Source organism: Rothia sp. ZJ1223 (assembly GCF_016900985.1).
Classification (GTDB): domain Bacteria; phylum Actinomycetota; class Actinomycetes; order Actinomycetales; family Micrococcaceae; genus Rothia.
This window is the reverse complement of record NZ_JAFEUT010000006.1, coordinates 115,344-172,205: the sequence shown is the minus strand read 5'-3', so window position 1 is coordinate 172,205 and position 56,862 is coordinate 115,344. Positions and strand designations below refer to the sequence as shown.

Annotated in this window: 55 protein-coding genes, 1 tRNA gene and 2 pseudogenes (2 of these 58 running past the window's edge); 37 read left to right on the top strand and 21 right to left on the bottom strand. The window is 54.9% G+C overall.

The window, feature by feature from the left end; translation table 11 throughout:
* Positions 1–956, top strand: partial view of a DNA polymerase III subunit delta' gene (locus tag JTP09_RS09515; RefSeq protein WP_204878220.1) — the 3' portion only. It extends 193 nt beyond the left edge of the window; only the last 956 of its 1,149 coding nucleotides appear in the window; its start codon lies off the left edge, out of view; the stop codon is at positions 954–956.
* Between the two features lie 90 nt (positions 957–1,046).
* Here JTP09_RS09515 and manA read toward each other — a convergent pair whose 3' ends face one another.
* Positions 1,047–2,222 carry a mannose-6-phosphate isomerase, class I gene (gene manA, locus JTP09_RS09510; protein WP_204878219.1) on the bottom strand — a complete coding sequence of 392 codons (1,176 nt, stop codon included), beginning with the start codon at positions 2,220–2,222 and terminating at the stop codon, positions 1,047–1,049.
* A gap of 123 nt (positions 2,223–2,345) precedes the next feature.
* On the opposite strand from manA, the gene JTP09_RS09505 reads away from it, so the two are divergent.
* Both JTP09_RS09505 and JTP09_RS09500 read left to right on the top strand, forming a co-directional pair.
* Complete coding sequence (locus JTP09_RS09505) at positions 2,346–3,752, top strand: phosphomannomutase/phosphoglucomutase (protein WP_204878218.1); 1,407 nt, start codon at positions 2,346–2,348, stop codon at positions 3,750–3,752.
* A 91-nt stretch (positions 3,753–3,843) separates the two neighbouring features.
* Entirely contained in the window at positions 3,844–4,071 is a 228-nt protein-coding gene (locus JTP09_RS09500) for a hypothetical protein (protein WP_204878247.1), read from the top strand.
* Positions 4,072–4,177: 106 nt separating this feature from the next.
* Here the strand turns inward: JTP09_RS09500 and JTP09_RS09495 are convergent, their stop codons facing one another.
* On the bottom strand, positions 4,178–5,362 hold the full coding sequence (locus JTP09_RS09495) for a globin domain-containing protein (protein ID WP_204878217.1): 1,185 nt from the start codon (positions 5,360–5,362) through the stop codon (positions 4,178–4,180).
* A gap of 135 nt (positions 5,363–5,497) precedes the next feature.
* Positions 5,498–5,980, bottom strand: a complete 483-nt coding sequence (locus tag JTP09_RS09490; RefSeq protein ID WP_204878216.1) for an Rrf2 family transcriptional regulator — start codon at positions 5,978–5,980, stop codon at positions 5,498–5,500.
* 310 nt (positions 5,981–6,290) lie between these two features.
* On the opposite strand from JTP09_RS09490, the gene JTP09_RS09485 reads away from it, so the two are divergent.
* Positions 6,291–6,659, top strand: a complete 369-nt coding sequence (locus tag JTP09_RS09485; RefSeq protein WP_204878215.1) for a hypothetical protein — start codon at positions 6,291–6,293, stop codon at positions 6,657–6,659.
* Positions 6,660–6,930: 271 nt separating this feature from the next.
* Here the strand turns inward: JTP09_RS09485 and JTP09_RS09480 are convergent, their stop codons facing one another.
* Together JTP09_RS09480 and JTP09_RS09475 are read right to left on the bottom strand one after the other, a co-directional pair.
* A complete protein-coding gene (locus JTP09_RS09480) occupies positions 6,931–8,406 on the bottom strand; it encodes a sugar ABC transporter ATP-binding protein (RefSeq protein ID WP_204878214.1) in 1,476 nt (491 codons plus the stop codon).
* A gap of 302 nt (positions 8,407–8,708) precedes the next feature.
* Positions 8,709–10,568 (bottom strand): phosphoenolpyruvate carboxykinase (GTP), encoded by a 1,860-nt coding sequence (locus JTP09_RS09475; RefSeq protein WP_204878213.1) that lies wholly within the window; start codon positions 10,566–10,568, stop codon positions 8,709–8,711.
* Between the two features lie 417 nt (positions 10,569–10,985).
* Between JTP09_RS09475 and JTP09_RS09470 the strand changes: the two genes are divergently transcribed.
* A tRNA-Arg gene (locus JTP09_RS09470) sits at positions 10,986–11,061 on the top strand.
* Here the strand turns inward: JTP09_RS09470 and JTP09_RS10410 are convergent.
* Entirely contained in the window at positions 11,024–11,338 is a 315-nt protein-coding gene (locus tag JTP09_RS10410) for a helix-turn-helix transcriptional regulator (RefSeq protein WP_204878243.1), read from the bottom strand. The genes JTP09_RS09470 and JTP09_RS10410 overlap by 38 nt on opposite strands.
* 94 nt (positions 11,339–11,432) lie before the next feature.
* On the opposite strand from JTP09_RS10410, the gene JTP09_RS09460 reads away from it, so the two are divergent.
* Complete coding sequence (locus JTP09_RS09460; RefSeq protein ID WP_204878212.1) at positions 11,433–11,663, top strand: MerR family transcriptional regulator; 231 nt, start codon at positions 11,433–11,435, stop codon at positions 11,661–11,663.
* Between the two features lie 4 nt (positions 11,664–11,667).
* Here JTP09_RS09460 and JTP09_RS09455 read toward each other — a convergent pair whose 3' ends face one another.
* On the bottom strand, positions 11,668–12,108 hold the full coding sequence (locus JTP09_RS09455) for a hypothetical protein (protein WP_204878211.1): 441 nt from the start codon (positions 12,106–12,108) through the stop codon (positions 11,668–11,670).
* A gap of 1,103 nt (positions 12,109–13,211) precedes the next feature.
* On the opposite strand from JTP09_RS09455, the gene JTP09_RS09450 reads away from it, so the two are divergent.
* From JTP09_RS09450 to JTP09_RS09365, 18 genes are all read left to right on the top strand, one after another.
* Positions 13,212–13,472 (top strand): hypothetical protein, encoded by a 261-nt coding sequence (locus JTP09_RS09450; RefSeq protein ID WP_204878210.1) that lies wholly within the window; start codon positions 13,212–13,214, stop codon positions 13,470–13,472.
* 249 nt (positions 13,473–13,721) lie between these two features.
* Positions 13,722–14,000 (top strand): HNH endonuclease signature motif containing protein, encoded by a 279-nt coding sequence (locus JTP09_RS10405; protein WP_204878209.1) that lies wholly within the window; start codon positions 13,722–13,724, stop codon positions 13,998–14,000.
* An 87-nt stretch (positions 14,001–14,087) separates the two neighbouring features.
* A complete protein-coding gene (locus JTP09_RS09440; protein WP_204878208.1) occupies positions 14,088–14,411 on the top strand; it encodes a hypothetical protein in 324 nt (107 codons plus the stop codon).
* Positions 14,408–15,877, top strand: a complete 1,470-nt coding sequence (locus tag JTP09_RS09435) for a terminase large subunit domain-containing protein (RefSeq protein ID WP_204878207.1) — start codon at positions 14,408–14,410, stop codon at positions 15,875–15,877. The genes JTP09_RS09440 and JTP09_RS09435 overlap by 4 nt, the downstream gene beginning before the upstream one ends.
* Before the next feature lie 243 nt (positions 15,878–16,120).
* Complete coding sequence (locus JTP09_RS09430; RefSeq protein WP_204878206.1) at positions 16,121–17,332, top strand: phage portal protein; 1,212 nt, start codon at positions 16,121–16,123, stop codon at positions 17,330–17,332.
* Positions 17,265–18,791: an HK97 family phage prohead protease gene (locus tag JTP09_RS09425; RefSeq protein WP_204878205.1), complete on the top strand. Its 1,527-nt coding sequence runs from the start codon at positions 17,265–17,267 to the stop codon at positions 18,789–18,791. The genes JTP09_RS09430 and JTP09_RS09425 overlap by 68 nt, the downstream gene beginning before the upstream one ends.
* Positions 18,791–19,102, top strand: a complete 312-nt coding sequence (locus JTP09_RS09420) for a hypothetical protein (RefSeq protein WP_204878204.1) — start codon at positions 18,791–18,793, stop codon at positions 19,100–19,102. Before JTP09_RS09425 ends, JTP09_RS09420 begins: the two co-directional genes overlap by 1 nt.
* Positions 19,102–19,476 carry a hypothetical protein gene (locus JTP09_RS09415; protein WP_204878203.1) on the top strand — a complete coding sequence of 125 codons (375 nt, stop codon included), beginning with the start codon at positions 19,102–19,104 and terminating at the stop codon, positions 19,474–19,476. The genes JTP09_RS09420 and JTP09_RS09415 overlap by 1 nt, the downstream gene beginning before the upstream one ends.
* Entirely contained in the window at positions 19,469–19,900 is a 432-nt protein-coding gene (locus JTP09_RS09410; protein WP_204878202.1) for a hypothetical protein, read from the top strand. Before JTP09_RS09415 ends, JTP09_RS09410 begins: the two co-directional genes overlap by 8 nt.
* A complete protein-coding gene (locus JTP09_RS09405) occupies positions 19,893–20,288 on the top strand; it encodes a hypothetical protein (protein ID WP_204878201.1) in 396 nt (131 codons plus the stop codon). Before JTP09_RS09410 ends, JTP09_RS09405 begins: the two co-directional genes overlap by 8 nt.
* Before the next feature lie 2 nt (positions 20,289–20,290).
* Complete coding sequence (locus JTP09_RS09400; RefSeq protein ID WP_204878200.1) at positions 20,291–20,599, top strand: hypothetical protein; 309 nt, start codon at positions 20,291–20,293, stop codon at positions 20,597–20,599.
* 120 nt (positions 20,600–20,719) lie between these two features.
* Positions 20,720–22,399: a hypothetical protein gene (locus JTP09_RS09395; RefSeq protein ID WP_204878199.1), complete on the top strand. Its 1,680-nt coding sequence runs from the start codon at positions 20,720–20,722 to the stop codon at positions 22,397–22,399.
* Positions 22,399–23,625 (top strand): hypothetical protein, encoded by a 1,227-nt coding sequence (locus JTP09_RS09390; RefSeq protein WP_204878198.1) that lies wholly within the window; start codon positions 22,399–22,401, stop codon positions 23,623–23,625. The genes JTP09_RS09395 and JTP09_RS09390 overlap by 1 nt, the downstream gene beginning before the upstream one ends.
* Positions 23,626–24,816: a LamG-like jellyroll fold domain-containing protein gene (locus JTP09_RS09385; protein ID WP_204878197.1), complete on the top strand. Its 1,191-nt coding sequence runs from the start codon at positions 23,626–23,628 to the stop codon at positions 24,814–24,816.
* Positions 24,817–24,914: 98 nt separating this feature from the next.
* On the top strand, positions 24,915–25,790 hold the full coding sequence (locus tag JTP09_RS09380) for a hypothetical protein (protein WP_204878196.1): 876 nt from the start codon (positions 24,915–24,917) through the stop codon (positions 25,788–25,790).
* A 16-nt stretch (positions 25,791–25,806) separates the two neighbouring features.
* Complete coding sequence (locus JTP09_RS09375) at positions 25,807–26,406, top strand: peptidoglycan recognition family protein (protein ID WP_204878195.1); 600 nt, start codon at positions 25,807–25,809, stop codon at positions 26,404–26,406.
* Positions 26,403–26,645, top strand: a complete 243-nt coding sequence (locus tag JTP09_RS09370) for a hypothetical protein (protein WP_204878194.1) — start codon at positions 26,403–26,405, stop codon at positions 26,643–26,645. The genes JTP09_RS09375 and JTP09_RS09370 overlap by 4 nt, the downstream gene beginning before the upstream one ends.
* 2 nt (positions 26,646–26,647) lie before the next feature.
* The gene (locus JTP09_RS09365; RefSeq protein WP_204878193.1) at positions 26,648–26,869 is read left to right on the top strand and encodes a hypothetical protein; all 222 of its coding nucleotides are present in this window, start codon (positions 26,648–26,650) and stop codon (positions 26,867–26,869) included.
* A gap of 298 nt (positions 26,870–27,167) precedes the next feature.
* Here JTP09_RS09365 and JTP09_RS09360 read toward each other — a convergent pair whose 3' ends face one another.
* Positions 27,168–28,106, bottom strand: coding sequence for a tyrosine-type recombinase/integrase (locus tag JTP09_RS09360; RefSeq protein WP_204878192.1), 939 nt, complete (start codon positions 28,104–28,106; stop codon positions 27,168–27,170).
* 252 nt (positions 28,107–28,358) lie between these two features.
* Here JTP09_RS09360 and JTP09_RS09355 point away from each other — a divergent pair, with 252 nt between their 5' ends.
* The 3 genes from JTP09_RS09355 (at position 28,359) to JTP09_RS09340 (ending at position 35,279) form a co-directional block, all read left to right on the top strand.
* Positions 28,359–28,682 carry a 2Fe-2S iron-sulfur cluster-binding protein gene (locus JTP09_RS09355; RefSeq protein ID WP_204878191.1) on the top strand — a complete coding sequence of 108 codons (324 nt, stop codon included), beginning with the start codon at positions 28,359–28,361 and terminating at the stop codon, positions 28,680–28,682.
* A 3-nt stretch (positions 28,683–28,685) separates the two neighbouring features.
* Positions 28,686–29,522, top strand: coding sequence for a DUF4232 domain-containing protein (locus tag JTP09_RS09350; protein WP_204878190.1), 837 nt, complete (start codon positions 28,686–28,688; stop codon positions 29,520–29,522).
* 141 nt (positions 29,523–29,663) lie between these two features.
* On the top strand, positions 29,664–35,279 hold the full coding sequence (locus JTP09_RS09340; RefSeq protein ID WP_239479157.1) for a DEAD/DEAH box helicase: 5,616 nt from the start codon (positions 29,664–29,666) through the stop codon (positions 35,277–35,279).
* 127 nt (positions 35,280–35,406) lie between these two features.
* Here JTP09_RS09340 and JTP09_RS09335 read toward each other — a convergent pair whose 3' ends face one another.
* A complete protein-coding gene (locus JTP09_RS09335) occupies positions 35,407–35,550 on the bottom strand; it encodes a hypothetical protein (protein WP_204878189.1) in 144 nt (47 codons plus the stop codon).
* A 194-nt stretch (positions 35,551–35,744) separates the two neighbouring features.
* Between JTP09_RS09335 and JTP09_RS09330 the strand changes: the two genes are divergently transcribed.
* Positions 35,745–36,638 carry a DNA-formamidopyrimidine glycosylase family protein gene (locus tag JTP09_RS09330; RefSeq protein WP_204878188.1) on the top strand — a complete coding sequence of 298 codons (894 nt, stop codon included), beginning with the start codon at positions 35,745–35,747 and terminating at the stop codon, positions 36,636–36,638.
* Positions 36,639–36,809: 171 nt separating this feature from the next.
* Here JTP09_RS09330 and JTP09_RS09325 read toward each other — a convergent pair whose 3' ends face one another.
* On the bottom strand, positions 36,810–37,931 hold the full coding sequence (locus JTP09_RS09325) for an ATP-binding protein (protein WP_204878187.1): 1,122 nt from the start codon (positions 37,929–37,931) through the stop codon (positions 36,810–36,812).
* A 297-nt stretch (positions 37,932–38,228) separates the two neighbouring features.
* On the opposite strand from JTP09_RS09325, the gene JTP09_RS09320 reads away from it, so the two are divergent.
* The 4 genes from JTP09_RS09320 to JTP09_RS09305 all read left to right on the top strand — a co-directional run bounded on the left by JTP09_RS09320 (position 38,229) and on the right by JTP09_RS09305 (position 43,020).
* On the top strand, positions 38,229–39,329 hold the full coding sequence (locus JTP09_RS09320) for a pseudouridine synthase (RefSeq protein WP_204878186.1): 1,101 nt from the start codon (positions 38,229–38,231) through the stop codon (positions 39,327–39,329).
* A 37-nt stretch (positions 39,330–39,366) separates the two neighbouring features.
* Entirely contained in the window at positions 39,367–40,587 is a 1,221-nt protein-coding gene (locus JTP09_RS09315) for a glycoside hydrolase family 76 protein (RefSeq protein WP_204878185.1), read from the top strand.
* 43 nt (positions 40,588–40,630) lie between these two features.
* On the top strand, positions 40,631–42,124 hold the full coding sequence (locus JTP09_RS09310; protein WP_204878184.1) for a SulP family inorganic anion transporter: 1,494 nt from the start codon (positions 40,631–40,633) through the stop codon (positions 42,122–42,124).
* A 377-nt stretch (positions 42,125–42,501) separates the two neighbouring features.
* Entirely contained in the window at positions 42,502–43,020 is a 519-nt protein-coding gene (locus JTP09_RS09305; protein ID WP_204878183.1) for a hypothetical protein, read from the top strand.
* A gap of 313 nt (positions 43,021–43,333) precedes the next feature.
* Here JTP09_RS09305 and JTP09_RS09300 read toward each other — a convergent pair whose 3' ends face one another.
* Both JTP09_RS09300 and JTP09_RS10400 read right to left on the bottom strand, forming a co-directional pair.
* Positions 43,334–44,245 (bottom strand): hypothetical protein, encoded by a 912-nt coding sequence (locus tag JTP09_RS09300; RefSeq protein WP_204878182.1) that lies wholly within the window; start codon positions 44,243–44,245, stop codon positions 43,334–43,336.
* A gap of 179 nt (positions 44,246–44,424) precedes the next feature.
* Positions 44,425–45,444: a Rho termination factor N-terminal domain-containing protein gene (locus JTP09_RS10400; protein ID WP_204878181.1), complete on the bottom strand. Its 1,020-nt coding sequence runs from the start codon at positions 45,442–45,444 to the stop codon at positions 44,425–44,427.
* Between the two features lie 79 nt (positions 45,445–45,523).
* Between JTP09_RS10400 and JTP09_RS09290 the strand changes: the two genes are divergently transcribed.
* Positions 45,524–46,012: an N-acetyltransferase gene (locus JTP09_RS09290; RefSeq protein ID WP_204878180.1), complete on the top strand. Its 489-nt coding sequence runs from the start codon at positions 45,524–45,526 to the stop codon at positions 46,010–46,012.
* Positions 46,013–46,083: 71 nt separating this feature from the next.
* Here the strand turns inward: JTP09_RS09290 and JTP09_RS10130 are convergent.
* The 3 genes and pseudogenes from JTP09_RS10130 to JTP09_RS10390 form a co-directional block, all read right to left on the bottom strand.
* A pseudogene (locus JTP09_RS10130) lies at positions 46,084–46,251 on the bottom strand (organic hydroperoxide resistance protein); the annotation flags it as partial.
* A 386-nt stretch (positions 46,252–46,637) separates the two neighbouring features.
* A pseudogene (locus JTP09_RS10395) lies at positions 46,638–46,838 on the bottom strand (transposase family protein); the annotation flags it as partial.
* A gap of 21 nt (positions 46,839–46,859) precedes the next feature.
* A complete protein-coding gene (locus JTP09_RS10390) occupies positions 46,860–47,252 on the bottom strand; it encodes a transposase family protein (protein ID WP_204878178.1) in 393 nt (130 codons plus the stop codon).
* Positions 47,253–47,428: 176 nt separating this feature from the next.
* Here JTP09_RS10390 and tgt point away from each other — a divergent pair, with 176 nt between their 5' ends.
* Positions 47,429–48,919, top strand: coding sequence for a tRNA guanosine(34) transglycosylase Tgt (gene tgt, locus JTP09_RS09270; protein ID WP_370592554.1), 1,491 nt, complete (start codon positions 47,429–47,431; stop codon positions 48,917–48,919).
* A gap of 29 nt (positions 48,920–48,948) precedes the next feature.
* Entirely contained in the window at positions 48,949–49,449 is a 501-nt protein-coding gene (locus tag JTP09_RS09265; protein ID WP_204878177.1) for an SRPBCC domain-containing protein, read from the top strand.
* 12 nt (positions 49,450–49,461) lie between these two features.
* Here the strand turns inward: JTP09_RS09265 and JTP09_RS09260 are convergent, their stop codons facing one another.
* The 3 genes from JTP09_RS09260 to JTP09_RS09250 all read right to left on the bottom strand — a co-directional run bounded on the left by JTP09_RS09260 (position 49,462) and on the right by JTP09_RS09250 (position 51,186).
* The gene (locus JTP09_RS09260) at positions 49,462–49,920 is read right to left on the bottom strand and encodes a thioesterase family protein (RefSeq protein ID WP_204878176.1); all 459 of its coding nucleotides are present in this window, start codon (positions 49,918–49,920) and stop codon (positions 49,462–49,464) included.
* A 95-nt stretch (positions 49,921–50,015) separates the two neighbouring features.
* Positions 50,016–50,138 (bottom strand): type B 50S ribosomal protein L36, encoded by a 123-nt coding sequence (ykgO, locus tag JTP09_RS09255; protein WP_204878175.1) that lies wholly within the window; start codon positions 50,136–50,138, stop codon positions 50,016–50,018.
* Positions 50,128–51,186 carry a GTP-binding protein gene (locus JTP09_RS09250; RefSeq protein WP_204878174.1) on the bottom strand — a complete coding sequence of 353 codons (1,059 nt, stop codon included), beginning with the start codon at positions 51,184–51,186 and terminating at the stop codon, positions 50,128–50,130. The genes ykgO and JTP09_RS09250 overlap by 11 nt, the downstream gene beginning before the upstream one ends.
* A 112-nt stretch (positions 51,187–51,298) precedes the next feature.
* On the opposite strand from JTP09_RS09250, the gene JTP09_RS09245 reads away from it, so the two are divergent.
* Complete coding sequence (locus JTP09_RS09245; protein ID WP_239479154.1) at positions 51,299–52,255, top strand: aldo/keto reductase family oxidoreductase; 957 nt, start codon at positions 51,299–51,301, stop codon at positions 52,253–52,255.
* A 272-nt stretch (positions 52,256–52,527) separates the two neighbouring features.
* On the opposite strand, the gene JTP09_RS09240 is transcribed toward JTP09_RS09245, so the two are convergent.
* From JTP09_RS09240 to JTP09_RS09230, 3 genes are all read right to left on the bottom strand, one after another.
* On the bottom strand, positions 52,528–53,958 hold the full coding sequence (locus JTP09_RS09240; RefSeq protein ID WP_239479152.1) for an amino acid permease: 1,431 nt from the start codon (positions 53,956–53,958) through the stop codon (positions 52,528–52,530).
* Between the two features lie 70 nt (positions 53,959–54,028).
* Positions 54,029–55,450, bottom strand: a complete 1,422-nt coding sequence (locus JTP09_RS09235) for an amino acid permease (protein WP_204878173.1) — start codon at positions 55,448–55,450, stop codon at positions 54,029–54,031.
* Positions 55,451–55,566: 116 nt separating this feature from the next.
* On the bottom strand, positions 55,567–56,250 hold the full coding sequence (locus JTP09_RS09230; RefSeq protein WP_204878172.1) for a queuosine precursor transporter: 684 nt from the start codon (positions 56,248–56,250) through the stop codon (positions 55,567–55,569).
* Positions 56,251–56,462: 212 nt separating this feature from the next.
* On the opposite strand from JTP09_RS09230, the gene JTP09_RS09225 reads away from it, so the two are divergent.
* Positions 56,463–56,862: the 5' portion of a TetR/AcrR family transcriptional regulator gene (locus tag JTP09_RS09225; RefSeq protein WP_204878171.1), read on the top strand. 263 nt of this gene lie beyond the right edge of the window; 400 of the gene's 663 nt are visible here — the first part of the coding sequence; the start codon lies at positions 56,463–56,465; the stop codon falls past the right edge of the window.

Here is a 56,862-nt window from a genome sequence, read left to right as displayed (position 1 = left end):
AATCCTGCCTGACGGTACTCAGCGGATCGCACGCCGATCTCACTCACTTTCGCACGCAAAATCTCACCATCAAGATTGAAGAAGCCCGCGAACTCATTACCAAGGCGCAGGACCGCCCATCGGTGGGGCGCTGGCGCGTCATGATTGTTGAAGATGCCAACCGTATGCCCGAACGTACCTCTAACGTTCTGCTCAAAGCTATCGAGGAGCCGCCTCCGCACACTATCTGGCTGCTCACCGCCCCCAGTCCCTCCGATGTTCTGGTTACTATTCGCTCCCGCTGCCGCCCGGTGACCCTGCGTATTCCACCGGTAACAGCTATCGCAGATTTGCTCACGAATTCCTACGGCGTGAACAGCGCTGAAGCCGAGGACGTCGCCCGCATCTCCCAGGGAAACATTGATACCGCCCTGCGCCTCTCTGTTAGTCACGACGCTGCGGACGCACGTGCCCGCCGGGACTTCGTTGTGCAAATTCCTCTGCGCCTACGCACTATCTCAACGGCAATGGACGCCGCCGACAAGCTGATGGAGCACGCTACCAACGAAGCAGAGGCGGACGCATCCGCCCGCAATGACGCCGAACTTTCAGCCCTGCGACAGGCACTGGGTATCGCTGAAGGCGAGCGCGTCACCCCTGCGATGCGCTCGCAGGTGCGGCAGCTGGAAGAGGACCACAAACGTCGTGCCAAGCGTATTCAAACGGATACGCTCGATCGTTTTCTGGTGGATCTGCAGACCTTCTACCGCGATGTGCTGACCCTGCAACTGGCAACCGGTTCGCAACTCGTTAACGCCCGTTTTGTCCCGCAGTTACAGCAATACGCTCAGCAGGTAGCTCCTGAACGGACCATGGCGCACCTTGAACTCGTCAGCAAAACTAGGCGGCGCATCACCACCAATGCTAGTGCCAAGCTTATGCTCGAGGCGCTCATGACAGGTCTCATGAACGTCTAGGAGCGTCTGCACCAACGGCAGAAAACAAAAACCTGTTGTCCCTTAACTCTGATACGAGCAGGGGCAACAGGTTTTGTATGTTCTTAGGGTTTACCGATGGGCGGCAATGTAAAGGTCGCCGGTGCCGGTAATCGTGGCGGTAACGGGGGCGCCCACATGCATGACCGATTCAGTACCGGTAATCTCAAAGCTCTGCCCCGCACCGGTAATAGTCACCTGACCGCCGGTGCTAATGAGGGTTGAGGTCCCCTCAAAAGTAAACTCAATCGGCGCGTCCTCACGCACCTGCACACGAGTCACGCTCAACCGCTGATCCCACATAGCGTAGGTAGCAACCCCCGGCGTAATGCGCTCAGGAGTCTGAATCTCGGGGGAACCCTGCTCCACCGCGAGAATCTTAATAAGTTCATCGGTATCAATATGTTTGGGGGTCAGACCCGCGCGCATCACATTGTCTGAAGGGTTCATCAGTTCAATCGCGGTGCCATCAAGGTAGGCGTGTACCTGACCGTCAGGGGTGAACGCTGACTCACCGGGAGCAAGCTCAATATAGTTCATTACCAAAGCCACTAGCAGACCGCGATCACCGGGATACTTACCGGCAACCATCTCCACCAGCTCAGCGGCTTTAACCAGGACGCGCTCGTCACCGGAATAGGCAGCAGCGGCAGCTACCGTTTCATCAACAGCACGTACAGTCGCGTCCTCATCTAATTGAATAATGGTTGTCAGCAAATCCTTAGCAGTAGGTGCCGGTAACAGCGCCTGCAACCACTCCAGGTTAAAACCGCTCGCCAGCGCGTCAAGCTGGTGAGCATCACGCACGCCGGTAAGAATCTTCACCTCAGATACCGCAATAACAGTTTCAGGCTTCGAAAAACGATCCTTATAGTTACGGTGAGGGGCGTCTAAAGCAATACCGCGGGCATTTTCGTCGGCAAAACCTTCTTCTGCCTGCTCGTCAGTAGGATGCACCTGAATTGAAAGCGGCGCATCAATAGCAAGAATCTTGAAAAGATAGGGGAAAGCGTCATTAGAGCGTTCAGCAACCAAAAAACGCTGGGGGTCTTGTTCAACAAGCTGGTCTAGCCCCTGTTCCTGACCGTCGAGTAAAGCAATAGAGGGCGCTGACGGGTGCGCGCCCACCCATACTTCAGCCTCTGGATCCTGCGTAGGAACAGGAACCCCGCGCATCTGCGCCAAGGTCGTATGAGAACCCCACGCATAGTTTTGAATTTGATTCTTTAGTTTAAACAATTCACCCATAGGGATAATCCAACCATGACTACCTTTTTCTGTGATGTTTTCTTAGGCTCCATTTTGCGTGTTTATTGCCATAATTGCGTTTTGTCGGAATGAGCAGAGCGAAGAGAGCATTAGAATTACCCTATGACTACAGTAGATTTAAATGCTTCTTTTAAGGCATACGATGTGCGTGGTATCGTCGGCGATACCATCACCGCTGAAACCGTTCGCGCAACAGGCGCTGCCTTTGTTGATGTTCTCGGTCTTGCAGGCCAGAAGGTGCTGGTGGGTGCTGATATGCGACCCTCAGGTCCGGAATTCATGGACGCGTTCGCAGAAGGTGCAACCGCTCGCGGCGCTAACGTTGTGAAAATCGGTCTCATCTCGACCGACGAACTGTACTTCGCATGCGGCGTTGAGAACGCAGCCGGTGTCACTTTCACCGCTTCTCATAACCCTGCCGAGTACAACGGCATGAAGATGGCTAAGGCTGGCGCTGTGCCGATTTCATCAGAAACCGGTCTCTTTGACGTGCGCGACTTGGCGCAGAAGTACCTCAACGACGGCGAGATTACCGCTGTTGAAACTACCGGCACCGTTTCTGAAAAAGACTTCCTGAAGTCCTACGCAGAATACCTGCGCAAGCTGGTTGATCTCTCTGGCATTCGTCCGCTCAAGGTTGTAGTGGATGCGGGTAACGGCATGGGCGGCATGACCACCCCCGCTGTTTTGGGCGACACTATTCTGCCCGGTCTACCCCTTGAGATTGTGCCCCTCTACTTTGAGCTAGACGGCACCTTTCCCAACCACCCCGCCAACCCGCTTGAGCCTGCCAACCTGGTTGATTTGCAGAAGTCAGTTGTTAAGCACGGTGCTGATATTGGCTTGGCTTTTGACGGCGACGCTGACCGCTGCTTCGTTATTGACGAAAAGGGCGAGCCTGTCACCCCCTCAGCTATTACTGCTTTGGTTGCTGAGCGTGAGCTCAAGCGTGCCCAGGCTGAAGGCAATGATGAGCCCGTTATTATTTACAACCTGATTACCTCAAAGGCTGTACCCGAACTCGTTGAGAAGCTGGGCGGACGCGCTATCAAGACCCGCGTGGGTCACTCCTTCATCAAGGCTGTTATGGCAGAAGAAAGCGGCGTTTTTGGTGGCGAGCACTCAGCGCACTACTACTTCAAGGACTTCTTCAACGCTGATACCGGCATGCTCGCTGCGATGCACGTGCTGGCAGCTCTCGGTGAGGCTGAGACCCCGCTGAGCGAGCTCGGTACTCAGTATTCCCCCTACATTTCATCGGGCGAGATCAACTCAGAAATTGAAGATAAGAAGGGTGCGGTTGACCGCATCCGCGCGCTCTACGCTGATAACACTGATGTGACCGTTGAAGATTCAGACGGCACCACCTTCTCTAACGCTGCTGAGGGCTGGTGGGCGAACCTGCGTCCGTCCAACACCGAGCCTTTCCTGCGTCTGAACCTGGAAGCTCCCGATACCGCGACCATGGAACGTGTACGCGACGAGATTCTAGCTGAGGTACGCAAGTAACACTGCGCTTTCACAGCCCAAGAGCCTGCCACTGTTTGACTGTGGCAGGCTCTTTTCGTATACCGAATGTGCCTGAAGCTAGATCAGCACATTGACCAGCGTAACCAAGCCAACCGCAATAATAACAACGCGCGGTAGGGTGGGCGGTAGGCGGCGTCCGGCCTTGGAGCCGACCAATAATCTGGATACCTCAAGTATTGACTGGTTAGTGCAGGCTATCAGTGCTTACCGGGGTGCCCTCGTTCTGGTGAGCCATGACGAAGATTTTTGCGAACGCATCGGTAGTACACGAACGCTGACGCTGGGAAGCCCCTCGTAAGAGGCAAGACTTAGCTGGCTACCTTCTCTGCGTGCAAAAGGACGCCGCCACTTCTGCATCTAGCGAAAGTAACGGCGTCCTTGGACACCTAACGCGAGGCTGCAAACTAGGCGGTACGAGCCTGGTCGTGCAGCATCCACTGGTCAGGGCCGAAGATTTCGTACTGGATCTGCTGACCCGGTACACCAGCTTCTACCAGTGCTGAGCGGGTTGCCTGCATGAAAGGCAGCGGACCGCACAGATAAACAGAAGCGTTGGAGGGAACATCGAGCTTTGAAACGTCTACGCGACCTTCAAAGTCGCCTGAGCCATCGCCCAAGAAGGAGACCAGCTTGCCGTTTTCTAGCTTCTCAACAGCGGCAGTGTACTCGTCTTTGAGGGGCCATGAGCTAGCGGTGCGATCAGCATGAACCGCCACTACCTCACGTGCAGAACCCTCAGCAGCAAGCTCAGAAACAAAAGCCAGCATGGGGGTGATACCAATACCTGCGCTGAAGAGGTAAAGCGGTGACTCGGGGTTGTCACCGAACGAACCGAGGGTAACATCGCCGTAGGGGTTAGAAATTTCTACAAGGTCACCGTTCTGCAGTTCGTGCAGAATAACGGTCATCTCGCCCTGTTCATCGAGCTTGATTGCAACGCGACGCTGATTCTTCTTAGCGGGCAGCAGGGTGAACTGGCGGGGCTGACGCAGACCGTCACGAGCCTTGGTGATGATTGAAACGTACTGACCGGCAACCGCCTCAGTCATGGGGGTTTCATCGGCAGGCTCGAAAGTCAGCACGAGAGTCTTCTCGCCGGTCTCTTCGCGGGCAACCACCTTGAAAGGGGCGAACATGACGTCGTTTGCCTGAGATGCATAGAGACCCTTTTCGAGCTTGATAAGGGCATCTGCCATCAGCCAGTACACCTCTGTCCATGCCTCAGCGACCTCGGGGGTAGCGGCATCACCCAAGTCAGCGGCAATAGCTTCAAAGAGGTACTTATAAACAGTGGGATATTCCTCTTCTTTGAGGCCCAGGGCTGCGTGCTTGTGAGCTACGCGGGAAAGAACTTCGTCGGGGTATGAGTCGGGGTTAGCGACAATCCAGGACGCGAAGACAGCGATTGACCCTGCCAGCGCCTTAGGCTGGGTACCCTCAAGCTGAGATGAGCGTGAGAACATACCGTCCATGAGATCAGGACGAGCTGCAAACATGCGCTTGTAGAACTCGGGGGTGATGTAGTTGATGCGCTCAGCGATCACGGGCAGGGTTGCCTCGATGACGGGGCGGGACTTTTCTGAAAGCACGGGGGCCTCCTTAGTGACAGTCTGTTGATAAACCACTCCCAATCTAGCATACAGAATGCGAATTTTAGGTAAATGAAAAACCCGCCACGCCCGAAAGCACAGCGGGTTCAAAAAGTTTTCAGTTTACCCAGCGAACTATAGTGGCGAAATCTCAGGCAGACGTTGGGCGAGCGGCCCCAACCCCAGCTCTATAAAGACCGGACCCATCTGACGCTGATTGGGCAGCTCCGCAATAACAATATCGTCTACAGCAGCGAAGAAAGCCTCACGGGCGCGCCCTAACACCGTTCGCAACGCACAGTTATTACGCATGGGACAGGACGTGTGGTTACTGTGCGTTTCGCACTCCACCATTGCCACATCACCCTCAGAAGCCCGCAAAACAGCGCCAATCGTCACCACTCTGCCAGAGGCAGACAGCACCACACCACCGGTGCGACCGCGAGTTGATTCGACCCAGCCCCTACTTGCCAAAAAGGCAACAGACTTAGCTACATGGTTATAGGGCGTGCCCACACCATCTGCGATAGTTTGAGTTGAAAGGCGTTCCCGCCCGTCAATACCGGCAAGAAGCAGAAGTATTCGCAATGACACGTCAGAAAAAGCAGTGAGCTTCATGCCGGATGGACCCTCCTTACAATTAAGCGTGCAGAAGCAAACCAAGCGCCGCTTCCCTACCAGTCTAAAAGACCTACCCCTAATAAGTTACTGGTCAGTCAATAAGATTACTAGCTAGAGTTGATAAAGATTACATCGACTATTAACGTTTTTACCTACGGCGCAAACGCTCAAACTATCGTCACATTCGGTCGAACGATGTAAGATTTTGAGTACACGCGCTGTAAAGATAATTTGCTGTTTCTATAACGCCAATTGTCTACTACAGGTCTTGGCGTTTTAACCCAACTAGAGACAAAGGAACATCTTTATGTCACAGCTCGACGAATCAATCAAGGAACTGCTTCAGATCGAAGGCGCAACCGGTGGCGCACTGGTTGACATCTCATCAGGTATGGCTCTTGCATCAGCAGGCAACCCCGGTTTCGACCTGACCGTTGCAGCTGCAGGTAACTCAAACGTAGTTCGTGCAAAGCTCAAGACCATGAGCGATCTCGGTCTCGATCAGAAGATCGAAGACGTGATGATTACCTTGGGTGCTCAGTACCACCTGATCAACGTTTTGAACACCACCGAGACCTCAGGTCTGTTCGTTTACCTGGTGCTCGACCGTAACACCGCTAACCTGGCGCTTGCACGTCACAAGCTGAACTCCATCGCTTCACGCATCTCACTGTAAGCGAAAAGTTCTAGCTTTTAGCTAATACTTACCTCAACAACGAGGTAGACGGGGCACTGTTCTTGAGTGAACAGTGCCCCGTCTTTTTTGTAAGCATTTTTACGATGTGCAACGCAACATTGGCAGTCTTACTCCTTTCCCGATGAAGGAACTATGCACGCCAGATGCCGGCAAACCTCTCATAGGTTTTATCTGTAAGAGGCTTTACCTGTGCAGAGAGCACAAAACCCCTCGCCCGGCAGAACGAGGGGATTCAACATGCTTTATTTTTTTAGAAGTCGTCGCCGAGGACGTCTTCCATCAAGGTATCTTCGTCAGCTTCTTTATTGCGCTGAATAGAGACCAGTGAGCCGTCGCGCATCACAGCGATGCGGTTGCAAAGCTCAACCAGCTCGCCCATTTCTGAGCCAATGATAATAATCGAGGTGCCCTTACGTGCGAGATCCTTGAGCATCTGGTAGATATCGCTACGTGCGCCCACGTCGATACCGCGGGTGGGGTGATTGAGAATCAGCAGGTCACAGTCAGTGGTCATCCAGCGGGCAAGAGCGACTTTCTGCTGGTCACCGCCGGAGAGGTTACCCACCTCTCCCTGAATGTTGGTGGTCTTAATGCGCAGCTTCTGTACCTGGTTAACAACGTCGCGCAAAGCCGATACTTCGTGCACAAAACCGGCTTCATCAACGTCGCCACCCATAAGGGTCTTAGCGATAGAACGCTCGTTAGCGATACCCAGCTCGTCATCATTGTCAGAGAGGTAACCGATGCCCTGCTTGACCGCATCCTCAGCACTATCGAGCTTAATCGCCTCGCCATCCATCTGCAGCTTGCTGTAGGTAACGTCAGATTTGACGCCCACCAGCGCACCCGCGACCTCGTTCATACCTGAACGGCGAATGCCGGTCAGACCAAAAATCTCACCGCGCCCCACAGAGAAAGAAACATCCTTCAGGGAGCCGTCCTCGCTGCTGAGGTTCTCAACCTCCAAACGGACATCTTCACCCTCATATTCTTCGGGGCGGGTTCCCATCACAATGTTACGTTCCAACATCTTGTAGACGATTTCCTCAGGACCCAAATCGCGAGGATCAAATTCAGTAGCCACCACGCCGTCACGCAAAATTGCAATGCGATCCGCCAGAGAGCGCAACTCATCAATGCGGTGGGTGATGTAGATAACCGAACGTCCCTCTTTAATGAGGCGCCGGGTAATTTCATGCAGCTGGAAAATCTCGTAATCATTGAAGGTCGCAGCAACCTCGTCCATGAGTACCAACTGAGTCTCCTCAGCCTGCATACGCACAACCTCAATCAACGCCTGCTCAGCGCGCACCAAATCGCCCATCTTAGCATCAGGGTCAATTTCAAGATTTACCCTGCCTAGCAGTTCAAGCGCGCGTTCACGCTGCTCGTCAGCGGGCTTGTTAGCGTGGAAGGACGCGCGAAAAATAGCCTGCGCTACGGTCAGCTCAGGATCAACGCTGAACTTCTGGCGAATAGAGCCAATACCAACCGCCATTGCCTCATCGGGGGTGCTCACAACATAGCCCTCACCCGCAATAGACATGGTGCCGCCATCGGGAGTGTCATAGCCACCGAGGATTGAAATAAGTGTTGACTTGCCAGCACCATTTTCACCCAGCAGACCAACGACTTCGCCGCGGGCAATATCGAGGTCTACCCCACGCAGAGCACGAGTGTGACCATGTGACTTCGTCAGCCCTTTGATGCTGAGCAGGTTATCCACTACGAATTCTCCCCTTCAGGCTCTGAAAATAAGCCCTATCGAACTACTGGCAGTCCCCCTCTAGCGCCCCAATCCATGGGGGTGACATAAAGGTTCATAGAAATTATACATTTTCCTTCTTATACTACCGACACAGCCGTACAAAGTAATTCGGGTTGGTAATAAAAGATTGAAATTATTTTCACGCACAATAAAAACGGTGGGTTCAACAGCGCACAAACGCCGTTAAACCCACCGTTTCACACGTACTCTGCGGGGGCAAAAGCAAGTGCTTAGCCTATCCCCCGCTACCTATCAGAGGGCTAGAACGCCTGCTCTAAGGCATCCACCAGAGCATCACGTTGCGCACGCACCTGAGCGGGCAAAGTATCGCCAAATTTCTCTAACCACCCATCAATACCGGGAATTTCCTGCTTCCATTCTTCGACATTTACAGCCAAAGCCGCCTGAATTTCCTCTTCAGTAATATCGAGGTTAGTTAAATCAAGATCAGCTGGGGTGGGTACAATACCAACGGCAGTTTCTTCGCCACCGGCGGTACCATCTAGGCGCTCGCAAATCCATTTAACGACGCGGGAGTTCTCACCGAAGCCGGGCCACGCGAATCCACCATCGGCGGTGCGACGGAACCAGTTGACGTAGTAAACCTTAGGCATATTTTCATGCCCGTGCTTCTCACCTAAATCAAGCCAGTGCTGGAAGTAGTCCCCGGCGTTGTAACCGATGAAGGGCAGCATTGCCATGGGGTCGCGGCGCACCACGCCCACAGCACCCTTGGCAGCTGCGGTGGTTTCTGATGAGAGAGTAACGCCCTGAAAGACACCGTGTTCCCAGTTCTTTGATTCTGAAACTAGCGGAACGGTGGTCTTGCGGCGTCCACCAAAGATAATCGCATCCAGCGGCACGCCCTCGGGTTCGTAGTACTCGGGAGCGAGCATGTCAGCCTGGTCAATGGGGGTGCAGAAACGTGAGTTGGGATGCGCAGCAGGACGCCCTGCATCGGGAGTCCAGTCATTACCACGCCAGTCAATCAGATGCTCGGGAACCTCATCGGTCTTGCCTTCCCACCACACGCTGCCATCATCAGTGAGAGCTACGTTGGTGAAAATAGTGTTGCCCTTGGCGATAGCGCGCATAGCATTGGGGTTAGTGGGCCAGCCGGTACCCGGTGCCACACCGAACAGACCAGCTTCGGGGTTCACTACGCGTGCTTGATCATTTTCATCAAAACGAATCCACGAAATGTCATCGCCCACCATCTCAGCCTTCCACCCGTCGATGGTCGGATCCATCATGGCGAAGTTGGTCTTACCGCACGCTGAGGGGAAAGCAGCAGCCACGTAGCGTACCCGCCCAGAAGGAGAGGTAACCTTGAGAATCAGCATGTGCTCAGCCATCCAGCCCTCATCATGCCCCAGAACGGACGCGATGCGCAGGGCGTAGCACTTCTTACCCAACAGAGCGTTACCGCCGTAGCCCGAACCGAAAGACCAAATCTCGCGGGTCTCCGGGAACTGCACAATGTACTTTTCGGGATTACAGGGCCAAGGAACATCCTGCTGCCCTTCTTCAAGCGGAGCGCCCACCGAGTGCAACGCTTTCACAAAGAAACCGTTAGTGGCAGTGAGCTTCTCAAGAACCTCAGTGCCAATAGTTGCCATAATGCGCATGGAGCACACTACGTATGCCGAGTCAGAAATCTCAACACCAAACTTGGGATCGCTCGCATTCAAGCTACCCATCACGAAGGGAATCACGTACATGGTGCGTCCGCGCATGGAACCCCTGTACAGACCACGCATATCTTCCTTCATCTGAGCAGGGTCACGCCAGTTATTGGTGGGACCTGCCTTCTCCGGAGTTTCAGAGCAGATAAAAGTACGTTCCTCAACACGTGCAACATCGTCAGGGTCAGAGAACGCGGCGTAAGAATTGGGGAACTCATGGTCGCTCAGGCGCACAAACGTGCCAGCTTCAACGAGCTCTCCTGCCAAGCGATCGTATTCTTCTTGGGAACCGTCCACCCAGTAAATGCGCGCAGGCTCAGTGAGCTCTGCAACCTCGCGTACCCACTGCACCAACTCTGCATGGGTGGTAGGTGCATGATCAATTGCTTCCTGTGCAACCGCTGAAAGGCTGGTTACCTGTGAGTTATCAGCCATGTAGACCGTTTCCCCTTACATATATATTTCGGAACTACTCTGTACCGAAGTATCGTGTGCTCACCTCTGCCAAACGTCTGACAGAATAAAAGCAAAAACGCGCCAGCACCCCAAATTTCAGGGCAACAGCGCGTGATCTACTTCTAACAGCAAGCAGCTCACCTCTTTGTGATGTAATCAAGATACCCAGAAACCTGCGCCATTTGCACTCATTTCGAGCATTTCCCCTCAGTTTTTACAGATTCCACCTCTCCAAAGAAAAAGTTTTCACCCAAAATTCCGCGAAATGTAGCGGATTTTTCGTTCCAACACCCCCTATGAGATGACAGTCACACCTTTTCGATTTGCGCGCACCCCAAAACCTGCGTAGAGTATTACTCGTTGCTGAGGCAGCCGAGAGGTTACCACAGAGAACATGCGCCTGTAGCTCAACGGATAGAGCATCTGACTACGGATCAGAAGGTTGGGGGTTCGAATCCCTTCGGGCGCACCACTTCAGAAGCCCTCTCACCATCTGGTGAGGGGGCTTTTTTCGTCTCACCAGTAAGAAGCCAATCAAGGTCTACCCCCGTTGCCATTGCCCACAAAATCAGGGTAGAGCGGCGGGGCTTACTTTTACCCGTCTCTGCCGAACTAATCGAGTTGCGAGATACACCAATTTTTTCTGAGAGCTGACCCTGGTCTAGCTCTGCCTCTTCGCGCGCCTGTAGCAAGCGATAGCGCAAACGACTAGCTGGAACCCTACCTGTTTCATATTGTGTTAATACCATAATCCAAGTTTAGAACACCCTTGAGGGCTTACTCAAAAAACTGTGAGAAAACATAGAACTTGTATTATTCACGCTTTAAGAGCATACTTGGAACATGACAACTCTTGAGATGGTTACAAGTGCTGAGGCAGCGGCGCGTCTGGGAGTCACCCAGCGCTACATCGCAAAGCTAGTAAAGGACGGCTCAATCACGCCTTTACACAAAAACCCCGGCCGAACCGGGGCGTATTTGTTCACCAGTGAAGAAGTTGAGCACGCCTGCGCCATGCGTGAACTGCAAGACGCGGGTAAAACAAAAGCCCACCGCACAAAGGCGGTGGGCTAGGTTGCTACTTCCAATAGGGCGGGGGCATGTATTTATGCTCTCCAAGTCTCAGAACGGCGCTCACGCCGTCCCCATCGTCTCTAATCCAGACAGTTGCGGCGTTGATGCCAGAGTTCAGAGCTTCGATAAGGTCTTGCCGTTTTGCAATGTATCGCGGTTCAAGCTCCCCAACGACTTTCCCATCTACAAGAATCTGGGCTATATCGCTACCGGCGTATTTACCACTGACCTGTTTTCGAGAGCTGAACGTACACCAGAAAACCTTAGACCGCCGCCCGGTCTTCGCAAGCACCTTACCCCGTGGTGAACTATGCACCGCTAGAAGCGGGTAAAGGTCTTGCTCTATCAGCTCCCCCTTGTATAGCAAGGGAGGTTCAACGGTTTTAGCGGCCTTTGGGCCAAACAACTTACTTAGTAATCCCATACCGCAATTAAACCACTTCAAGCCCCGTTACCACCGCTAATGGAGCGGCACACTACGAATACCCACAACTCAGTAGAAGTAAGCACAGGTTCAATTCCTGGGCGGGGCACAAGGCGAATACCGCGCCTATACAAAGCCAGAAGACTGGCAACGGTAAACCCGGCAGTAATTCTTTCTTTACGTTTCCTGAAGCCGACACACCAGCCTTGCAAGCTGGCTATGTGAACTAGGTAAACGCCCTCTAAGGGTAAGCCCACCGGGTCGTGCCGGTGGTAAATCCCTACTGATAGCAAGACCGTCTAAGGGGGGACGGGCATAAAGACGAACTAGAGCGGTTAGCTACCGCGCTAGGGGGTATATGACAGACAGCTCACCTTTTATAACCAAAAGGCAGAGGGTCTATAAGTCGTATCTGGGAGACCAAACCCAGCGCCAAAGGTCGGGAAATTCTGGGGGTGGAGCCAAAGCAAGACACGCGCCCGCCAGGGTGCCACCATTGCCCGCCCCGTGCATATCTATTCAGCTACCGAAAGAACCCAAATGCTAAGACCATACAGAGCCAAACCAGAGCAAGCCTAGAACAGTGGCTAGAAGAAAGAAGGAGAAACAGGAATGGGCGAGGTAATCCCGCTATTCGGGCAAACTGAACTACTAAAGTACAACAGGAGAAAGAGAAATGACACTCCCAAAAATCAGCCTACCCAACAACAAGCCCCCACTGTGGCTAAGAAATCAGCTGCACAGGTTGCCTACGAAATCAGAACAACCCGCCGCTGCTTTGTCTGTGGAATCCGACTGCCAGACAGCGCACACAGCAGCTACTGCACCACTCACCCCGCCGCGCTATTCCGATTCATCGAGTGCTCAGAAATTGGCTGCACTCGAGTCACTGCTCGAAGAATGTTTGGACACAATCGATGGACTTGTGCAGAGCATCAAAACCCGCGACCGCCTAGGCAAGGTCGGAATGTCGATACTGGTAAGCCAGCTCGAGACGCTAGTGGAAATCTATCGAACCGCGAAAGAGTCTTACAGATGATTGAGCAGCACAAGGCACAGGCACAGCGTAGCAGGGGCAGGTCACAGCCACCGCCGCGCCCGCCCTACAACATCGGTGGAACGATATGAGCACAACACAAGACCTTGACCGCGACCGGCGCACTCTCACATGGGCAAGCAACCGCCTAGCCGAAGGACACCGCGCCCTAGACCTGCCAGAACACGAGTTCCAAGACATACTTACCGGCTTCCTGCTAGCTACCCGCGCTTACCACCAAAGCATTAGAAACATCAACGAAAGCAACCGCCGTGACTACCAAAGAATCAATAGCCGAACTAACAAGGCTAACCACCAACCTCACCCGATCACTCAGAGCAATGAATAAGCTGGCCCGCAAACCAGACACCACCACCGCGCAACAGCTACTAGCTGTACGCTCTGAAGCCCGTAACTACGCCCTGATGCTAAAGACCGTGGCAGATAGGATTACCCGCCATATCGAACGCACCACCGCCCACACCGTGCAACACGCCCCCCCACCTGCAAGCACACCCCCACCTACGCAAATACGCACCCCCCACCACGAGAACAGGCACCCCCCGCCGTGGCTAGACGATGGGGTGGGCGTAAAACCATGGAGGCTCTGGCCGCGCTCCGTGTACTCTACGCGGGCAAGCTGGTTTGCCACATCTGCAAGCAACCCATCATCGACCACAGATACACACTTACCTGCTGCAACCAACCAAAGAGATTGCACTGGCTAACAGCAGATCACGTAATACCACGAAGCAAAGGCGGAACAGATGACCTAAGCAACCTCAGACCAGCACACCACCGCTGCAACTCTGCACGCGGTAACAAAGACATCACGCGCCGCCACATCGTAGAAGATTCAACCGGATTTTTTATCTAGGCACCCTCAGGACACCGCGCGCCCTGTTTTCTTTTTCTTCCGGTTCAAAAAAATTTCTGGCAAACCCAATCAAAATAAGGCTAAAAAATGTCAAACACCGCAAACACCCCAAACCCGTTCCTAGACATTCCCGGCTACGGGTCAGTAGGCAAACCAGCACTAGAACGCGCCGCCGAAAAGCTAGTAAAAAAGCTAGCTGAAGACCAAAAACTCAACGAGTCCCACGTTCTCACCGTGCAAATGATTCTTGACCTAGCCCGCGTTTGCGGTCTATCAGCAGACAAGGGCCGCGCGTCAGCCGTAGCCCTAGCATCACGCGAACTACGCGAAGTTTTGGCCTCCCTGCCCGGTGCAGATATGACCCTAGAAGACGAGTTCAACGAAATGATGGAAAAAGCAGGTATCGCATGATGTCCACCCCGGAATCTCTGGCACCTGAAGACCGCGCACTGTACGAGCAACTAGCACCGGCGCTACCGCGCAACACGACCATACCAGCACCGGGGGCAAAGCATGATCTAGCTGCTGTTGAATCCGTATCAAACATGCTGCAAACCCCTCTAATGCCGTGGCAAAAATGGTTTGTGCGTCTAGCTACCGAACGCGCCGTTGATAACCCCAACCGCTACCGCTACAAGTACGTTTTATGCACCGTCCCGCGACAATCTGGCAAAACGACAGCCATGCGCTGCACTCTAACCGAACGCGCGTTGAAGCACCGCAACCGCCAAGCGTTCTACACCGCACAAACCGGCAAAGACGCCTCAGAACGCTGGAAGGATTTAGTAAAAAAAGTTGAAGAATCGCCACTGAAGCGTTTTTCAAAAATCCGACTGGCAGCAGGGTCACAAGCCCTTACCTTCGTCAATGGGTCAAGCATTAGACCTTTCACACCATCTGCTGAGTCCCTGCACGGCTACACCCCGCATGATGTGATGCTAGATGAAATCTTTGTTTGGGACGCGCAAGAAGGCGCTGACCTGCTAGGCGCTATCGTCCCTGCACAGAACACCCTAGAAGATTCACAAATCTGGTTAGTATCAACGATGGGTAACGCGCACAGCGAGTTTCTCAACGAATGGTACGAAAAAGGGATAGTCGCGCTGAATGATCCTGGCAGCAACATAGCCATTATTGATTTCGGGCTACCCGAAGGGCTAGATGCTTTTGATCCTGAAAACTGGCAGTATCACCCGGCGGTTGGTCACACCATCGGCAAACAAGACATTGCCGAAGCCGTAGAAGCCCTAACCGCTGGAGAGTTCGAACGCGCATATATGAACCGCATGGTTTCAGCCGGTGAAACATTTATCCCTATGGAAGTTTGGGACGCCGCCGCAAACCCCGCACAAACACCCGTACCCTGGGGCAACATCTGTGTTGGCTACGACGTCGCCTATGGTGGCGAATCCGCCGCCGTAGTAGGAGCCTGGTACGACCAAAACGACACAATCCAGATACGCACCATACACAGCGAACACGGTTCAACGTGGCTAGCTGAATACCTGCAACACGAAATCAAACCAAAGCGCCCCCGCGCGCTAGGAGCTGACAGCGTAGGAGACACCCGCGTACTTACCGACGCGCTGAAAAATCACGGCTTTGTTGAACGCCCCCAAGAGCTTACCCCGCGTGATTACGCAAGCGCCTGCATTGCCTTCAAAACTCACCTGACCGAAAAGACCATACAACACAACGCATCTGTGAATATGCGTCACGCTGTAGAAAACGCCGTCATTAGACCACTAGGCGAAGGCTGGGCTTTTAGCGGGTCAAAATCAACCGGCCCTATCGCAGAACTAAAAGCCGCTGTAGTTGCAGTGAAGCTACTAGAGCAAACCAAAAAACGCCCCGGCTCACCAATTTTGAGATTCTAAAATGACCGAAAAATACACAGGATTCACACTAGACACGACACAAAACAGTTGCGTAATTATTTGCCTTAACCCGGCGTGCGATTGGCGCGAACTAGCCTTTAGCCGCCTTAGTGCATGGCGGGCAGCGCAAGAACACGAACGCCTTGTGCACCCCGGTCAGTTCATCGCCTCAAAGAGCTTCAGCATCAACAAAAAACGCGCCGCGCATTTTCAGGTGTAGATACCATCGTTTTAACTAAACGCATGGGCATTTTTGGAATCTTCAGCAGAAACTCACGGCTACTAGACGCCGCGATTAACGCGCCGCTACCGGCTGATACTTTCGCGCTGGCTAGCCCGTGGGCTGATAATTCCCACTTGAAAGAAGTGACCTACGCGCACCTTCACGACCTGCCCACCGAAAACGCGCCCATTACGCGCACCGACGCAATGTCTTTAGCTGCTGTGGCGAAAGCCCGCAATATCATCGCTGGCACTATCGGCAGGTTCCCAATGGTGGCAATGTCAGGGCGCGAGCCCTACGCGCAAAACCCGGCGTGGACTCAACAGATTGAGCACAACCGCCCGCGCTCACTCACAATTACATGGACGGTAGACCACCTACTTTTTTACGGGCGCGCATTTTGGGTCATCACCGACCGCTACGCCACCGGCTACCCGCGACAATTCGCATGGGTTCCCGAAGCTGAAGCCGAAGTTTCAGATACCGGCGCGCTCACCGCAGCATGGGGGCAAAAAGTCCCGCCAGATGCTTATATTCGGTTCGATGCACCAAACGAAGGGCTATTGACCTTCGGTCGCCGCGTCCTACGCAAAGCACTAGATACCGAACGCGCCGCAGAAAACGCCGCCGCAAACCCGGTTCCATCAATCGAACTGCACCAAACCAACGGTGATGATCTCTCAGATGAAGAAATCCAGAACCTACTAGATGGGTGGCGCGCGGCGCGAACTTCACGCGGGGGCGGCGTCGGTTACACAAACCCGCTGATTGATGTTCGAACGCACGGGCAAGCCGCTGAACAGCTGCTGATTGATGCACAGAATCAAGCCGCGCTAGGCATAGCCCGCGCTATGGGCTTACCCGCATGGGCTGTTGACGCTTCAGTACAAGGCGCGTCAATGAACTACAGCAACAGCGCATCACGCGGGCGTGAACTTATTGACTTCGGACTTATGCCCTACATGGCAGCAATCGCAGACCGGCTAAGTATGGACGATGTGGCCCCGCGCGGGGTGTGGGTCAAGTTTGAGACAACCGATTACCTAGACCCGCCACTAAAAGAAAAGGTGGACGCACTGAAGGTAGCGATTGACGCCGGTATTTACACCGCTGAAGAAGCACGAAGGATTATGCAGGGCATACCCCTAGAAAGCACGGTAAAAGATGGAAATCAAAACCAAAGCGACCCCGCAACTGACAGCGGGCGCGGAACTGAGCAAACGCAGGATTAGCGGCCGCATTGCAGTCTACGATGTGACCGGCTCACCGACCGGCGGCGCGGCTTCATTCGCGCCCGGGTCAATCATCGTTCCTGACCCGCCAAGCAAAGTGAAGCTGCTGGTAAATCACGATATGAACGCCCCTGTTGGCTACATGGAGTCGTACACCGAAGACGCTGAAGGCATCAAAGCAACATTCGTTGTTGCTGAGACCGAAAGCGGCGATATTGCACTAGCTGAAGCTAAGGCAAGGATTCGTGACGGGCTATCCGTGGGCGCTATGGTTCACCAGCTTGACCCCGCTGCACGCGAACGTGGCGAAAAGCGCGTTACGAACGCCGCCTTGTATGAAGTTTCGCTAGTGAGCGTACCGGCTTTTGAAAACACCTTGATTGAAACTGTTACCGCTGCACGCGGCGCAACTGAGAAAGAAGAGGACACCATGTCTGAAAACACCGCCCCTGTTGAGAAGGTAGAAGCTACCGAAGAAGCTGAAGAGCCGAAGCCCGAACAGCTTACCGAGATCATCAACGCTGGACGAATCCCCGTACCCGCTGAATCCCCCGCGCTGACCATCACCGCCGCCGCTGACCGACTGTTGCAGGCAACCAACAACGGCGAAAACGTAGGCGCGGTAATGGCAGCACTTTCGGACGTTGTACCGGCTAACGATAAGGGCGAAGCCTTCCTGAAGAAGTTCTGGATTGGTGAACTTTGGCACGCGTCAGTTGTGGAACGCCCCTTCATTGATGGCTTTGGTCCCACCGGTAAGCTCTCAGGTCTGAAGGCTTACGGTTGGCGCTGGAAGGAAACGCCGGTAGTCGGTAAGTATGCCTCAAACAAGACTGAAATTCCGTCCAACAAACTTTCAACCGAGATGGTAGAGGGCGACGCGCAGGATTTCGCAGCGGGTTGGGACGTTGCCCGCAAGTACATTGATTTGGGTGATACCGGCGCAATCTCTCAGATTTTTCAGCTTGCTGCTGATGATTACCGCCGCAAAACCGAGGAATGGTTTGCAGGGCGCATCATCGCGCAGGCTACCAATAAGACCGGCATCACTTCAGCCCTTGACGCTATGCGCCAAATTCCCCGCGAGATGAAAAAGATTGGCGCGCGCGTGTCGAAAATCAAGCTGGGCGAAGCCGTTTATGATGCGTTCCTAGATTTGCCAGATAACGCCGTCCCCTGGTGGCTGAAAGCACAGGGCGCGGTGGACTTGACCGACTCAACCGGTGTTGCTGCTGGTGTGTCTGTTGAGTATTCATCTCAGCTGGCATCTAACGAGATTATTGCCTGGGATTCGAAGGCGGCGACTTACTACGAACACGGTTCATCACCGATTCGTTTGCAGGCGCTGGACATTCCCCGTGGTGGTATTGACATCTCAGTACATGGCTACGCGGCGGAAATTGTGCATGACCCCCGCGCGATCATCAAGGCAACCGTCGCCCCCGGCGTTGGTGGCTAATGATTACCGCGCAAGAGGTAGCCGCGTGGCTAGGTTCACCCATCGCAGATGAACATCTGACACACGTTACTGAAGCCGTCAACACTTACGTGGATTCGTTGCCATCAATTGACCGCAACGAATCCAACGAGTGGGCACAAACCACCGTGCTAGGGGCGAAGATGCTAGCCGCCCGCCTGTATAAACGCCGCAACTCCCCCAACGGTGTTGAAGCGTTCAACGAGGTGGGCGCAACGTACGTTTCACGCTATGACTCAGATATAGCCCGCATGTTGCATATCGAAGCCTTCCGTAAGCCGAGGGTGGGCTAATGCCGTTCGATGAAGTCATTAAATACCTGATTGAGCGGCTAGAGGGTGACGGCATTAGGGCGCTCTCACGCGCTGAAGCTGCCCACACTCTGCCCGCTGTGATTGTCTCACCGGCAGATTTCACCTATGACCGCCTGAGTATCGAAGCGTACACAGCGGAAATAGAAATCTACATCATTGCCGCAGATTCTGGCACTGAATACCAGCCCTTGCAAGACCTGTACCCGATAGCGAAAAAGCTAGCTGAAGAGTACGGGGCCCGCGGTTTTGAAGCTCTCACCGTCACTCTGAAAAACATGGGCAACGCCGATGGATTACCCGGTCTGAAGACCACCATCAAACTAGACGTAAAGGAAACAACCGCCAATGAGTAATAAATCTATTGGTACAACCATTCTTGGACCCGGCACCCTAACTCTGGGCGCGAACACTTCGATGCACACCATGAGCAACCAGGTAACGAGCGTAAAGCTGGTGCCCAAAGTAGACCGTGAGAAGGGTCTGACTGTGCTCTCTGGGCTAAAGAAGGGTGGCGCGCGGTCTGAGTCCTGGACGCTAGAAGGAAAGTTCCTGTTTGACCTGGGAACTGCTGAAAGCACCTCTGATTACCTATTCGATAATCGAGGTCAAGATGTTCCGTTCACGTTCACCCCGGCAACCGCACGCGGTACGACCTTCACCGGTACTCTCACCGTTGAATCTGCTGAAATTGGCGGTGATGTAGACATTGACAACCTAGAGGTTGATTTCAGCTTTGAGGTTCAGGGCGACCTAACGAAGAATAAGCCCGGTGGCTAAGGGCGACGCCTTCAAAGTTGAGATTGAGGGCGGGCGCGTCCTGCGTAAAGCTCTCAAACAGGCACAGATAGACCTCAAAGAGCTATCAGCTATCAACCGCCGCGCCGCCCAAATCGTTGCCGCCCGCGCTAAACAGCTAGCGCCGGTAGGTGACAACAAAAACGGTCATATCGCCGCCACCATCCGCGCCGGGGCAACCCAGCGCGCCGGTATCGTGCGCGTGGGCAGAGCTAACCGCGCCTATGCCGGTGTAGTCCACTACGGCGACCGCAAACGCAACATCAGAAAAGTTAGACCCTTTGTAATCATTGCCGCGCAGGAAACAGAACCGCAGTGGCTAGAGCAGTATTACCGCGAGATTACAGAAATTATCGAAAGGATTGGCTAGCAATGGCTAAGTTCTCAACCCCCGTTTTATCCATCATCTTTCTGAATGATGAAGGCGAAGAAACCACCATCGAACGCATTCAGACCGTAGCGGCTGACCAGTTCGCCTTTGACATGATGCGCCGCAACATTAAGGACTTCCCGTCACAGCGAGATGCGCCTATGCTCTGGTGCTACGTGCTGGCATTTAGCGCACTGAAGCGCACCAAGCAGATTGCCCCCGCGCACACCTTCGATAAGTGGGTGGAAACGAGCCTTTTGAGCGCTGACGTTGTCCGAGAAGAGGCACCCGAAGCCCCTTTAGCGGCATAACAAGAACCTGTGTGGCGCTATCTATCGCCACTAATATTCCTTACACCGTTTTCATGGACGCCCCGCCGGAAATCATAAATGAGTACATCACCCAGCTAGAGAAGATGAGAGAAAAAAATAATGGCAGGTAAAAGCGCTGTAATGAGCGTGCGCTTCATCGCAGACGCCACCCGCTTTTCTGGCGAGCTTACTAAGGTTGAGAAGGCTATTGCGGGGGTTGAACGCGGCGTGGAAAAGCTCACCCCAGCGGCAACAGTCGCCGGTGGCGCGCTAGTTGCCTTCGGCGCCTACGCCGGTCAAGCCGCCGCTGAAGCTGAACAGAACTTTGGGGCGGTAGATACCGTTTTCAAGGGCGCAGCTGATACCGTTCATAGTTTCGCTGAAGCCGCTGCGCAATCGGTGGGCATGTCTTCTAGTTCTTATGAGTCGCTAGCGGCGTCTATCGGTGGGTCGCTCTCACGGGCGGGCTACTCACAGGACGAACTAGCTAGTAAGACTAATGACCTCATTAGCGCTGGCGCTGATCTATCTAGCGTTTTCGGTGGGGACGCCGCCGGTGCTGCTGAAGCAATGGGCGCGGCGCTGCGCGGTGAGTACGACTCGCTAGAGCAGTACGGCGTGTTCATGAGCGCCGCTGCTATTGAAGCGCGTATGGCAGCGGAAGGTACTAGCGAGCTGGAAGGTGCAGCGTATGACGCGGCTAAGCAGCAAGCAACCGTAAACGAGATTATGGCACAGGCGGGCGCGTATCAGGGAAACTTTGCCCGTGAAGCTGATACCGCCGCCGGTAGTCAACAGCGCGCCGCAGCTGAATTTCAGAACGCAGCTGCGACTCTGGGCGCTCTGTTGCTGCCCGCGATGACCGCCGGGGCGAACAAGCTAGCTGAGTTTGCCCGGTGGGCACAAGAAAACCAAGATAAGGTAGCTGCTTTAGCTATCGGTATCGGTGTTTTTGTCGGTAGCGTTTTCGCTGCTAAAGGCGCAATCATGGCGGTGCAGGGAGCCGCCACCGCCGCTAAAATCGCTACTACCGCCTGGACTGCTGCCCAGTGGGCATTTAACGCCGCAATGTCGGCTAACCCCATTGGGCTAGTCATCATTGCTATCACTGCCCTTGTAGCTGCTGTTATCTGGGCCTATAACAACGTTGACTGGTTCCGTGAAGGTGTAGACGCTGCACTGAACTGGATTAAGGACGCGTGGAGCGCCGCCGGTGAATGGATTAAAAACGCTTGGAGCGCCGCCGTTGACTGGGTTAAGAATACCTGGAACGCGGGCGTTGATTGGGTAATCCAAAAATTCACACAGATGATAGATAACGCGCTTTTCGTCGCGGAATTTATAGCAGATTCATTTTTTCAAGGTGTAGAAGCAGTTAAGGGCTACTTCGAATCTCTGTACGAACGCGTAAAAGGCATCTTCGATAGCATCGGCAACTTTGCAGGGAATATCAGGGACAAAATCGCTGGGCTGTTCGATGGTTTCAAAATGCCTTCTATGCCTGATTGGGCTAAGAAGATCATGGGCGGGTCAACCTTTGCCTTCGGTTACGAGCTAGGCGATGACGGCGTTTACTATGCACCGGGCCGTGGCGTAGATATGGAGCCACCGTTTATGCTGACCGCCGCAACGGACGGCCTAGCCCCGGTCATGCCTTCTAGGGGGTATCAGGGGCAGACTGTGATAAATAACTATCATAATTATGAATTTACCCTGTCCGACCTTAATCCAGACCCAATTGAAACAGCCCGCAAAATAAAAGACATACTACAAAAATCAAATCATCTGGTAGGGTACTGATGAAATCACATCTGTTAAACATGCTAGGTGTTGATAACTTCGTTAATGTTTCAATTGGTGGAAAAATATATAACGATAACGACATAGAAAGAATTAAAATTAATTACGGCAGTGGCTCATATGGCATAACTGCCAAAATCCCAAGCGCAATAATTAGATTGCCTGGGAAAATTTCAATGTCTTATAATTTGCCGGTAAATATTACATATAATATTTATGGTGATATTGTTCGTTTCGTTGGTCGCGTTGGCGCACAAAAATATTTAGACACGGGCGTTGGTGAAGATGTCTCTGAAATAATCGCTACCACCCACACCATTAGGCTACTTCGTGACGAAAATAAATACATCTCAGAACCGGGACACCACACCCCCGCCCATGCCATCCACTACATGTATAACCTCGCAAACACCCTCAAAGTCCCCGGAGGAAAAGGCATAATATCAGGTTCAATGTGGGACAAGGACACATTCACAGAAAGGAAAGAATACAAAGCAAAAGAAATATTAGGCCTACTTGAAAAACTAGGGGTAGCCGTAACCCACAACTATGACGGCTCTCTCAGCTACCGCCACCCTGCTGACCGCGTAGACCAAATGCGTAAAGCGCTAGAAAATGACATGCCATTACAGCGCTCAAACGCCTTATCGCCCGCAACCCATGAGCAACCAACCTCATTTGTTGATACCCGCCCCCGCCTCGTTTACCGTGTAACCGGCAGTACCCAGCAGCAAATTGCTGATTACTTTTCACGCCTTATGCGCGGTGTAGAAATACCTCTTTATACTACTGATGAAGAAATAACAGATATTCAATTTTCAGCGGATTATGGGAACTACAAATTTCCCGCTAACCGCGCTGTTTATAACGCTATCTCCACCTCATGGCAAACACCTTCAATTACCGTGGATATGCTAAGTCTACTCAACGGAAATAGCTATGCGCAGCAACTAGCAAAACAAATAGTAACAACACCTGAAGGTGGATTCATTATTTTTGGTGGCGACTGGCCTGAAGAATTGCGAGGCCCTAAAACAGTTCAAGGAATTACCGAAACAATAGACGCTACCGGCTGGAAAATTGAACTTTCTTTAGGTGACCCGCGGGCAGTTTTTGGCTGGAACCCCGAAGACCCCTATCACCTTATGCCAGAACCCCGCACCCTGACCTGGGCACAGCAAACCGGCAAGTGGGCAGAAGAAACAAAGAAATGGAGCGAAAAATAAATGGCTAATGAATCGGAGCTGAAATCAGCTGGCTTTATCCTGCCCTCTAATGACGACTGGGTAAAAGATGGTGATGATGCAATCACAGCTAACGCAAAAGCTGCCTTTGATAAAGCCGAAAGCGCCAAAAAAGAAGCAATCAGGCTTACCGAGCTAACCGATAGTGGCGGTGGAATTGCCGCCACTGCCACCGGCGTCCGCGTGCCTATGATGGCCGACTCTGGCCAGCCGCTTGCCCCTTTCGTGCAAGAAATTCTAGCCAAAATAATCGTCAAATCAGACACACCACCGACCTACCGCGAATACAAGGGCGTGCCCGTGCTTTGGCTTGATACCCGCCAGAAAGACGCATGGGCACCCACGCCACCCTACTTCTCAGAGGTCACAGGACGCGGCACTATCCCAGAAGATGAAGGCGTGACTTACCTTGTCAATAATGAGACCAAGCCCGCCGGTGAGTACCGCCTAGTCAAGGGTGAAGCCTGGGCAGTGCGCGCCGTACCTAAGATAGGCTATATCCTCACCGGCGCTACTACCTGGGAGCTTACTTATCACGGGCTGGCTAATCTTGACGCTCTGGCCGCTGAAATTCGTAAGGACTCCCCGGCCCATCACCTGGCACTGACCGGGGCCAGCCCCTACGCAGATTTGGGGGCCACCCCCGTAGAGTGGACCGCAGCGTCCACACCGGCTGTAGACGGGTGGGGTGCAAGCGGAACAGCCTTCACAACTCCAGCGAAAACCAACTTCTTTACCCACAATGCCCCGGCCTGGTCTTTCGAAGCCGTCATCGAGCCGATGGGCAAGCTGGGCACCCATGAATACGCCGGTAACGTCTTCCGCGATGACCGGTACTCTTCGACTAGCGTGACCTACCAAGCTTTTGCCACCGCATCTACCGGTGACTACCCCACCCCCGGGGCGCCCCGCTCCATTACTTCCAGCCCCGTGACGGTGACCAAGGAGCCTACCCACCTAGCCGTGGTCTTTGATGGGGTATCGCTGAAGCTTTACCTCAATGGCGCCCTGGCCGCCACCGGTGAAGGCTTTAGGCGTACTTACGCGACGACCGCTACCGTGCCCATTACCCTGGGTAGCCCTTATGTGAAAATTGGGCAGGCTGCTTTTTATCGCAAGGCTCTGACCGATACTCGCATCTTGGCTCATGCTCAGGCGGTGGCCTCAACATGATACCCCGTATCTGGCTAAAGGGCCGCTGGTCACTTGTGCGCCTCTCCTGGTGGTTAGAGGGGTCTCAGCAGTGGAAGAAAAGCCGTGCTGATAGTGAGATGCCTCTGAAAAAAGCTGTGTGGGGCGAAAAAATACGCGCCTGGGTCAAAGACCCCTCCCACGTAGTGGTCTCTGCTACAGCCCGGCCCGGTGATGATTTGAACGCGGCGCTCATGAGCCTTATGGCTGATTTACGCGCCAAAACAAAAGTGGCTAATCCTTTTGACACCCGCGCCCGCCTATACCTAGAACCAGGTATCTACCAGCTGACCCAGACCCTAGATTTACGCCAGTGGCGTGCCTCCGATAACGCCGCAATCGAAATTGTGGGGCTAGGAGCAACCCGCGAAGAAACCACCATCAAAACCACCGGAAAGACCACCTGTGTGGAACACGGCGGGGTCAGTGCGCTTTTCGCCCATCTAACCCTTGCTTCGGAAGATGCCTGGTGCGTCCACGGGTCAGGCCGTGATGGGCTAGCTGAAGAACTGATTTTCTACGACTGCCACCTATCGGCGCATGATGGCAGGCAGGCTTTTAGCCACGAGCTAGGCGATAAGCACTTGCTTTACTTTGCCGACAGCTTGATCAGCTCCGGGCAGGTCTACATGCACACCATCGCTAGGGCCGAGGCTACCGGCACGACAGCAATTTTTGATGGAACCATCGCCCCCCTTAACACTGTCGTGGATGAATCCGTGTCGCCTAATGACCTTCTGCTTATCCGGGGTGGATTTTCGACGCTCGCGCCGGTCTTTACGGTTGGTTTTCAGCGCACTGGGTCACCTGATAGAGCCATGCTCACGGTGGTGATTGACCCTGATTCGGGTCTTACTGTGTCGCCTTCTGCTCGCGTTGAATTTCGCCAACCCCAAGTTTCCTCGTTCAAAATCTTGGACGAGTCATCCCTAGCTCATTACTGGGCTAATACCTAAAGAAAAGAGAAAAGAAATGACCACCCTCAAGACCGGCACCGTGGTAGACGAGACCACCTGGAACTCACCCAACTTCACCCCTGAGGATTCTGTGCCCGCCGTCTTTGGCCGCCCCCGTAGCACAGGCAGAATCACTATCCACCATTGGGGAGCTGACGGCCAAGGCTTTGACGCAGTATGTAACTATCTCTCGCGCCCCGGGGGTAATAGCTCTGCCCACTTCGTAGTAGAAGCCGGGCGCGTAGCCTGCCTAGTGGAACCCAAAAACGCCGCCTGGCACTCAGGTTCTGCCGAGGGCAACGCGACTTCCATCGGTATTGAGTGCCGCCCCGAGATGAGCGAGGGCGACATTAACGAAGTTGTGGCCCTGATCGAATGGCTGGAAGACGTTTACGGCCCGCAGGAGATCTGGCTGCATCGTGAATGGTCTTCTACTGCCTGCCCTGGCCGGTATGCGAACATGCGTGACGAAATTGTCAGGTGCGTAAACGTTCTCCAGGGTACTAGTGGTGAGTCCTCCGCACCGGCCCCGGCCACTGTAGACCGCATGGCGGTTATCCGCGCAGAGCTGGCCGAGATTCGCGCGTCTGCTGCCACGATTGAGGGTCAGCTGTGACTCCGGCAGAAGCCGCTCCCCCGATAGTTAGCCCGCGCGCGCGTCAAGTGGTCTATGCCCTCTACGCCCTAGGGTCGGTGATACTAGGGGCTGTGCAGGTAGGCTATTCCGCCGGTCAGTACGAACAGCCGGTGTGGCTGACTATCGCCACCGCCGTGTGGGTTTTCCTTGGCGGCTCACAAGGGCTTTTGGCGTTGCTGAACACCGCACCCCCACTACCGGGGGAGGGGGGTGAATGATGGTGAGTGAGTACGACACGCGACAGATGAGCGTGATTCTGGTGCGCATGGAAAAGAAGCTAGATGCTCTGGAAACCCAGTTTGTCCATAAGGTTGAGCTGAGTGCTTTGCGCAAGGATGTTGAAGAGCTGCAAGAGTCTAATCGGTGGCTTCTGCGTACCGCTGTCGGTGCTTTGGCGCTGGCTATTCTTGACCCTGTATTGAGGGTGTTCGGGGGTAGTTGAGGCTGGTAACATAAAAGATGCACCCGGTGTTTGCCGGGTGCATCCATAAAAAAATAGGAGGTTTAGAAGTGGTCACAACACTTCTAAATCTAGTTCTGATTCTAGCCGCTTTGGTGGCCATTGTCGATAGTGCTTTGGGTATTGTCGAGAAGGTGCTGAAGTTGCTGGAAGATAAGGACTAGGTAAGTAAGGGGCGGGGGTAGCTCCCTCGCCCCGCACCTCCTATTTTGCATGGGTAAACACCCTCAACTCTTAATTAAGAGTTGAGGGTGTTTTAGTTTAAGGTTCGATTAAAGGTTTAACCCGCTAGGCGCTGTACCGTAGACCGCAAAGAATTATCCGGGAGCTGGACGTAAAGCCGTGTGGTGGTAGGGCTGGCGTGACCTAGAAGGGCTTGCACGGTCAGTATGTCTTTCTCTAGTGCATAGGCGCGCGTGGCGAATCTATGGCGCAGGGTATGCATTGTCCAGCCGTCAGGCATAAGCCTAGCTATCAGCTTGCCAACATAGCGGGGTGAGAGATGACCGTTGTCATCGCCAGGGAAAATGTAGCCCGGCGGGTAGGCTCTGAGTATTGCAGAAAGCCCATCTGGTAAGGGGATTATGCGGTCTTTTGCACCCTTGCCGTGTACCACTAGGCTTAGACCGTGGGGAGTTTCGGTTATATCGGATGTATGCAATACGGCGACTTCTGCCCGGCGTAGCCCTAGTTCTCCAGCGAGTCTAATCATGAGTCTTTCACGGGGGCGGGCTTTTAGTAGAGCCTCAGCTAGGACGCTATCGGGGGCGGGTTTGGGTTTGGGCTGGGCTGGCTTGATAGAGGGCAGGGCTTCTGCTGGACTGGTGTGGGTCAAGCCCTGCTTGATAGCCCATTGGTAGAACTTTCGGAATGTTGCGCGCCGTCCGCGTCTAGTCTCTGGCTTCCAGGGCTGTTCGGCAAAGTATTCTGTTAGGTCGCTAGCTGTAATCTCAAATGGCCCCGCTGGTAGGCGCTTGGCTGCGTGTTCTAGGTGTTGGCGGCGGGTATAGATGGTTGTTTCTGGGCTTCCACCTGCGCGCAGGTGGGTTAGGTAGCCGTCGATGGAGTCTTGCCAGTTTATGTTATGTGTTTCATAAGAAGTTGATTCTACAGGGTTTGGTAGTGCCCGTAGGTGGCGCATGGTTAAGCGACGAGTCGTAGCGGTGTGGGTGCAGAACAGAAGGTTGGGGGTTCGAATCCCTTCGGGCGCACGATACAAATCCTCGCTTCCGTCCGGAAGCGAGGATTTTTCCTTTAACTCTCAACCGCAGTACAGAAGCCTTCAATTTTGTCTGCGCATAGGTGGTCGCCCCACTAAAAGTTAGTGCATCACTGACCAAAACCTGATGAAACTGACCATACTTTCACCTCCAACTAAGGCAGCTTCAGTCTCTCAGCGGTCGATACCCCCTAAAATGGGTACTCGTAAGCAGTTTTGAGCGCCAGTACACCAGAAAGTTTGAGGCTTAACATGAGCGGCATTGATATCACCGTTGTTGGCGAAGACGGAACCAGTCGCCCCGTAGAGTGGGAAGATCATCAGAACCTTCTTGACGCCCTTCTTGCCAACGGGTTCCCCGTGCTAGCCACCTGCGGCGGCAACGCGTCCTGCGCAACCTGCCACGTCTTTATTGACCCCGAACACATCGACGCCAGCGGCGAGCGCACCGACGCTGAAGCTGACTTACTTTCTATGATTGACGATGTTGCCACCGAGAACTCCCGGTTGGCGTGCCAGACCGAGTTCGTCACCGAGATGGCTGGGGCAACTGTAACCCTCAAAGCAGGAATGTAATTAATGGCAGGTTTTTCATTGGGCACCTTCCGGATGCTTCACACCGCAAGGAAAGTTTCATGTTCCGCTATAGTACTCATGACGCTCTCGGCGTGTACCGGTGGGTCTGATGCGGCGCTTGATCCGCCGCGTCCTACGAATGCTCCTAGCTCTGCGGTGAGTGCATCCGGTGGGCAGCCAGCTGTTAGCTCTGCCTCAACCGCTGCAGCGAGTGAAACTGCGACGGCAAGCCCTGGTCTAGTGGCATCTGCAACGCCACGGGCTACCGCTCCGACTCCCACCGTTATAGAGCAGACGCCGGGTGCTCTACCCCCGTCAGCAACAGAGGATCCTCAGCAGCCTGCGCCTACAGGCACTGTAGTTACTGTTCCGGCACAGACCCCTGCACCGTCTGCTCAGACTGCCCTTAACAACGCCCCTGCCTGCGAATTGGGCAGTGCAGCAGTAATTTCTGCGCAGGTCAGTGGCACCGCTGCTGCCGGCTCGCAGTACATTACCCTGACTTTCACCAACACAGGGGCAACGCCCTGTTCGATTGTGGGTTACCCTGCTGTCAGCTATGTGGACGCCGGTGGTCACACCATTGGTGCTCCCGCTGCGCGAGCAGCGGAGTGGACCAGCACCGGGGTTCTGCTGACTCCCGGCGAAAGTGCCCAGGCGACCCTGCGCGAAACTCGTGCCAGCCTATTTGCTGACTCATGCCAGGCTCTTTCATCGAGCGGCTACCGAGTGCAGTTGCCGCAGACTAGCGGTACGCTCACGGTGCCCTACCCTGCTGAGGCTTGCAGTAACACCGCGGTACAGCAAATGAGCGTGGGTCAGGTAGGGGCAACTCCCTAAGCCGGTCACTGGGAGCCACATATTTTCTGTATCTGTGCGATGTTGGAGGCGTCGTAGCTATTGAGATAGCGCGGCGCATTCTATATCTGACCGCAGACGATGAAGGCCTGGGCGGGCTCCTGCACTGCCATAATAGAGGGTATGGTCAGTGCCCTTGATAATTTTTCGCCCAGTACTCGCACCTGGTTTACGGGTGCTTTTTCTGCTCCCACTGCTGCCCAGGAGGGCGCATGGAATGCTATTTCGGCAGGTAAGCACGCCCTCATTGTGGCACCCACCGGCTCGGGTAAAACGCTGGCTGCTTTTTTGTGGGCACTGGATAGGTTGTACCACGGGGGCGAGGACGCACGCGCTGAGGAGACCGAGGACGCGCGCGCCCCCGTCCATACGGGCACCAAGGTTCTCTACATTTCGCCTCTGAAGGCTCTGGGTGTCGATGTGGAACGCAATCTGCGAGCGCCGTTGATTGGTATCGCGCAGACCGCTAAGCAGTACGGGCAGGTGCCGCCGCAGGTGAGTGTGGGGGTGCGTAGCGGTGATACTCCGGCGAAAGAACGCCGGGCGTTGATTGCGCATCCGCCGGATATTTTGATTACTACCCCCGAGTCTCTTTATTTGATGCTGACCTCTAAGGCGAGGGCGACCCTCACCGGGGTTTATACGGTCATTATTGATGAGGTTCACGCGGTTGCTGGTACTAAGCGCGGGGCGCATTTGGCGGTGACCTTGGAGCGGTTGGATCAGATTCTTGAGACTCCCGCTCAGCGTATTGGGCTCTCTGCAACGGTTGAGCCGGTTGAGACAGTAGCGCGTTTTCTGGGCGGTACGGCGCCGGTTGATGTGGTGCGTCCGCCGAGTGAGAAAGAGTGGGATTTAACGGTGAGTGTGCCGGTGCCGGATATGACGGTGCTGGGCGGACCGAATGCGTACGGTGAGGGTGATAATGCTTTCACCCCAGCTCCAGTGAGTAGTAAGTTGGAGGTTCCGCGTGCGGCGCGCAATGAGGTGGAGCGCGCTATCGCCCGCGATATGGCGTTCGAGGCGTCGCCTTCTTTTACCTTCGATGACGGGGTGGTGGGTGAGGATTCTTTGGCTGATGCGGTCGAGGGTTCTCACGGGGTGGCAACCGCTCCCGGGATCACCTTGGCTGAGTCGCTGGGTATTGTTCCACCGTCAGGACGTGAAGATTCAGCCTCGGTTGCTGGCACTGCTTCGGCTGAGAAAATATCCATGCCCGCCGATGTCGCCGATGCGGTGGGTATTAGTACCCCCGCAGCTCCTTTGGCTGAACATAAGGACGCCTTTACCCCGATCAGTTTCGTTATTGAAAATATGGAGGAGGGCGAGGACGCTGCCGATGACGCCCTCACCGGTGGCACGCTTCTCGAGTCGTCGCCTGCCCTCGGTAGCGCCCCCGATACCGGTGGGTACCAGGCATCCATCTGGCCCCACGTTGAAGAACGCATTGTTGATGTGGTGGAAGCCCATCAATCAACGATTGTGTTCACCAATTCGCGCGGTTTAGCTGAAAAGCTCACCGCCCGCCTGAACGAGATTTACGCGGCGAGGGTACGCGATCGTAGCAGCATGAACGAGGAGGCGCACTCGCGCGGGGGCGAGCCGCAGTCGGTGACAGAGATTCTAGCGCAGGCGCTGGCGAAGGACTCAGTGCGGTTAGAAAACCCCGACCACGACGCTAAACTCACCCAGAAAACCGAGAATCGGGCGCGCGCGTCCGCCCCAGCAGAAAATACCGCTGCCCCGGTGCTGGCGCGTGCCCACCATGGTTCGGTGGCTAAAGACCAGCGCGAAATCATTGAAAACGCCCTGAAATCTGGCGAGCTCAAGTGCGTGGTCGCGACCAGCTCCCTAGAGCTGGGTATTGATATGGGTGCCGTTGAGGTTGTGGTGCAGGTTGAAGCGCCCTTTTCGGTGGCATCGGGTTTGCAGAGGGTGGGACGCGCCGGGCACCAGGTCGGCGAAGTGTCGAGGGGCTTTCTCTACCCCAAGCATCGCGGCGATTTGCTGAACGCTACCGTGACGGTTCGCCGCATGCTTGATGGGGCGATTGAGCCGCTGACCATTCCGGCAAATCCGCTGGATATTCTCGCCCAGCAAACGGTAGCGGCGTGCGCTTTGGGGCCCATTGATGTTGAGGCTTGGTTTGAGGCGCTGCGGAATACTGCACCTTTTGCGACCTTGCCGCGTTCGGCTTTTGAGGCGACCCTCGATTTACTGACCGGCAAGTACCCCTCCGATGAGTTCGCTGAGCTGCGTCCGCGCATCATCTGGGATCGTGATGGCGGAACCATCGAAGGCCGCAAGGGCGCCCAGCGACTGGCGGTTACCTCAGGCGGCACCATTCCAGACCGCGGTCTGTTCCCCGTGTACATTGTCGGTTCTGAAGACTCTAAAGCACCCAAGCGAGTGGGTGAGCTTGATGAAGAAATGGTCTACGAATCGCGTGCCGGTGACGTGATTGCTCTCGGTGCCTCGTCCTGGCGTATTGAAGATATCAGCCACGACCGCGTCAGCGTCACCCCCGCCCCAGGTGTACCCGGCAAGCTGCCGTTTTGGCACGGTGAGGGCGGCGGACGTCCGGTTGATCTGGGGCGAGCACTCGGCAAATTCACCCGCGAGCTCGCCACCGATCTCACTAGCAAGCCCCAGGACGCGCGCGCGAAACTGACCGCAACCGGGCTTGATACTTGGGCTGCCGACAACCTCGAAGCCTACGTACGCGCCCAGATAGAGGCTGTGGGGTCAGTGCCGAGCGATATTCAGTTCACGGTAGAGCGTTTTCGCGATGAAATCGGTGACTGGCGGTTGATTCTCCACTCACCCTTGGGCATGCCTGTACACGCTCCCTGGGCGCTGGCTGTGGGTCAGCGAGTAGAAGCCCAATACGGGGTAAATGCCTCGGCGATGGCAGCTGATGACGGCATCGTGCTACGCATACCGGCAATGGAAGCCGAACCTCCCGGTGCCGATATTTTTCTTTTTGACGCCGATGAGCTTGAGGATATCGTCATGCAAGGGGTGGGCTCTTCTGCCCTCTTTGCCTCCCGATTTAGGGAGTGTGCCGCCCGCGCTCTACTGCTACCGCGTAAAGACCCTGGTCGGCGCACACCCCTGTGGCAGCAACGTCAGCGATCAGCCCAGCTGCTCGATGTAGCACGCAAGTACCCGAGCTTTCCCATTATTTTGGAAACCGTGCGCGAATGTATGCAAGATGTGTACGACTTGCCCGCGCTCATCCAGCTACACAAAGACATTGATGCGCGCACCGTGCGTTTGGTGGAGGTCGAGACAGAATCCCCCTCCCCCTTCGCCCGTACCCTGCTCTTTGGTTACGTTGCCCAGTTCCTCTACGAGGGCGACTCCCCACTAGCAGAACGCCGTGCCGCTGCCCTATCCCTTGACCCGGCGCTGTTGACTGAACTGCTCGGACGCGATGAACTGCGCGAGCTACTCGATGCCAACGTTATTCGCTCCACCGAAGCCCGCTTGCAGCACACCGCCACCGGTTACCGTTACCGCGGGGTGGAAGGCACCGCCGACTTGCTACGCCTGTTAGGGCCGCTCACCGCAACCTCGCTGGCAGCAAGACTCAAAGATGAGGACGCGCCCGCCCTTGAGCTCCCAGAAACGGTAGGGAGCGGTGAAGAGGCAGAAGCAGATCAGCCGCTGGAAACAACAGAAAAAACAGTGTCGGTCGATACCACCCAAGCCTTCCTCGATGAACTGGTCGGTAGCAATCGCGCCCTGCGCTTTAACCTGCACGGGGTTACCCACTACGCAGCCATCGAGGACGCCTCCAGACTGCGCGACGGACTGGGTGTGCCCCTGCCCATGGGCGTACCGCTCGCCTTCCTCGAACCGGTCAAAGAACCCCTGCTTGACCTGGTCGCCCGTTACGCACGTACCCACGCGCCCTTCACCGCAGCCCAAGCCGGCGCGTCCTTAGGGCTGGGCGTTGCCATTGTCGATACCGCCCTGCGTACCCTGGCGGCAGACAGGCGCGTGCTCTCGGGGGATTTTCTACCCGATGAACTCCATGAAGAGCTCACCGCAACCCGCGCCGCCGACTCGCCAGCACCCCCAGCTCCCATCAGTAGCGCCGCCACCCAGTGGGTCGATGCCCAGGTACTACGCACCCTCCGCTCACGCTCGCTTGCTATTCTGCGCCAAGACGTAGAACCCGTCGCCCCGCATATCTACGGACGCTTCTTACCTCCCTGGCAGCACGTTGAAACCTGGAAGCTCACCGAAGCCCAACAGCCCCCCGGCACCTTTGGTACACCCGTCAGTGGCATCAAATCGTCGGTAACACAGGATCAAAGCAGCATGCTCAGCGGCTACGACGGTCTTCTCACCGTGATCGACCAGCTCGCCGGCGTCCGTCTGCCCGCCTCGGCACTCGAACCATTGGTGCTGCGCTCGCGCGTGAAAGATTACAGCCCGGCTCTGCTTGATCAAGCCATGAGTTCGGGGGATGTTCTGTGGATTGGTGATGGCGAGCTTGCCGGTAGTGACGGCTGGGTATCGTTGCATCTGAGCGAAGCATCTTCTCTTACTCTGCCCGATGAACAGGCACGCATCACGGCATTCAACGCCCTCGCCCCGCTAGATAAAGCGGTCTATGAGGTGTTGGGCTCAGGCGGTCTTTTTATTCACCAGATACAAGCCGCCCTGCAGGGCAGGCTGGGTGATAGCGCAACGGTGACACTCAAAGACATTTCAGGCTCGCTCTGGAACCTCATTTGGGCAGGTCTCATTACAAACGACACCTTCGCCCCCGTACGCGCCTTACTGAGCGGCGGCTCGACCGCTCACAAGGTTACTACCCCAGCCCCCCGTGCCCGCTCGGTGAGTATGCGCCGTGGCGCTGCCCGTCTCTCGGGTTCACGCTTTGGGGGTGCCTCCCGCTTCGGTTCTCTGGGTGAGACTCCCGTTGCCGCGCCCATTGATGCAGGACGCTGGTCACGGGTCTACGCCGAAGAACTCGATAGCACCATCGCAGCCCATGCCCGCAGTGAGCTACTCATGGACCGTTACGGTGTTCTCACCCGCGGCGCGGTAGCCCTCGAAGACGTCCCAGGTGGTTTCACCAGCATCTACCGGGTGCTCTCAGCCGCCGAAGAAAAGGGTCTTGCCCGCCGCGGTTACTTTATTGAAGGCTTGGGTGCGGCGCAGTTCTCCACCGCCAACACAGTGGATCGTCTGCGCGATTACGACAAGGATTCTGGCGACGATAGGCACACTCGCACCGTTACCTTCCTCGCCGCCACCGACCCCGCCAACCCCTACGGGGCAGCCCTGCCCTGGCCACAGGCACCGGCGCTGGACGGCGCGTCCACGCCCATTGCCGGGGCAGAAAGCCTAGAGGAAACCAGCACCGCAACCCGTCACAAACCCGGACGCAAAGCTGGCGCTGCCGTGGTGCTCGTAGACGGGGAACTCACTCTTTACGTAGAACGCGGCGGCAAAACCATGCTGATTTTCACCGAAGATACTGACCGCGTCAAAGTCGCAGCCCCGTTGATCGGTGAACTGGTGCGTCGCGGTGCCGCAGAGAAAATCATGATTGAAAAAGTCAACGGGTTCAGTGTTCTCGATACCCCCGACCCCCTGCCCGCACGCGAACAAGGGCAAGAAGCCCCCACCGAGCACCCGGTCACTACCCTGCGTGCCGGGCTTCTCGCCTCGGGATTCTACCCCACCCCCAAAGGTCTACGCATGCGTAAAGACTACTAAAGCAAGGCACTCACTAGATTTTAAAAGAATCAGCGCGACCTTAGATAGGGAAGCAAGGTCGCGCTGATGAGGGGATATATTTAATTATTTACCTACGTGTACCCAGGTACTTGAAGGCTATTGGGGATTAGCCAAGTACCGGCGCATCGGTCTCAGACTCAGTTATTGCTTGACGGAACTCACGCACCGCTCGCAACACTTGCTGAAACGAGGCAATTACAGTCATTACCGCAAAAGCCGCAATGATGTAGTACACAATAGATGTAACCATGATGGTTACCTCCTGGTATCGAATCTGGGGAAAGATTCATACAACAACAAGGGACTCTCAACATACCAGAGTGTCCCCAGGAAAGTCCACAAGACGTTTACGGATAAGACACAAACTTATATAAGTGACTTCACCTGATGCGGTTTATACAGGGCTGGTTAAGTTAAACGCTGTAATTTATGAAGAAGGAACACATGCCCGAAGGAGATACCGTCTGGCGGCAAGCCCGCAGCCTACACAAGGCACTGGCAGGACGCATCGCCCACAGCACCAGTTTTCGCTACCCGAATGTTGCCGAATATGACTTTTCCGGGCAGCGCATTCACGGTGCTTTAGCGGTCGGCAAGCACCTACTCCTGCGCATCGGCGAGCATAGCGTCCATTCCCACCTCAAGATGGACGGCATCTGGCATGTTTATGGCGTCGATGATAACGGTAACCCCGCCCGCTGGAAACGCCCCGCGCATCTGGCACGCGCCGTTGTGAACGCTAACGCCCGGCAGGACGCCAGCGGGCAGCTCGTGCAGGGCAGCACGCCCGTCTCGGCAGTGGGCTTTACCCTGGGACTCTTAGAAATCTTTCCCACTACAGAAGAAAACGACAGGCTGGGGTACTTGGGTCCGGACTTGCTGGGCGCCGACTGGAACCCTGCCCTCGCTCTAGAAAACCTCCTGGCGCAACCGGAGCGCCCCATTGGCCCGGCGCTGCTGGAGCAAAAAAACCTGCAAGGCATCGGCACCATCTTTCGCGCCGAAACCCTCTTTCTAGCAGGGGTTCACCCTATGAGTCCGGTGGGTAGCGTGCCCGATCTGCCGCGCGTCATCGAAATTGCTCACCTGCTGTTAGTAGCCAACCGCATGCGCCCCAAACGTGTCACCCGCACCGACCGTGAGCCCCTGTGGTGCTACGGACGCGGCGGGCGAGCCTGCTACCGCTGCGGTAGGCCCATTATCCGTGAAGAAATCTCAAATCTGGGCACCGGGGCTGAAAGGTTCGGGGTGGACCGCTACGTCCAAACCGAAGACACCACCTCGCGTATCAGCTACCGCTGCCCCCAGTGCCAAGTGATGTACGGGGAGCAGGTTTAGGTGGGGCGTCCGTTTCTTCCCCTGCCCCCCCTTACATTTGCCCTCTTACGGTGTGACCACGCTAGATTCACCAGTGACCGGGTTCTGCTCTAGTCACCACGTTTATTGCGGTCACTAGAGCAGAGCGTGGTCACACGGTGGGCGGACGCACGCAGACGCGGTGCTGACAGGCTAAGAGAGAAAATGTTCACTGGCTGCGTGTTCGCGCAGATACTCACGCAAATAGGGAATCGTAAAATCGAGGTAGCCGTGCCGAGGTGAGTAAATGATTTCAAACTCCATGAGACGGCGGCGGTAGGTATTAGCGTACTGGTTACTGATCTGCAATCTTTCAATGATGTCGCTGACTCTGCTGGATTCGGAGTCAACAGCCATCGCCGCCAAGAAACTCTTATCAACGTTAGAGAGCGTTGCTAGGGCAGGCTCGTGTACCAGGTGCCCCACCCGTCGAGTAGCAGCTTTCACGCCATCTACTGCCTGCTGCTTGCCAATCGATTCAGCCCCACGAGAAGCCCTCCAGCACTCGAACCCCACGCTCTGAATCAGAAACGGATACCCGCGGGTACCTTCCACTGCCGTAGCCAAGGCGTCGGGCGCAAAATCGCGTCCGTTAGCTGAGGCTGGAATAGAAAGCGCCTGCTCTATATCTTCGCTGCTGACAGTTCCTAGCTCAACACGCTCAGCTCTGCGTAGGAAGGTCAGTACCTCATCATTGAGAAGGTCACTCACAGCCTCAGGTAGACCGGCAGCGCAAAAGCCAATATTCTTACCGCGTCTAAAAGCGTGTTGTATTTCTTGGGTGAGCGGCCGCAAATCATCGACCGCGCTTCGGTGGGCTTCATCGACGGTAATGAGAACCCCAGCGCCCTGTTCTGTAAAAATATCGGTTAGTTCAAAGAGACTGGTGCGCAACCCGCTTGCTGCTTGTGGCGAGTCGTTGAGGGTAACTCCCGCCCCTACCCCTAGAACAGTGGCGCTCACCTGTTTGATAGATCGCTGAGCGGACGCGCGGTAGCGGGCAAGAGCCGAAGGGAGAATATCTTGAGTCAGCTCATCCAACAGACCTTTACGGGCGGTCAATGAAATAACCAGCCAACCGTGATGACGCGCCACATCTTCTAGGGCGTTGAGAAGGACCGTCTTACCTGAGCCCCTCGTACCGGTAATGAGCATAGCGCGCGATGGCGAGCCCACCCCATCAGCTAACCCCTCCTCGAAGTCAGCGATGATATTGTCTCTGCCCACCAACAAAGGCGGAGTTACTCCGAAGGAAGGCGTAAAAGGATTAGACATGTAAAGGTTCTTTCTTATTCTTTTTTATTTCTTCTTATTCTTTCTTATTTTTCTTATTTTGGCGAGCGCTGCTGCTCCAGAACCAGCAAGTATCGAGGACGCAACCTGCGCACCTAGTGACCGGTTCTTTTCCCCGCCCCCTGCCCTGCTCTGTCCCCTTACGGTGTGACCACGCTAGATTCACCAGTGACCGGGTTCTGCTCTAGTCACCACGTTTATTGCGGTCACTAGAGCAGAGCGTGGTCACACGGTGGGCGGACGCGCGCAGTCTCAGCGCTTGCGGCTAAACTGGTGAGCGTGTCAGCTCGACGAATAACCCGCCACGATAAAAACCCGCCCCTACCCCAGCGCGCCGGGATAGACCCGGTGGCTTTGTTGCTGCCTCATGCCGGTGAGAGCCCAGAGCAGGCAGCTGCCGCTCAACCGCCAAGGCCCACCGACACCTTTGGGGCGTCCTGCGTCTTTGACTATCTGGTTAACCGTTTTTACCCGCACGATGCCGCTATTATTCGTGCCCGTTTTAATGCCCGCGAAGTCAGGGATTCCACCGGGGCTGACATTGCGCCCGAGGCTCCGCTGGTGGGGCAGAAAATCTGGTACTACCGGGAGCTACCCACCGAGCGGGCGGTTCCTTTTGATATGCCGGTACTGTATGAAGATGAGTGGGTGCTTGCTGTTGATAAACCGCATTTTCTACCGACCACACCTAACGGTTCTTTCGTAGCGCATACGGCTCTCACCCAGTTGAGGGTGCGTGAAGAAAACCCGCTGCTCATACCCATTCACCGGCTAGATAGACCCACCGCCGGGGTGGTGCTTTTCGCGAAGACGGTGGAGGCTCGTGCGCCGTTTCAGCTGATGTTTCAAAACCGGCTGGTTAGTAAAACCTACGAGGCAGTTGCCGCGGGTCAGCCACTAGCGCCCGGAGAAAGCATCGAGCTACGCACCCGTATTGAAAAAGAGCACGGCAAGTTGCAGGTGAGTCAGACCAGCGCCCAAGAGACTGCCGCCGCGGGTCAGGTGGCTAACGCTCACTCCCGTATCGCGTGCTTGGCTACCTACGAGCTGCCCACAGGCGTCCTGCCTGCAACCTCTGCGGCGAACCCAGCGCTCCCTCTGCCCACTGGCGTCCTTAGCCACTACCTCTTGGAACCGATCACCGGCAAGACCCACCAGTTGCGAGCGCATCTGTGGGCGCTGGGCACCCCCATTGCTGGGGATGTGCTCTACCCGCAGGTGCTGCCCGTTGCCGATGATGAACCTGAGCTGCCCCTTCAGTTGCTAGCGCGCACGGTCAGTTTTACCCACCCCATCACTGGTGAGGATACACTCATTACCAACAAGAGGCAGCTTTTGCTTGCTCCTGAGAATCTTGCGACCCGTACAATACATTCTTGAGATTTTTTACCCCCCCCTTTACGTTTGAAAGAAACCCATGACCACTGATTTTTCTCAGTACTCTGATCTTGCTGCCCGCTCTGTGATGCACCATTTTGGCACCCGTGTCTTGGGTGTTCCTGGTACCTTGCTGGGTAAGGTGGTAGCCCCTGATCGTCGCTCGCGGGGTGATAAGTTTAAGCACTGGCATTACTGGTGGCAGGCGCATTTTTTGGATAACGCGGTGGACGCCGGTTTCAGGTGTTTGCGTGCTCATCAGCGTGAGGACGCGCATCAGTGGCTTCAGCGGGCGCAGGCGTTGCAGCGGGGTATTACTGCCCGCAATTTCGGCACCGTGATCAATGATTATTATGACGATATGGCGTGGCTGACCCTAGCTCTAGAGCGTATGAATCGTCTGCATCTTGCCCTGCACGGCACCGGTGATGTGAGGGCGCAGGACGCGGCGGTAACCCTGTATACTCAGCTGACGGAGGCTTGCAATGATGAGTTGGGCGGTGGCGCTTTTTGGTCTAAGGCGAGGGATTTTAAAAACACTCCGGCGACTGCGCCTATTGCCCTAGCTTTTGCCCGCGCTCACCGTTTAGAAGACGCTGCCGAACTCTTGGGGTGGTTGCGTACCCGTCTTTGGGACGCTGATGAGGGCATTTACCGTGATGGTTTGCGCATGATCGGCGGTTCGGTGGAGTCTACCCGTTTAGAGTCAGCTGCCTATTCCTATAACTCCGGGCCTGTATTGGCTGCTACTCTTGCCCTTGCCGCTCAGGTGAGTGAGCGCGTCCGCCCGGTAGAAGCCGGTGATATTGGTTCGTTGCAGGACGCGCGTGAGCACGCCCGCGCAATTGTTGAGGGTGTGGCGCGGCAATTCACACAGCCCTTTGATACCGGGGCTGAGACTGTGCAGGTACTCAAAACCTTCGGCGACGGTGACGGTGGGCTCTTTACCGGTATTCTCACCCGCTACCTGGCAGAGGCTGCTCGCTCACCCCTGGTCGATGAGCAAACCCGCACTCTGGCACGTACCCTGGTCTGTGATACCGCCCGGGTGCTGTGGATGGGCAGACGCGAATTCGACCCCAACCTCCAGGTCAATCTGGCGGGGGTGGATGTTACCGAAATCCAAGGGGAATCAGTGGCGCTCTTCTCACCCAACCCCGTTGAACACGCCTCAGACGCCCTCGTGCCCGGCGCGCGCGTTGAACTCTCACCCCAGCTACAAGCCTGGATGATTTTCGAAGCAGCAGCGACCCTGAGCTAACCTACCAACCTTCACCACGCAGTACACACTACCGAAAGTTTTTATGACGTCCTCTGCCCTCGCGCCCCTTGAACGCCAGTCCGTACCCCGTACCCTGCGCAACCCACGCCTACTCTTTATCGAGATACTGGCGGGTCTAGTCACCTCGCTAGCGCTCATTCCAGAAGCGTTAGCGTTCGCCGTCGTTGCCGGGGTTGACCCACAAGTAGGGCTCTTCACCTCCGTTATTCTGGCAATCGTCATTGCGGTGACCGGTGGTCGCCCCGCCATGATCTCAGGCGCCGCCGGATCAACCGCCCTCGTCATCGCACCCCTCGTTGCCAGCCACGGCACCGACTACCTGGTAGCAACCGTGCTGCTCGCCGGCGTCCTGCAAATCATCTTCGCAGCTGTGGGCGTCGCCAAACTTATGCGCTTTATCCCCCGGCAGGTCATGGTCGGTTTTGTGAACGCACTCGCCATTCTCATTTTCTCCTCCCAGCTGCCGCAGCTTATCGATGTTCCCTGGCTGGTCTACCCCATGGTGGCAGTGGGCGTCCTGCTTGTTTTCGGTCTGCCCAAGCTCTCCCAGGCAATCCCCGCTCCGCTCATTGTCATTGTGGTGCTCACCGTCTTCGCTGTACTCGCTGGTGCTCGGGTGCCCACCGTCGGTGACTACGGTCAGCTGCCCGAATCGCTGCCCGCCCTCTTCTTCCCCAATGTTCCCCTCGACGGTGAGACCCTGCACGTTATCGCACCCTACGCCCTGGGCATCACCTTCGTCGGTCTCGTAGAATCGCTCATGACCGCCAAACTCGTGGACGACATCACCGACACCCACTCCAACAAAACCCGTGAATCATGGGGGCTGGGCGTTGCCAACCTCGCCACCGGCTTCTTCGGCGGCATGGGTGGCTGCGCCATGATCGGCCAAACCATGATTAACGTCAACGGTGCCCGCGCCCGCACCCGCATCTCAACCTTCTTCTCGGGCTTCTTCATTCTGGTTCTCTCGCTCACCTTAGGCGATATTGTGGCAATGATCCCCATGGCAGCGCTGGTAGCAATCATGATTTTCGTATCGCTGACTACCTTCGACTGGCACTCCGTTCGCCCGGCAACGCTCAAGGTCATGCCGCGCAGTGAAACCCTGATTATGGTAATCACCGTGGTACTCACCCTGCTCACCCACAACCTCGCGCTCGGCGTGGGCGCGGGCATCCTCACTGCCATGGCTTTCTTTGCCCGCAGAGTAGCCCACTTTGTCTCCCTCGACAGGGTTCTTGCCACCAACCAGAAGAGCGTCACCTACCACGTCAACGGTGAGCTCTTCTTTGCCTCGTCCAACGACCTCTACACCCTCTTTGAATACTCAGCCGACCCTGATCGGGTCATCATTGATATGGGCGGCTCACACGTATGGGATGCCTCCACCGTCTCAACCTTGGACGCCGTTACCGCCAAATACGCCAAACTCGGCAAACAGGTAGACGTCAAGGGTCTGAATGCCCGCTCAGAAGAACTCCACGGACGCCTGACCGGCAAGGTAGGGCTGTAAGGCAAGAAAGCCGGGGACGGACGCGCCTTAGAAGAGGCGTGCGCCCTGCCCCTGGTGTACCTTATCGATAGACACAATACGCTTGATGACGCACTCAGTTGGGTTGCCCTGCAGTAATGTAGAAAGACCTAATTTTCAATAAAAACTTTGAGTTCCTTAAAAAATTATTAGGATGTGGTCACAGAAGTAATCCTTCTTCAAGTCAAGTTGGGTTCAACCCATGCTCTAGAACATTTCTAGATCCCAAATAGGAGGTTATCTACCATGAGGTTTTTCTCAAACCTTTATTATCACTTTTGTTCTCCCTTTGCCTAGCAATTCCATTACTGAGCAGCCCTGCCCACGCCCAGCTCATTGGCAGTTCTTCAGCTGTCTTGGTGCCAGTAACAGATAAAACGCTAGAGCAAGATTTAACCCAAAAAACGCTACAATCTTTAAGTAACGGAGATATTAAAACAAAAACCCAAGAGGAAAGTATTAAAACTAACGAGACCACAGTTCTTCAAGTCGGTACAGAGAAGAAATTTTACAGCGTGACCGTCCCCATCACAGGTGAGTCATCGAGTAAGCTGAGTGGTCTTACCGTTATATATGATTCAGATTTCAAGGTTCAAGACTCAATAGAGACCCTTGTTTACGAAAATACAGATTCAACCATAGCTGTTTCCTCATATAGAGATAGAATTTTACATTCAAGCGCTGCAACAGATGTAAAATTTACCGACCTTGAAAATGATTTGGAAAAGTTCATCTTAACTTGCCAGGAAAACCCCAAATCATCCCTCGAGGTTGGGGAGAGAGTTGGTTGTGTAGCGGCAACTCTCGGCGTGAGCGCAGCTGTTGCAAAGGTCATTGTAGCTATTGCTCACCACTTCACCCTGGAGAACCATGTTTAACAATACAGAAGCATCTCGGTGGGCACTAGCAGCTTTGTCGTCCTTTCTGCTTTTTATTATTTCTTTTGTGGCAGCAGTTGCAGTAATTATTTTTTCAGATTTCCAAGGAATGGCTCTGTTAGCAAATTTAATAGTTCCTGCAATATCCACCTACTTACTGGTGGATGCAGTAAGAAGCTATAGAAAATTCCTTAGCGCAAACACTTAAAAAATAAGCTATCTAACCCGTGATTAGATAGCTTATTTTTTATTAATCAATGATGCAGCAGGGGCATTTTTCACAAGCTCCCTTTCCTCGTGTTTCTAAGGCAGACTAGAAAAGGGGCTCTCCCTTGCTCGGGTACACCTTATCAATGGAGACAATGCGTTTAACCACGCGCTCGGTTGGATTGCCGTGCTTATCGGGCTTAGGCTCAAACTCAACGGTGATGTCTACGGTGTTTTGCACATCCAACGAGATGCGGGCAGCTTCGGCAAAGATAACGTCTGTAGCCGCCACGGTAGACCAGCTTTGCGCAGCATTTTTAGGTCGAAAATAGATGGTGTTATTGGAGTTCTTGTGCCCGTCGATGGTGCCGCGTAGCTGTGCCCGGTATTTACCGATCAGGTCAGCTTTCAGAGCCTCTTCTAGGCGCGCCAGACCGCGAGCGTTCAGCTTCACATCTTCGCGGACGCGGTTCTTCTGCTCGATACTGCCGCGCACCTGCCAGCCCTGGTGATGCAGTACTGCAACGGCGCGTCGTACTGCTTCGCGCACGGTAGGGGTTTCAAGGGGTTCAAGTAACTCTTCGGCATCGATGGCATCGCTGGCGGATGCGCGGCTAAAGGTGGCGAACACGGTGCGCAGTGCCTCAGATTCGATAGTGTTTTCAGCTAAATCTTCAAGGGGCAGATGCTCCTCAACACCGCCTGTGAGCTGTTGCTGCGGCAGGGGCTGCGGAGCACGAAAAACCAGGCTCAGTTGCTTGCCGGCTTCGATACCTTCCAAGAGAATCGGCTGGGTCTTGACCTTGCGTTTAGTGGCGCGTCCGTGGGCATCACGGGAATCCTCGTAGCGGTCTTCAGACATAGCATGCGAGAGCGCGCGGGCTGCCTCAGCGATGTGGGTGATGAACTTGCCCAACGCCTCGGCTTCTGCGCTATTTGCGGTGATAGTAGCGCCGCTGAGGGTGATGCGGGCAAGGGCAGTGCCCGATTCTTCGTGCGTCTGCTGTGAGTTCGTCATTTCCTTGCCCCTTTGCTGTGAACCGGTATCTATACGCTCATTCTAGTATCACAGCTCACAAGCACCAAGAAGGGGTGGTCTTTTACCCTTCCCACCTACGAACTTGTCGGAATTTATGGCATTTTGGGGCTACATACGCCATAAATTCCGACAATTTCGGTGGGTTTCAAGGGCGGAGGTTATACCTGACCGCGAGCAGTTGCAACGGCAATCAGCAGTTGCTCCTTATTCATGGCTGAACGGCCCGTCAACTTGAGTTGCTGGGCGATCTTGTACAGCTCAACGCGGGTCATGGATTGCAAAGGACGCACGGTCTCAGCGGTAGCGGGTTCAGCCGGGGCAGGATCTGCCAGACTAGATTCCGCCGGAGTGTTCTTGGTGGCAAGCTGAGGCTCCTCGGGTGCAACTGCGTCTCCCTCGACGACTTCAGACTCAGCATCAATGGCTTCAATGGGATCTGACTCAAATTTATCGGCGCCCTCAAGCTCAGCCGGTTCGAGCTTCTCCACGTCAAGAACCTCAAGCTGTTCGCCAGCCTCGGGAGCGGTCTCTACTACAGCGTCTGGTTCAGTCTCTGCGGTGAGAGTCTCAAGAGGATCAGAGACAAAATCCGCAATCTTGGTCTTGCGCGTGGGCTTAGCCGGCTTCGCAGCAGACTTCTTCTTGTCTTTCGTGGATTCTTTCTTCGAAGACTTGGCAGGCTTTTCAGATGCCTTGTTCTTTGGCTTCTTCGTCTTAGTCTTAGCGGTAGCGCTCTTGTTATCAGCCTTCTTATCACTCTTCGAGGACGCAGCAGACTTTTTCTCTGTCTTCTTTACCGGGGATTTCTTCTCAGCCTTTTTGTCAGATGCCTTTTTAAGTTCAGTCTTCTTCGACTTGCTCTTTAGAGTAGCTGTTTTATTGTCTTCTGATTTTTTCTTCTCGACCTTTTTGGTATCAGCCGCAGAAGTCTTGCTCTTACCCTTCGTGCTGGGTGCTGAACTCTTGACGGGCGCGTCCTCTTTGATGCGTCGCCATTTGCCGCCGCGTAGCTCGTACTTCTTCGCCAGCTTCTTCTCTGCTTTCTCGTAGGCGCGTTCTACGCTCTTATGCTTGGCAAGAGACTTTTCAAATGCTTTGGTGAAACGCTTCTGCGCCTTGCAACCAGATCGCTTCAGTTCCTTCGAGAAGGTGGGCTTGAGGGGTTTGTCTTTCGACACGGTGCATCACTCCTTAAGTCTTGGGTTTTGCCTCTCACTTTAGCGTGTTGAGGCTAACAGACTTGGTAAAGTGGTTCACATGTCTGACTTTACTCTGCGTGCCATGTCCGAAGCCGATGCCACTTACCTCTCACGCCTCAATTTTCTCACCGATGTTTTTGGTGATGAGAGTGCTGAGCCCTCATCGCATTTCGAAGAGGAATATAAGTTTTATGTGGGTCAGTGGACGCCTGAATCTGGCGGGTTTATTGCCTGGGACGGCATCATTCCCGCAGGTGGCGCCTGGCTCAACTGGGGCACAGATGCCCACCACGGGGCTGGTTTTGTGAAAGAGGGAATCCCCGAGGTCGCTATCGCCGTTGAGTCACGCTACCAGGGGCAGGGGCTCGCGTCCTTACTCTTTGACGCCCTCATCGACCTCGCCCGCGAGCAGGGCGCACCGGGTATTTGCCTAGCAGTTGATACTCGCAATGAGTCAGCACGCGCTATCTACGAGCACAAGGGCTTTGAATTTGCCGCAGAGGTGCCCGATTCTCACTACATTTCGATGGTCAAACACTTTTCTTAAAAGTTGAGAGTGCAATTTAGGGCAGATTTTCAACGAAAATCTGCCCTAAATTGCACTCTCGCCGCTAAGAATTAGTCATTGACGACGACAACGTCTACCTGAATGTTGCCGCGGGTCGCGTTGGAGTAGGGGCACACCTAGTGAGCGGCGTTGGCAAGTGCCTGAGCTTCGCTCTGTTCCATCTCGGGGATTACGACCTCAAGAACTACTGCTAGCGCGTAGCCCTCGCCCTCTTTGCCGAATTAAGATAGCCCCGCACGATGGAGATCAAAACCCCGATGTTCACTCCGGCGGGCACCAAGACAATAGCAAAGGCTGTACCGCCCGAGGCTGTGAAGAAACTCGATCCCAAGCGCCGCTCTCACCAATACCTGACATCTCTATCTACAGCCCGACGCTGAGGGGCTATCCACAGAGGCTTATTCATAAGGTCCCACCCACCGGCATGCCCCCCCCCCCCCGCACTACCGAAAACACCCGACCATACGAGCCCAGCGCACGCCTGAACCCGGTATGCAACACCCACCAAATCTTGATCTGAGCGATGACACGCTCCACCACCGACCGCAACCAATTAATAAGCCGGTTATCCCTCTTCACCTCAGCGCTCAGCCGCTGACCAGACTTACGCTTTGTCGGAAGTAGCTAGCCCCAGACCCACATAACCCTTATCAGCCAGAGTTGAAGAATCCAGAAACTCATCAAGTCTGTGAGCTCTGAAAGCATGAGCATCATGCCTGGCTCCAGGAAGAGGATCAGCGATGGTCAAGAGTCTACCGTCAAAAGTACAGATGACTTGGTGGTTGAAGCCGGCTCGTTTATGCTTGCCCGAGAAGTTCGTCTTACCTCATGAGCGCCAATTCCAGGTAGGAATAAGTGTTCCGTCGATGACCAAGGAGCCAGGGGTTTGCGGACTCTCTTTTAGAGGTTGAATCAGCGCGGTGAGGACCTGCTCTAGGGCTTTCTCGATAGTATTGATAGCCCGTGAGATAGTTGGTTGTGAGACGGTAAAAAGTTCTGCGAGTAGTTCTTCGGTGAGGTTGTGGCGGTGTAGAGCAGGGTGACTTTGAGGGCTTTGGTGAGGGCTGGTGGTCTTCCACCTGGTTTTGTCCAGGTGAGGTGGTGGGTGAGGGTTGTGTATAGCGTGGCGAATTACGTGGCAGTCAGCCCGGTTGGACGCTGGTGTGGCAACGGTCTTTCCGGTATGGCTTGAGGTTATTTGTAGAGATTTAACGCTCATATTTTTGCCGTGTGGTGGAGCCGTTGTCTGGTTGGTGGGTGTGGGGTGTGCTCTTACTTTTGAATAAGCCTCAGTATTGTCGGTTGAGGCTTTTATTGAGCGCTCCTAAAAGGTAAGCAGGAGCAGAGAAGGTTTCTTCATAGACATATGAACACGCCCAAACTACACCGGGTAGAATGAAACTCGTGGCTAATACCGAATTTTCAGATCCTAGTTTTTCTTTTGAACTCACTAACCGCCTCGCTGATACCTGTTCCCCGGACGCGGCACGGGTAGAAGCTAATGGCGGGCAGTTTCGTGGGCGCACCGGCGTCATCAAGACCCCGCACGGTGACATTAAAACCCCCGCTTTTACCCCGGTGGGCACCAAAGCAACCGTTAAAGCGGTGCTACCCGAGGCGATGAAAGAACTCGGCGCGCAGGCGTTGCTCTCCAATGCCTACCACCTCTATCTGCAGCCCGGACCCGGTGTGTTGGATGCCGCCGGTGGACTGGGTGCTTTTATGAACTGGGACGGCCCGACCTTCACCGATTCGGGTGGTTTTCAGGTGATGAGCCTGGGTTCTGGGTTCAAAAAGGTCATCGACATGGGCACGGTCGCTGAAGCAACCGGTGCTGACGGTCGCCCTCTGGGCGATGACGATGTAGCCGCGGGCAAGGAGCGCATGGCGCACGTTGATGACGACGGAGTGAATTTTAAATCCCACATCAACGGCGATATTCACCGCTTCACCCCCGAGGTTTCCATGCAGGTACAGCACCAGATCGGTGCGGATGTCATGTTCGCTTTTGACGAGCTGACAACCCTCTACAACTCCCGCGCCTACCAGAAGGAAGCCCTAGAACGCACCCGCCTGTGGGCTTTGCGCTGCATTGCTGAGCACCAGCGTCTGACCACCGAGCGCGTCGGCAAGCCCTACCAGGCACTCTTTGGTGTGATTCAGGGTGCCCAGTACGAAGATTTACGCCGCAAGGCATGCCAGGACTTGGGCGATATGCCCTTTGACGGTTTCGGCATCGGTGGTGCCCTTGAGAAAGAAAACTTGGGAACGATTGTGCGCTGGTGCGCCGAAGAACTGCCCGAGAACAAGCCACGCCATCTGCTGGGCATTTCAGAACCCGACGACATTTTTGTGGGCATTGAAAACGGTGTCGATACCTTCGACTGTGTTTCGCCCACCCGTGTGGCACGTAACGCTGCGGTCTACACCCCTGACGGACGCTTCAACATCAACAACGCCCGCTACAAAACAGACTTCACCCCCATTTTTGAGGGCTGCGACTGCTACACCTGCAAGCACTACACCAAGGCTTACATTCACCACCTCTTCAAGGCAGACGAGCGTCTTTCAGCGACCTTGGCATCCATTCACAACGAACGTTTCATTGTGAAGATGGTGGACGACGCGCGCATCGCCATTGATAACGGCACCTACTTTGAGTACCGCGATGAGTTCTTGGGCCGCTACTACGCTAAAAAGCAGGCACAGCTCAAAGCTCAGGAAGAAGCCGCCGCCGCAAAAGCAGCCAAAGAAGCAGAACGCATTGCCGCTGCCCAGGCTCGCTGGGAAGCAAACATGAAAGCAAAAGCTGAGGCAGAAGCCCGCCGCGCGGCAGCTCGTGCAGCTGAGGAAACTTCAGCCGCCGAAGAACCTGAGCAGCAGTAGCTCACCCACCACTTTTCTCAAGGAGAAACATGAACGACATCAGCTTCGAAAACCTCAACCCCGCTGAAACTCTCACCCTGCGCCACGAGTTCGCGGGCGCGTCCGCCGCTGACCTTTATGCAGCGTTCACAGACCCCGCTACCTTCATCAAATGGTTCGGCCCCAAAGACTGGAAAATTGTACCCAGCACCCTCACCCTTGAACCGGTGACAGGCGGACGCAAGCAGTTCATCATGAAGCACAGCGTTAATCCTAAGTATCAGGCACCTATGTACATGCGCTTTGTGGCGATGAAAGAACCTTCCCTACTCGAATACCGCGAAGCGCTGCCTACCCCCACCGGCCAGCCTAGCGAAACCCTGGTTGCCCTGCGCATCGAGTTTGAAGAGGGCACCGCCATCACCGCGGACGGCGTAGGGTCAGGCACCAGCGTCAAACTCACCACAGGGCCACTACCGGCGGCAGTCCACGAGCAGACCGCAGAATCCTGGAAGGAATCCTTCAACAAGCTGGAGAAGCTCCTCGGCTAGAGCAGGCTTCGGCTACGGAGCAGCCACATACTCACTGAGCATGCTGCGCTGCTCCTTACTCAAGCGCACCAAAGTCTGGGTAGGGGCATGAAAAAACGCGAGAGTAGTTGAGCCACTCACACAGTGCTCACCGGTCACCGCGTCAAACAGCTCATACGATACCGTAATTGTCGCCGGGCTCACCTTCACTACGCGCACCTCAACCCGCGCGTCCTCACCCCGATACGCTAACTGCGCCCGGTACTTCACCCAATTCTCAACCACCAAAGCTTGAGTACCGGGGTGCAAAGCCTCAAAAAGCGGTATCAAAGGGGACGCACCCACCGGCTCACCAGCCGACGGCGGCAACCCAAACACCGCAATACGCGCCTCCTCTAAAATGCGCATCATCGTCACATTATTCACGTGCCCATACGCATCCATGTCACCCCACCGCAGCGGAACATTCACAGTAAAAACAGTCTCAGCCATGCCCTCATCATATAACCGCCGAGATCCTGTTTTAAAACAGGATCTCAGCAATACATCAGGATCTCGATGGAGTCGCTAACTCGGAATTTTTGAGTCTATCCTTGTCGCGCCTTGAACCGCGGGTTCTTCTTATTAATCACAAACGTCTTGCCTCGACGGCGCACAATCTGCGCACCCGGAATCTTCTTCAACGACCTCAACGAATTTCTAACCTTCACTGTTCATCCTCTCCTTCTCATAACTTTCATCCAGCAAATGCTGAACAATACGCTCACCCGTCACCAGGCAAGAATCCAAAAGCTCCTGCACCTCACGCGCGTCCACGCCCTCACCCGTCACCGCAATACGCGTGGCTGGAGCGTCCGCCCATACCCCGTGCGTCTGCAACCATACCGTAGGGCCAATACCCTCAACGGCCACCTGTTCATCCAGATGCGAATCAAGCCACACGTACCCGCGGACGCGCACTGCCCCCTCAACCATGCGGGGCAGCACCTGCGCCAAAAGTTGCGCGTCAACCACAGCCGATGCCTCTGCCACAGCAGTGGCAATACCGGTGTAATCACGGTCACGCAACGACTCATTCGCGGGCACCTCTAGATACCCAGGAACAGCGCGTTTTTGTACCTCACTCAGATAATGACAGCCGCACTCACCCCCACCGTTTTGCAGATCAACAACAGCCAAGTGCGGGGCAATATGTTTCACCATCTCAAGCATCCGCTGATTATCCTGGTGGCAACCCATCGGGTGGCTTGTGAGAACAAGGGTGTCAGCGTAGGTCATCTCAGCAACCGTGAACTCACCGGGGGTACGTTCGTCAGCGCAGTCGCCACTCATGCCACGGGCATGCAGGGTTTCAGAAGACCACAAATCATCTTCAAGCTCATCAGCAACAAGAGCTGTCATAGCGCTTTCTAAAGTGACGTCTTCTCTTTCTGAAGCAACCTTTATCACGGCAGAAACAGACACCCCGGCGGGCAACATTAAAAGCGCCTGAGACACGTCCGCAGGAATGTGATTCAAAATCTTAGGCAAAGACGCGAGAGTCGAGCACGAAAGGCAGGTACCTTCCATAACCACTCGGCTCTGAGTTACAGCCCCACTAGCGTCAGTTAGGGTCATTTGAAGCTGCGTGTGGTTATCGGTTGTGGCAAGATGATCCCAGCGCAGTACAACAGGGGTCTGTTTCGCACCCGCCAACCAGTACTGGGCAGCATCGTGGCGGGCAAAAAGGCTCAAAGATGAGATGACAGTCAGGTGCATACCCTCAACCATAATTGATAACGATTCTCATTATCAAGTTAATAAAGTAAGTGGGCAATGGCCTCCGACCGGCGTAGATTCTTAATTGCCACCCCCTATAGAAAGAACTCCCATGCACCTAACTCCCCGCTCAAACAGCCAAACAGCATCGCGCGTCATCGCAGGTCAAATGCGCATTGCAGATCTCACCGACACACAGATTCAGCAGCTCTACAGCACAGCCCGCGCCCAAGGCATCAACTTTTTTGACCACGCCGACCTCTACGGCTTCAATTCAAAGGCAGCCTCTGGCGCTTACCACTACTGTGAACAGCGCTTTGGGGCAGCGCTCAATCTCAGCAACAGCGAACGCGAAGACATTATTCTGCAAACCAAAACCGGCATTGTCATTGGCGAGAAAACCTATTACGACTCCTCCTACGAGCGCATTATGGGTTCTGTTGACAGGTCGCTCAAAGCCCTCAACACTGACTACCTCGACATTCTGTTACTGCACCGCCCCGACGCTCTGATTGAGCCGAACGAGGTCGCCCGCGCTTTCGACGAGCTTGAAACCAGCGGCAAGGTACGTGCCTTTGGTGTTTCCAACTACACGCCGCGCCAGATTGAGCACCTGAAAACCTCGGTAACCCAACCCATCACCGTGAATCAGTTGCAGCTTTCGATGGTACACGCATCCATCATTACTCAGGGGCTGGCGTCAAATATTGAGAGCAGCGAGAACTCGCTGACACGCGACGGTGGCGGGGTCTTGGACTATTGCCGACGCGAGGGCATTGCTCTTCAGGCATGGTCGCCTTTCCAAGCAGGTCAGCAGCAGGGTTTGATTTTTGACCGCGACAAGCATCCTCAGCTTAAGGAAACCTTGGACGCGATAGCTCAGGAACTCAATACCACCCCCGTGGCGGTGGCAACGGCTTGGATTACCCGCCACCCTGCAAACATTCAGGTGGTTGCTGGCACCACCAACACGCAGCGACTCGAAGAAATAGCTCGCGGCGCAGAACTCACTCTTACCCGTCAGCAGTGGTATGAGCTGACAGTGGCAGCGGGGCACCTACTACCTTAGCCAGCTCGACACAGCAGGACGCTAAACAGTGATTCACCTTTCAATGCAGGATTCACCCCTGCTCGCGGGGTGAATCCTGCATTAAAAGGTGAACGGCAGCTACGGGGCACCCCAACCCTACCGAGAAATAAAGAAAACCCGCTACCTGTTGGTAGCGGGTTTTCTCAAACACACAGACATATGAACGCATTGAGATACCATGCAATTCGCACTTTCAGTATAAATGCAAACGATTCTCAATAGCAAATTAAGGGGCGTGTCGCCCCTACGAGTTACCCTTCTGTATGACCTGCTGCTTGGCGGGCTTCGGAGAAAGCCTCCTCATCAACGGTGAGCTGATGCTTGATAATCGCGAAGTACAAAATCGTCAGCAGCACAAAGTAAACCACGCCGACGGTTGCAGGCAGCACGTTGTTGTTAAGCCTAAAGAGCGCCACCCAAATTGCAAAGAGAGCAAGGATGGCGGCACCTGCGGTCAGGCGTCCGCCCCACAGGCGGAAAGCTGACGAGTTACCCTCGATGCGCTTGAACGCGATGTAGGCAAGCAGAATCAACACCCACACAGTCAGGGCGCAGACCATTACCAGGGTAATCATGACGCCAAAGGCGGCAGTGGGCAGTACTACGGCAAGAATGACTGCTAGGACGATGCCCGAGAGTGAAACCATCATGGCGCGTACTGGAATACCGGTTGAGCTGACCTGCGCTAGTGCGTGAGGTGCCATGCGATCACCCGCCATGGAGTGCATGAGGCGGGAGCTAGCGTATAGGTTAGCGTTAGCCGCTGAGAGGGCAGCTACTAGCACCACGAAGTTAGTGATTGAAGCGGCAGCGGGCACGCCCACTTCAGCAAAGACCATCACGAAAGGGCTGGTAGCGATGGTGCCATCAAGAGCAGCTGCGGTCTGCCAGGGCACCAGGGAGGCAACGATAAACATGGAGAGCACGTAGAAGGTCGCCAGACGCCACATCATTGCCTTTGCGCTGGTGCGTACTGAGCGGGCGGGGTCTTGCGCTTCTGCCGCTGAAATGGAGATCATTTCAATGCCGCCAAAGGAGAACATGACGATTGCCAGTGAGAGCCACACTGAGTCAAAACCGTTGGGCATGAACCCGCCATCGTTGACGAGGTTGGCAGTGCCGGTAGCTTCGTGACCGGGTACGCCGAAGAAAATGAGGCACAGACCCACCAGAATGAAAGCGACGAGGGCAAAGACCTTGACTGAAGACAGCAAGAATTCGGTGGCACCAAAGTGCTTTACCGATCGGATGTTCAGCGCAAGAATCAGCAGACCAAAGGCGACGATGCCTACCCACAGTGGTAGTTGGGGCCACCAGTAGGTGAGGTAGCTGCTCACCGCTACCAGTTCTAGACCGGTGATAATGCAGGTGGCAGTCCAGTATGCCCAGCGGGTGAGAAAGCCTGCGTAGGGGCTGAGATAGCGGGTGGCGATGGAACCAAAGCCGCCGCGCACCGGGTAGCGTACAGCCATTTCGCCGGCAGCGCCGCCAATAACGGCGGCAATCATAGAGCCAATAGCGTAGCTCAAAATAATGGCAGGGCCGGTCAGGGTAATCGCCGAGCCCGACCCCAAAAAGAGGCCGGTGCCGAGGGCTGAACCCAGCACGATCATGGTCATCTGACCGTGCGAGAGTGAACGTTTAAGGTGCGAATCAGCTGGCTGCGCTGCTGTGGATGCCATGTGTTTTTCTTTCTGATGCGTGTGAAGTGAAAAAACGGGGCCGGCGCGTGCCGACCCCGCCTGTTAAACCCTAGTGGGTGTCGTTAGCGTAAGTGCTTGCTTCTTCGAAGGCGCTCTCGTCGAGGTGATGGCGAGAGCGTACTGCGGTGAAGTAGACCACGGTGATGAGGGCAAAGAATCCAATACCGACTACGGCGGGAATTGCCATGTTGCGGGTGAAGAACATCGCAACAACGGTTGCCAGTACGCCGATGAGGGCAACGGCTGCGGACGCGCGTCCTCCCAGAACACGGAAGGGTGAGCTGTTGCCTTCTACAGCTTTGAAGCGCATGTAGGAAAGCAGGATCATGCTCCAGACCACCAGCACGCAGATGGTGACCAGTGACATCATCATGACGAAGATGTTGGCGACGTCGGTGATTGCCATGATGACGGCAACTACTGAACCCAGCATAGAAAGCGCCAGCGCAAGCACGGGAATACCGTTAGCGCTAGTTTTGGCAATGGCGCGAGGTGCCATACCGTCGCCAGCAAGCGCATGCATCTGGCGGGTTGCCGCGTAGAGGGCTGCGTTGGCGCCTGAAAGTGCCGCAGTGAGAATCACGAAGTTGGTGATGCCTGCGATGTAGGGAACGTTCAGGGCTGAGAAGACGGTGACGAAGGGTGAGGTTTCGATCTCGCCTTGCAGGTTGGCTGCGTCGCGCCAGGGCATCATGGCAACAATGATGAAGATTGCCAGCACGTAGAAGGTTGCTAGGCGGTACATCATTGCTTTGAGTGATGAGCTGACGGAGCGTACCGGGTCTTTTGCTTCTGCTGCTGAGATAGAAATCAGCTCTACGCCGCCGAAAGAGAACATGACGATTGCCAGGGACATCCAGATGGAGGAAAGCCCGTTGGGTATGAAGCCGCCGTCGTTGGTGAGGTTATCTAGACCGGTTGCCGGGGTGTTGGGCAGACCAAAAAAGAGCAGAATCAAACCGAAGATAATAAAGACGATAACGGCGGTGACTTTGATGGAGGAGAGGAAGAACTCCATGGTGCCAAAGGACTTCACAGAGGTCAGGTTCAAGCCAACAATGATCGCGCCGGAAACAACAACCCAGAGCCACAGGGGAATTTCGGGATACCAGTAACCCATGTACTTTCCAACAGCAACCAGTTCAGCACCGGTGAGCGGCACCATGGTGGTCCAGTACGCCCAGCGGGTCAGAAAGCCCGCGTAGGGGCCGAGGTAGCGTCCAGCAACCGTGCCGAAGCCTCCCTTGACGGGATAACGTACAGCCATTTCACCAGCGCAACCGGCAATGATGGCGGCAAGCACAGAACCTACTGCGTAGCTGATGATAACGGCAGGCCCCGCGATGGCAATGGCGCCACCCGAGCCCAAGAACAGACCCGTTCCAACTGCTAGACCCAGGGCGATCATCGTCATTTGCCCGTGTGAAAGCGACCGGGAGAGCCCGTTGGCCGCTACCTTCTGAGAAGACATAGATAAACCTTTATTTCTTCAGGTAAAAAGTGTGGGGTGTTTGCTAACAACGGCTAAGCATTGCCAGCAGTACAGGCAATTATGCGCCTTTAGCACCCAAAAATCACTTTGTCATCTTAGTAAGTGGTATAGGCGGCAGTTTCTTTTTTCTTGAACCACTGGATCAGCGGGTAGGTGATGGGCACGAGAACTACTTCAACCAGGCACTTGTAGGCGTACCCGACCAGCAGGTAGTTGAAGAACTGCGGCAGGGTTTCAATGCCCAAGATGGGGGCTGCAATAGAGCAGAAAATGAGAGTATCAGCTAGCTGACCGACCAGGGTTGAACCCACGAGGCGGCCGACCAAGAAGCGTCCGGCGGTGCGCTTTTTCAGTGCCACCATGACCCAGGAGTTGAGCAGCTGCCCCACCAGGTAGCCAAGCAAAGAACCGGCAACAATCAACGGCACGGGGCCGAGCACGGTTTCTAGAGCGGTCTGGTTTTCGTAAAAGTCAGCGCCGGGCAGTTTGATGGTGATCCAGAAGGTGAGCGCCGCAAAAGCTGCTGCGGAGAAAGACGCGAAGATGACGCGCCGAGCCTTGGCAAATCCATAGACCTCAGCGATGATATCGCCAACAATGTAGGCGAGCGGGTAGAGAAAGAAACCGCCGTCGGTGAGGATCGTGCCAAACGCTACGCCTTTGGTGGCGGCGATATTTGAGATGACCAAAATCACCGCTGATGCGGCGAGCAAGAGGTCGAAATAGGTGCGGGGTGGACGCGCGGTGCCGGGCAGGGTGGTGTCAGGTGAGCCAGTCATAGAGGTTTTCCTTGAAAGATGCTTGGGCACTCCCTGCGTTTAGGGAGCACCTACTACAGAGAGTGTGTACGTTGTTGCCCGTCTGCCACCCGAGCAGGTTTTATTGTAGCGGGTAAGCGCGGGTAAGACTGAAAGCTGACTGTTCGCTGTGAAACTTTGACCGCGCGCTCTGAGCGGAAAAATTTACTGACAAGTTACGGTAAAGTGTCGTCATGCCCAAAATTTCAGCAGCTTCAAACGCAGCCCAGCGCGAGAATACCCAGCGCGCCATTCTTGACTCTTTCGGTCAGCTTCTTTATTCGCACGGTCTACCCGGTCTGACGATGACGGACGTTGCTAAAAATGCGGGCATCGGCAGAACTGCTGTCTACAATTACTTTGCTGATATGGGTGAGCTACTGGTTGCCTACGCTCTCAATGAGACCGAACGTTTTCTCATTGAACTGCGCGAAAACCTTGAGGGCATTGATAACCCCATTGACAAGCTGGCGGTTTATATTCGCCTTTCGATTGAAGATATGGGTCGCCGCCATATGCCTCCAGGCCCCGCGATGCGCTCGGTGCTCTCCCCCGAATCTTTTGCCAAGCTCGGCAAGCATGTACGTGAGCTAC

Bases quoted from the DNA above. Each gene is read 5' to 3' on its own strand.
- manA (WP_204878219.1), bottom strand. From the start codon at position 2,222: ATGGGTGAATTGTTTAAACTAAAGAATCAAATTCAAAACTATGCGTGG.
- JTP09_RS09505 (WP_204878218.1), top strand. From the start codon at position 2,346: ATGACTACAGTAGATTTAAATGCTTCTTTTAAGGCATACGATGTGCGT.
- JTP09_RS09490 (WP_204878216.1), bottom strand. From the start codon at position 5,980: ATGAAGCTCACTGCTTTTTCTGACGTGTCATTGCGAATACTTCTGCTT.
- JTP09_RS09485 (WP_204878215.1), top strand. From the start codon at position 6,291: ATGTCACAGCTCGACGAATCAATCAAGGAACTGCTTCAGATCGAAGGC.
- JTP09_RS09475 (WP_204878213.1), bottom strand. From the start codon at position 10,568: ATGGCTGATAACTCACAGGTAACCAGCCTTTCAGCGGTTGCACAGGAA.
- JTP09_RS10410 (WP_204878243.1), bottom strand. From the start codon at position 11,338: ATGGTATTAACACAATATGAAACAGGTAGGGTTCCAGCTAGTCGTTTG.
- JTP09_RS09460 (WP_204878212.1), top strand. From the start codon at position 11,433: ATGACAACTCTTGAGATGGTTACAAGTGCTGAGGCAGCGGCGCGTCTG.
- JTP09_RS09450 (WP_204878210.1), top strand. From the start codon at position 13,212: ATGAGCACAACACAAGACCTTGACCGCGACCGGCGCACTCTCACATGG.
- JTP09_RS10405 (WP_204878209.1), top strand. From the start codon at position 13,722: ATGGAGGCTCTGGCCGCGCTCCGTGTACTCTACGCGGGCAAGCTGGTT.
- JTP09_RS09440 (WP_204878208.1), top strand. From the start codon at position 14,088: ATGTCAAACACCGCAAACACCCCAAACCCGTTCCTAGACATTCCCGGC.
- JTP09_RS09435 (WP_204878207.1), top strand. From the start codon at position 14,408: ATGATGTCCACCCCGGAATCTCTGGCACCTGAAGACCGCGCACTGTAC.
- JTP09_RS09430 (WP_204878206.1), top strand. From the start codon at position 16,121: ATGGGCATTTTTGGAATCTTCAGCAGAAACTCACGGCTACTAGACGCC.
- JTP09_RS09425 (WP_204878205.1), top strand. From the start codon at position 17,265: ATGGAAATCAAAACCAAAGCGACCCCGCAACTGACAGCGGGCGCGGAA.
- JTP09_RS09420 (WP_204878204.1), top strand. From the start codon at position 18,791: ATGATTACCGCGCAAGAGGTAGCCGCGTGGCTAGGTTCACCCATCGCA.
- JTP09_RS09415 (WP_204878203.1), top strand. From the start codon at position 19,102: ATGCCGTTCGATGAAGTCATTAAATACCTGATTGAGCGGCTAGAGGGT.
- JTP09_RS09410 (WP_204878202.1), top strand. From the start codon at position 19,469: ATGAGTAATAAATCTATTGGTACAACCATTCTTGGACCCGGCACCCTA.
- JTP09_RS09400 (WP_204878200.1), top strand. From the start codon at position 20,291: ATGGCTAAGTTCTCAACCCCCGTTTTATCCATCATCTTTCTGAATGAT.
- JTP09_RS09395 (WP_204878199.1), top strand. From the start codon at position 20,720: ATGGCAGGTAAAAGCGCTGTAATGAGCGTGCGCTTCATCGCAGACGCC.
- JTP09_RS09390 (WP_204878198.1), top strand. From the start codon at position 22,399: ATGAAATCACATCTGTTAAACATGCTAGGTGTTGATAACTTCGTTAAT.
- JTP09_RS09385 (WP_204878197.1), top strand. From the start codon at position 23,626: ATGGCTAATGAATCGGAGCTGAAATCAGCTGGCTTTATCCTGCCCTCT.
- JTP09_RS09380 (WP_204878196.1), top strand. From the start codon at position 24,915: ATGCCTCTGAAAAAAGCTGTGTGGGGCGAAAAAATACGCGCCTGGGTC.
- JTP09_RS09375 (WP_204878195.1), top strand. From the start codon at position 25,807: ATGACCACCCTCAAGACCGGCACCGTGGTAGACGAGACCACCTGGAAC.
- JTP09_RS09355 (WP_204878191.1), top strand. From the start codon at position 28,359: ATGAGCGGCATTGATATCACCGTTGTTGGCGAAGACGGAACCAGTCGC.
- JTP09_RS09350 (WP_204878190.1), top strand. From the start codon at position 28,686: ATGGCAGGTTTTTCATTGGGCACCTTCCGGATGCTTCACACCGCAAGG.
- JTP09_RS09340 (WP_239479157.1), top strand. From the start codon at position 29,664: ATGGTCAGTGCCCTTGATAATTTTTCGCCCAGTACTCGCACCTGGTTT.
- JTP09_RS09335 (WP_204878189.1), bottom strand. From the start codon at position 35,550: ATGGTTACATCTATTGTGTACTACATCATTGCGGCTTTTGCGGTAATG.
- JTP09_RS09330 (WP_204878188.1), top strand. From the start codon at position 35,745: ATGCCCGAAGGAGATACCGTCTGGCGGCAAGCCCGCAGCCTACACAAG.
- JTP09_RS09325 (WP_204878187.1), bottom strand. From the start codon at position 37,931: ATGTCTAATCCTTTTACGCCTTCCTTCGGAGTAACTCCGCCTTTGTTG.
- JTP09_RS09315 (WP_204878185.1), top strand. From the start codon at position 39,367: ATGACCACTGATTTTTCTCAGTACTCTGATCTTGCTGCCCGCTCTGTG.
- JTP09_RS09310 (WP_204878184.1), top strand. From the start codon at position 40,631: ATGACGTCCTCTGCCCTCGCGCCCCTTGAACGCCAGTCCGTACCCCGT.
- JTP09_RS09300 (WP_204878182.1), bottom strand. From the start codon at position 44,245: ATGACGAACTCACAGCAGACGCACGAAGAATCGGGCACTGCCCTTGCC.
- JTP09_RS09290 (WP_204878180.1), top strand. From the start codon at position 45,524: ATGTCTGACTTTACTCTGCGTGCCATGTCCGAAGCCGATGCCACTTAC.
- JTP09_RS10390 (WP_204878178.1), bottom strand. From the start codon at position 47,252: ATGAGCGTTAAATCTCTACAAATAACCTCAAGCCATACCGGAAAGACC.
- tgt (WP_370592554.1), top strand. From the start codon at position 47,429: ATGAAACTCGTGGCTAATACCGAATTTTCAGATCCTAGTTTTTCTTTT.
- JTP09_RS09265 (WP_204878177.1), top strand. From the start codon at position 48,949: ATGAACGACATCAGCTTCGAAAACCTCAACCCCGCTGAAACTCTCACC.
- JTP09_RS09260 (WP_204878176.1), bottom strand. From the start codon at position 49,920: ATGGCTGAGACTGTTTTTACTGTGAATGTTCCGCTGCGGTGGGGTGAC.
- JTP09_RS09250 (WP_204878174.1), bottom strand. From the start codon at position 51,186: ATGCACCTGACTGTCATCTCATCTTTGAGCCTTTTTGCCCGCCACGAT.
- JTP09_RS09245 (WP_239479154.1), top strand. From the start codon at position 51,299: ATGCACCTAACTCCCCGCTCAAACAGCCAAACAGCATCGCGCGTCATC.
- JTP09_RS09240 (WP_239479152.1), bottom strand. From the start codon at position 53,958: ATGGCATCCACAGCAGCGCAGCCAGCTGATTCGCACCTTAAACGTTCA.
- JTP09_RS09235 (WP_204878173.1), bottom strand. From the start codon at position 55,450: ATGTCTTCTCAGAAGGTAGCGGCCAACGGGCTCTCCCGGTCGCTTTCA.
- JTP09_RS09230 (WP_204878172.1), bottom strand. From the start codon at position 56,250: ATGACTGGCTCACCTGACACCACCCTGCCCGGCACCGCGCGTCCACCC.